Origin of the sequence: Sphingobium sp. LB126 (assembly GCF_002795205.1) — a bacterium.
Classification (GTDB): Bacteria; Pseudomonadota; Alphaproteobacteria; order Sphingomonadales; family Sphingomonadaceae; genus Sphingobium; species Sphingobium chungbukense.
Map to the genome: position 1 here is coordinate 3,119,518 of NZ_NETV01000001.1, position 56,325 is coordinate 3,175,842.

A 56,325-nucleotide genomic window follows, 5' to 3' on the forward strand; every position below is an offset into this window, starting at 1 on the left:
ACACCGTGTCGAATTCCAGCCCCTTGGCGGCGTGAATGGTCATGATCGTGATCTTGCGTTCGTCCGCCTGCGCCTCATTGTCCATGACCAGCGACACATGTTCGAGGAATGCGCCCAGCGTCTCATATTCCTCCATGGCGCGGGTCAGTTCGTTCAAATTTTCCAGCCGCCCCGCGCTTTCGATGGTGCGCTCGGCCTGGAGCATGGCGGTATAGCCGCTTTCGTCCAATATCTGCCGGGCGAGTTCCGCATGGGGAAGCTGCGTCGCGCGGTCGCGCCAGCGGGCGAGGTCGCCGATGAAGGTGCCCAGTGACCGCCGGGCCTGCGGCGTCATCTCATCGGTGTCGAGGATGCGCGCGGCGGCGAGCGCCAGCGGGATAGCTTCCGCGCGGGCGAGGCGGTGGAGTTTTTCGACCGTCTTGTCGCCCAGGCCGCGCTTGGGGACGTTGACGATCCGTTCGAAGGCGAGATCGTCGGCGGGCTGGTTGACGAGGCGCAGATAGGCCAGCGCATCGCGGATTTCGGCGCGTTCGTAGAAGCGGAAGCCGCCGACGATGCGATAGGGCAGGCCGATCTGGATGAAGCGGTCCTCGAATTCGCGGGTCTGGTGCTGGGCGCGGACGAGGATGGCGACCTCGTCCAGCGACTGGCCGCTGCGTTCGATCGATTCGATCTCATCGCCCACCCGGCGGGCTTCCTCAGGGCCGTCCCAGACGCCGATGATGCGGACCTTCTCGCCCACGTCGATCTCGGTCCAGAGAGTCTTGCCGAGGCGGTTGCCATTTTCCGCGATCACGCCGGAGGCGGCGCCGAGTATGTGTGGAGTCGAGCGGTAATTCTGTTCGAGGCGGACGATCTTCGCGCCGGGAAAATCCTTTTCGAAACGCAGGATATTGGCGACTTCGGCACCGCGCCATGAATAGATGGACTGGTCGTCATCGCCCACGCAGCAGATGTTCTTGCGCTGCTGGGCGAGCAGGCGGAGCCAGAGATACTGGCTGCTGTTCGTGTCCTGATATTCGTCCACCATGATATAGCGGAAGCGCTGTTGATAGCTTTCCAGAACGTCCCGGTGGCGCTTCAATATCGTCAGAATATGCAGTAGCAAGTCACCGAAATCACAGGCATTAACATCGCGCAGGCGGGCTTGGTAAGCGGCGTAGAGCTTCTGCCCGCGGCCATTGGCATAGCCTTCGCTTTCGCCCGCGCCGATTTCCTCCGGAGTCCAGCCGCGGTTCTTCCATTGATCGATCAGGCCTGCGAGCTGACGCGCAGGCCAGCGCTTTTCGTCGATCCCTTCAGCCTGGATGAGTTGCTTCAGCAGGCGAAGCTGGTCGTCGGTGTCGAGGATGGTGAAATTGGATTGCAGGCCGACCAGCTCGGCGTGGCGGCGCAGCATCTTGGCGGCGATCGCGTGGAAGGTGCCAAGCCAGGGCATGCCCTCCACGGCCGGGCCGATCATGCGGCCGACACGCTCGCGCATTTCCCGCGCCGCCTTGTTGGTGAAGGTGACGGCGAGGATTTCCGACGGATAGGCGCGGCGGGTGGCGATGAGATGGGCGAGACGGGCGGTGAGCGCGGCGGTCTTGCCCGTGCCCGCACCCGCGAGGACCAATACCGGGCCTTCGGTGGTCAGCACGGCCTCCCGCTGGGGTTCGTTGAGACCCTGGAGATAGGCGGGATCATCGGGCGAGGGAGCGGGCAGGGTCATGGTCATCAACTAGGGTCTGGGGACGGGAGGAGCAAGGGCGGTCGGCCTTGCATCAGGCGGTCGTTTATGAGAACAAAAAGGGAATCATGCAAGGAGAAAGGCCATGGTCACGGGGCGGTGCCGATGCGGGGCGATTCACTATGAAGCGCAGGGCGAGCCAGCCTATAGCGCGCTTTGCCATTGTTCCGACTGCAGGAAGAGTACGGGGGCGCATATGGTCGGTTGGGCATTGTTTCCGGAGAATATGGTGATGGTACGGGGCAAGCCGGTGACCTATCAGTCATCGAAAAATGTGATGCGGCAATTTTGCGGAACATGCGGAACGAGCCTGTTCTATCGCAATGCCGAGGTCTTTCCTGGCATGGTGGATATCCAGACCGCAACCCTGGACGACCAGGCCGCGCTGCCGCCAGCCATTCATGTCCAATATGCGGAAGCTGCGCCCTGGATGGCGGCGGCGCATGAACTGCCGAAATTCGATCGCTATCCAGAGGCTTGACGGAGCACGGGTCGTTCGGGTTCGTCTGACGGCGCGTGCGCCACGGTTCGTCTCCGTGGCCGGAACGCTGGCGTCACGAGTCCGGTTCTCCCCCTGGCCCAAGCGGCAGAACGGGGTGAAGAACAAGGAAAGGATGATCCCGATGAAATCGATCCTATTGGCGGGCGCGGCCTTGCTGTGTTTTGGCACCGGTGCTGGCGGAATAGCGATGGCGCAGGACATGCCGGCATCGCAACAGCCTCCCGCTACCGATACGCCGCCGCCGGAGCAGGGCGCGACCCCGGCAACGCCGGCCGCCCCGGCGACTCCCGCAACGCCGCCCTCCGGCGCCGATCCCAACGCTGGGCAGCCCACGGGTGCGGTGCCGCCGGATACGGGGATGCAGCCGGCGCCGGCCGGCGTCCCGCGCGATCCGTCGGCGCCGGTGGGAACGTCCGCCAACCCTGCGACGGTGGGCGGCAATATGACGCCGCCGCCAACCGAGCAGAAGGACTATCCACTGTGCAGCAAGACCGTGCAGGATAGCTGCATGAACCGGAATGAAGCGCCGAGGGCTATGCGCAAGCGCCGGTAACCGCGCCGGGTCCCGAACCTGGGCCGGGCAAGGCGGCGATGAGCGCCGCCAGCCCGGCTCTGTCGCGCGCCGCGTCAGCCAGGCTGTGGCGATCCAGTACGGCCAGGAACGCGGCGGTCGCTTCCCGCAATATGCCGGATAGGCCGCAGGCTGCGCGGATGGCGCAGGAGCCGCAATCGGCCATGTTCATGTCGGGTTCCGTGTGGCGGATGACCTCGCCCAATTTGATCGCGTCGCTGGGACGGGCGAGGACGAACCCGCCGCCGCGCCCACGCTGGGTGTCCAGGAAACCGCCTTGGCCGAGATGGTGAACGACCTTCATCAGATGATTGCGCGAGAGGCCGTAGGCATCCGCGATTTCGGGGATGGTCGCCCGGCCGGTGGGAGCGACCGCGAGATGGATCAGGACGCGCAGGGCATAGTCGGTGTGGCGGGTCAATTGCATGAATGTAATCGTTAATTGCGCGGCGGTTGATTTTCAAACATTCATTCTATTTACATCTTTAAACATGCAACGTAAATGCATCTTTATCGAGTCCCCCTTGTCCGGCGCGGCTTTTTGGCCGGCGGATCTGGCGCGGCCCGAAACCATTGAGGAAAGGTGCATAAATGACCCAGTTGACCGCCGACACCATTGCCATCGTCAAGGCGACCGCCCCCGCTCTGCGCAAGCATGGGGTGGAGATCACGACGGCCATGTATGCGCGGCTGTTTCAGGATGCATCGATCAAGGACATGTTCGACCAGGCCGCGCAGGAAAGCGGCGAGCAGCCCAAGCGGCTGGCGGCGGCGATCCTGGGCTATGCCGAGAATATCGACAAGTTGCAGGCGCTGGACGGCGCGGTCGCGCGGATGGTGCAGCGCCATGTCGAAACCGGGGTGAAGGCGGAACATTATCCCAAGGTGGCCGAGGCATTGCTGCCCGCGATCCGCGACGTGCTGGGCGCGGAGGTGGCGACCGATGCCGTGCTGAACGCCTGGGGGCAGGCCTATTGGTTTCTTGCCAATATCCTGATCGGCAAGGAAGCGCAGGCCTATGAGGATGCTGAGGCGGCGTGATGGCAGTGGAGCCTGCTTCTGCAAGGACAGGAGCAGGGATCGGGCTTTGGAACTGGGCTCCTGCCTTCGCAGGAGCACGGGTTCCTCAAGTCAGGCCGTTTCTCTCAGGAGGGTCAGGCGGGCCTTGCCGACGTCGCGGGTGGCTTGCGTGGTGAAGCCTTTGACTTCCACATCCTCGCGGCGGTCGGTTTCGATGCTGATCCAGGTGGCCGGGCCGGTCCAGCCCAGGCGGCTGAGCTTGTCGAGCGCCACCATGCCCGCGCCGCTATTGTAGGGCGGGTCCATGAAGATGAGGTCCAGCGGCTTGGCTGCCGGGCCGAGGGAAAGGACGCTGCTCTGGCGGATGTCGGGGCGAAGGCCGAGCTTGTCGCCGTTCGCCCGGATCGCGTCGAGGGCGGTGCGGTCCTGTTCCACGAAGATGCAGCTTGCCGCGCCGCGCGAGAGGGCCTCGAAACCGAGCGCGCCGGAACCGGCGAAGAAATCGCCTACGCTGAGCCCTTCGAACGAGCCGATGCGGCTCAGCAGCATGGAGAAGAGCGTTTCGCGGGTGCGGTCCGCCGTGGGACGGGTGGTATCGCCCTTCGGGGCGGTGAGGGGGCGGCCGCGCCATTGGCCTGCGATGATTCTCATGGGTTGGCTCGTCTTGGAAAGAAGAAAAGCCCTTCGACAGGCTCAGGGCGAACGGAGGTGAGGGACGCTCAGCGCCAACAGGGGATAGGGCTTCCTAACTAGCCTTTCCCAAACTCTTGCGGAAGACGATGAGGTCGTGCTGGCGCACTTCCTCCACCGCACCCGACGCGAGTTCGCCCAGATGGAATGGGCCGTAGCTGGTGCGGATCAGGCGGTTCACCTGGAGCCCCAGATGTTCCAGCACGCGGCGGACCTCGCGATTCTTCCCCTCTGTCAGGGTCATTTCGATCCACTGGTTGCGGCCGGTGCGGCGTTCCAGATTGGCCTCGATCCGGCCATAGCGGATGCCGTCGATCTCGAGCCCGTCGAACAGGTCTTCAAGCTGGTTCTGGCTGACTTCACCGAAGGCGCGGGCGCGGTAGGTGCGCGGCACGCCGGTCGAGGGCAATTCCATCTGACGCTTGAATTCGCCATCGGTGGTGAGCAGCAGCAGCCCTTCGGTCGTCATGTCGAGCCGGCCGATCGGCATGACGCGCGGCAGGTCGGCGGGCAGCTTGTCATAGATGGTCGGGCGGCCGCGCGGGTCGCGCTCCGTGGTGAGAAAGCCCGTGGGTTTGTGGAAGAGGAAGAGGCGCGTCGGAGCAGGGGCCGCGACGGGGGTGCCGTCCACCGCCACGCCATGGAGCGAGGCGAGCAGTGTCGCCGGGGTCGTGACGGCCTCTCCGTTCAGCGTGATGCGGCCTTCCTCGATCATCCGCTCTATCTCGCGGCGGGATGCGACACCGGCGCGGGCGAGAAGTTTCGCGATGCGCTGCGGCTCGTTCTTGCCGCTGGCGGCTGCGGCGGCGCGGGCCGGATGCGGGTTTGCGGCTTTCGCGGAGGCCGGTTTCGCCTTCCTGAAAGGCGGGCGGGCGGGGCGGGAACCGGGAGCGGTTTGAGTGCCGGTCGGGCGCCTGGGGCCGCCGGGGCCTGACCGTCGCGGCGGTCCAGATTTTTTCGGCGGTTCCACGGAAGCGTTCCTTTTCAAAACGGGATGGCATTCCCATATGCGGGGAGCCAGATAATGGACGAATAGTGCTGTCCCTGCGCCTGTGTGCCGGGACGATAAGAAACCCGTTTCGGGGGTTGCACGTTGGTCGGCTGAATGGCGCAAATGGGGCGGATCGGCAAATGTTTTTCGGACTGGTCAAAGGGGAAGTCGGGGCGAAGGGACGCCGGAAGGCCATTCGCAGCGTGCTGGTGGTCGAAGATGAGCCGCTGGTCGCTTTCGACAATGAGCATGTGCTGGAGATGGCGGGTTATCGCGTGGCCGCGACCGTCGACGAATATACCCATGCCGTCAGCGTCATCGAAGACGAAAATGTCGATCTGGTGATCGCGGATGTGACGCTGCATGGCGAGAGGACGGGCATCGATCTGGCCCGCTTCGCCAGCGGAAGAGGGGTTTCGGTACTCTTCGTGACCGGCGCCTGCCCCGTTGATGCGCAGGAGGTGGCCCTGGGCTGTCTGGCAAAGCCCTATGCGCCGCGCGATCTGCTGGCGGCGGTTGCCGTTGTGGATGCCCTGTTGCGCGGCAAGACGCTACCGCGGTTTCCGGAAGGATTGCATCTGTTCGGGGATGTGGGGTGAGGGTGATATTGGCCGAGAGGGGCGATCCTCCTCATCCAACTCCGCCCAACTCGCTGCGCGAATGAGCCTGCCTATCCTTCTCCCTCAAGGCAGAAGGTTTTTTGGGGTGGTTGTTTGGGTGGGCTTTGGTCATATGATGCGGGAATGACCATCGGGGGCTTGCCGCATTTATGACTGAGATCGCAGAGGGTTCGGCGGGCTGGCTGGATGCGGTGAAGCCCTATGTTCAGAAGGCGCCCTTGGGGGCCTTTTTTCTCGGCATATCGTCAGGCTTTCCCTATGCGATGATCGGCGCGACGCTGACGACGCGGCTGGCGCAGGACGGGATCGACAAGAAGGCGGTGACGGCCTTCACCCTGGCCTTTCTCGTCTATAATCTGAAATTTCTGTGGGCCTGGGTGGTCGACGGCGTGCACCTGCCCATCATCGGCCGGTTGGGGCAGCGGGTTTCCTGGCTGATCGTCGCGGGGCTGTTCGTGATGGCGGCGGTGGCCAATCTGGCGCTGGTCGATCCGGCCACGGGCCTGTTGCAGACGGCCTATGCGGCGATCCTGGTCGGGGTGGCGGGCGCGACCTTCGATATCGTGATCGATGCCTATCGGATCGAGACCCTGAAGCCGGAGCAATTGGGTGTCGGATCGGGCATGTCGCAATATGGCTGGCGCATCGGGTCGGTGGCGGCGGGGGCGCTGGCGCTGGTGCTGGCGGCGCGGATCGGATGGCATGGCGCCTATCTGGCCTGTGCGGTCTTCGCTCTGCCCGCGATGCTGACCGGGCTGGTGCTGGGCGAGCCGGAGCGGCACCGGGAACCGACGGCGCGGCGCGGCATGGGGGAGGTGTGGCAGTCGATCGCCGGGCCGCTGGTGGAGTTTTTCCGGCGGCGCGGGGCGTGGCTGGTGCTGCTGTTCATCCTGCTGCACAAGATCGGCGATACGCTGGCGAACCTGACCTTCCGCCTGCTGTTCGACGATATGGGCTACACCAATGACGAGATCGCCATCTATGACGTGGGGATCGGTTTCTGGGCCTATCTGATCGGGATTTTCGTCGGCGGCGTGCTGTACGCGCGAATGGGGATGAAGCGGTCGGTGCTGGTCAGCCTGTTGTTGATGGGCGTGTCCAATTTCAGTTTCGCGCTGCTCGCCGCGCTGGGCAAGAGCAATTGGGGCATGGCGGGAGCCATCGGTTTCGAGAATTTCGCCAGCGGCATTGGTGGCGTGACCGTGGTGGCCTATTTCTCGGCCCTGTGCGACCTGCGCTTCACCGCCGCGCAATATGCGCTGATCTCGGCGGCGGCGAGCATCGTCGGGCGGTTCCTGACCGGGACGACGGCGGGTGCGATGATCGAGCGGTTCGGCTATGTCGATTTCTATCTGCTGACAACGGTGATCTCGCTGCCGGGCATCATCCTGTTCTGGCTGATGATGCGCGCGGGTCTGATCGACGCCAGCGTCGGCAGCGCGGCGAGCGATCAGCCCGCCGCGTAGAGGTCGAGCGGGCGGCCGAGGTCGCTATGCGCCTGCGCGACGGCTTGCAGGCAGGTGAGGGCGCCCAAAGCGTGATCGTTGCCGAGCAGGGATGCGACATCGTCATAGGCGGTGCGCGGGCTGCGCAGGGCGGCGCCGACCGCCTGCATCATCAACGCTTCATCGGTCGTCATGCGCGAACAGCAGCAGGGGGCGATCAATATCTTGCGGCTGGAGGTGCGGGCGAGTTCCAGCATCATCGCGCGCATCAGCACCAGCGGGCGGCGATAGCTGCGGCCGAAAGCGCCCAGCATCGCATTGGCGGCATGGGCATCGTCGACGCCCGCCATCGCCATGCGGCGCATGACATAGAGGAACAGCCGGTTGCCATAGCCGCCGGGGATCGGGCGGGGCTGATCGAGGAAAACGGGCTCTCCAATGGCCATGCGCGGATACCTTTGCCTTTGTCGTTGGAAGGCAAGGATACGCTATTGCGAGTCAATAGCAAGTTATTTCAGTCGGGATATTGCCCGTTCAACCGCAAAATTTCGCCCGCCAGGTAAAGCGATCCCGCGATCAGCAGCTTGGGCGCGGGATGGGGCTGCGCGGCGATGGCGGCCACGGCTTCGGTTGCATTGTCATGCGCGTTGCAGGGGATGCCCCACAGGTCGGCGATGGCGGCGAAGCGTTCCGGCGGGTGATGGTCGTGGCCGGGTACGGGCAAGGCGTGGATATGGGCGATCCGGCCCGCGAAAGGGACGAGATAGGCGTCCATATCCTTGTTCGACAGCATGCCGATAATGAGCTGGAGCTTTTGGCCTTCCAGACGCTCGGGCGTGAAGAAGGCGGCGATGGCCTCGCCCGCCCCGGCATTATGGCCGCCGTCCAGCCAGGCTTCGGCGGATTGCGGCAGCGGGGTGAGCAGCGGGCCGTGGTCGAGCCGTTGCAGGCGGGCGGGCCAATGCGCCCAGAGCGGGGCGGCTTTCAGCGCGGCTTCGCTGACGGGGAGGACGCTCTGATGGCGGAGCATGGCGAAGGCCAGGCCGGCGTTCTGCACCTGATGCGCGCCGGAAAGGCGGGGCAGCGGGGTTTCGAGGCGGCCGAGATCGTCGCGATAATGGAGACGGTCCCGATAAGCCACCGCGTCCCAATTTTCGCCCATGGCCAGCCATTGGGTGCGGTTGCGCGCGGCGGCGTTCAGCATCACGGGGAAAAGCGAGTCGGCATAGCGCTGCGTCACCAGCGGGGCGCCGGGCTTGGCTATGCCGGTCTTTTCGGCGGCGATTTCCTTGAGGGTGTTGCCCAGGAAACTTTGGTGGTCGAGGCCGAGTTGGGCGATGCCGCAGATCGCCGGTTTTTCGATGACGTTGGTGGCGTCGAGGCGGCCGCCAAGGCCCACTTCGATGATGCAGGCGTCGGCGGGATGCTCGGAGAAGGCGAGGAAGGCCGCAGCGGTAGTGACCTCGAAGAAGCTGGCACCGATCCCCTCCGCCACATCGAGGACGCGGGAGAGATAATCGGCGAGGGCTTCGTCGGCGATCAGCTTGCCGTTGATGCGGATGCGTTCGTTGAAGCGCACGAGGTGGGGCGAGGTGAAGACATGGACGCTCTTGCCGTCGGCTTCGAGCGCGGCGCGCAGGAAGGCGCAGGTCGATCCCTTGCCGTTGGTGCCCGCGACGTGGAAGACGGGGGGGAGCGCGCGGTGCGGGTTCCCCAGGCGGTCGAGGAGCGAGGTAATGCGCTCCAGGCCCAATATGTCGGCGCCCGGCGACAGGGTCGCGAGGCGATCGAGCTGGGTCTGGACACCCGGATCGTCGGAGACGGCGTGGTCGGCCATCGGCGCTTTCCTGGCGAGTTTAGGCGGCGGCGCGCGGGGCGAGGTAGCCTATCACCCTCGCCAGCGTGTCGCGCAACTCGCTGCGGTGGACGACCATGTCGAGCATACCATGCTCCAGCAGATATTCGGCGCGCTGGAAGCCGTCGGGCAGCTTTTCGCGGATCGTGCTTTCAATGACGCGCTGGCCGGCGAAACCGATCAGGGCGTTGGGTTCGGCGATCTGGATGTCGCCCAGCATCGCATAGCTCGCCGTGACGCCGCCGGTGGTGGGGTCGGTCAGGACCACGATATAGGGCAGGCCCGCCGCGTGCAGCTTCTGGATGGCCACGGTGGAACGGGGCATCTGCATGAGGGAGAGGATGCCCTCCTGCATGCGCGCGCCGCCCGCTGCGGTGAAGATCACATAGGGGCATTTATGGGCGATGGCTTCGTTGACGCCCTGGATGAAGGCGGCGCCCACGCCCATGCCCATGGAGCCGCCCATATAGGCGAAATTCTGCACGCCCATGACCAGCGGCACGTCATCGATCGCGCCGCGCGCGTTGATGAGGGCGTCCTGATCGCCGGTCGCGGCGCGGGCGGCCTTGATGCGGTCGGGATAGCGCTTGCTATCGCGGAATTTGAGCGGGTCTTCCTGCACATGCGGGGTCGGCAGCAGGATGAATCCGGCGTCGAGTATATGCTCGAAGCGTTCGGACGGGCCGATGCGGCCGTGATGGTCGCAGCGGGGGCAGACCGAGAGATTGTCTTCCCACTCCTTGATGAAGATCATCTCGGCGCAGGAGGGGCATTTGTGCCAGAGCGTCTCGACCGTGGTTTCCTTCTTGGCGATGAAGGGGATGGCTTTGCGGACGCGGTTGATCCAGCTCATGCTGCGGTCTCCCGGAAATGAGGGCTGTTGGCGTTGAGCGCGCCGCGCAGGGCGGCGACGAAATCCTTGACGAAGGGCGCGGCGGCGTCGCCGTGCGAGCCGATGATGTCGACGATGGCGGACCCTACGACCACGCCGTCGGCGACGCGGCCGATGGCGGCGGCCTGTTCGGCGGAGCGCACGCCGAAGCCGACCGCGATGGGCAGGTCGGTGGCGGCCTTGAGCCTGGCCACGGCCTGTTCGACGGCGGCCTGGGCGGCCTGTTGCTTGCCGGTGATGCCTGCGACGGCGACATGGTAGAGGAAGCCGCTGGCGCCGTTCAGCACGGCGGGCAGGCGGGCCGCGTCGGTGGTCGGGGTGGCGAGGCGGATGAGGTGGATGCCCGCAGCGCGCAGGGCCGGGCCGATTTCGGCATCTTCCTCTGGAGGCACGTCGACGCAGATGACGCCGTCGACGCCTGCGGCCTTGCACTGGCCGGCGAACCATTCGGAACCGCGCACCAGCATGGGGTTGGCATAGCCCATCAGGACCAGCGGCGTTTCGGGATGCTTCGCGCGGAAGGCGGTGGCGAGGGCGAAGATGTCCTTCGTTTTCGTGCCCGAGCCGAGGCTGCGCAGGTTGGCGAGTTCGATCGCCGGGCCGTCGGCCATCGGATCGGTGAAGGGCATGCCCAGCTCGATGATGTCCGCGCCGCCCTCTACCAGTGCGTCGAGAACAAGCGGGGTGTCGGCCACGGTCGGGTCGCCCGCCGTCACGAAGGTGACGAGGGCGGCGCGGCCTGCCTTCTTGCAGGCGGCGAAGCGGGCGGAAAGGCGGTCAGTTGTCATATTTCCACACCCAGGGCGCTGGCGACGGTGAAGATGTCCTTGTCACCACGGCCGGAGAGATTGACGATGATGATCTGGTCCGCGTCGAGCGTGGGCGCGACCTTTTCCGCGCTGGCGACCGCATGGGCGGATTCGAGCGCGGGGATGATGCCTTCGAGCGCCGAGAGTTTCTGGAAGCTGGCCAGCGCCTCATCGTCGGTGATCGGCATATAGTCGACGCGGCCGATCTCGTGCAGCCAGCTATGTTCCGGACCGATGCCGGGATAGTCGAGGCCAGCGGAGATGCTGTGCGCTTCGGTGATCTGGCCGTCCTCATCCTGAAGCAGATAGGTGCGGTTGCCGTGCAGGATGCCGGACTTGCCGCCCGCGAGGGAGGCGGCGTGCTTGCCAGCCAAACCTTCGCCCGCCGCTTCGACGCCGATCATCTTGACCTCGGCATCGTCGAGGAAGGGGTGGAACAGGCCGATGGCGTTGGAGCCGCCGCCGACCGGGGCGATCAGCATGTCGGGCAGGCGGCCTTCGATCTCCAGTATCTGCTCGCGCGCTTCCCGGCCGATGATCGACTGGAAATCACGGACCAGTTCCGGATAGGGATGCGGGCCCGCCGCGGTGCCGATGATGTAGAAAGTGTCGTGGACGTTCGACACCCAGTGGCGCAGGGCGTCGTTCATCGCGTCCTTGAGCGTCTGAGAGCCGGAGACGACCGGGATCACCTCCGCACCCAGCAGCTTCATGCGGAAGACGTTGGGCTTCTGCCGCTCCACGTCCTTCGCGCCCATGAAGATCTTGCATTCCATGCCGAACAGGGCGGCGACGGTCGCGGTGGCGACGCCATGCTGGCCGGCGCCGGTTTCGGCGATCACCTTCTTCTTGCCCATGCGGCGGGCGAGCAGCGCCTGGCCGATGCAATTGTTGATCTTGTGCGCGCCGGTGTGGTTCAGTTCTTCGCGCTTCAGGTAGATTTTCGCGCCCCTTTTCTGACCATTTGGGCCCGGCGCGGCGTCGGCGCGCAGGGCTTCGGTCAGCCGCTCGGCATAGTAAAGCGGGTTGGGGCGGCCGACATAGGAGCGCAGCAATTCGGTGAATTCGGCGTCGAAGGCCGGGTCCTGGCGGGCTTCCTTATAGACCTTCTCCAGCTCCAGGATGAGCGGCATCAGGGTTTCGGCGACATAGCGGCCGCCGAACGGGCCGAAATGGCCGGAAGCGTCGGGTTGCGAGCGCAGGCTGTTGGCCAAGGTGGTAGGCGGCGTCATGCTATCGGTCATCGGATCAATCTCGTCAGGCAATATGGGTCACTTCTCAAGGGTAGGGAAGTGATCAACGCCATCGTGTGCTGCTGTGCTGCCTCATGAGGACGCCGCATTGCAGAAGGCCATGATCTTGTCCACACTCTTGATGCCCGGCGCGCTTTCGACGCCGGAGGAAACATCGACCAGCGGAGCGCCGGTGATGCGGATGGCCTCGGCCACATTGTCGATGCCAAGGCCGCCCGAGAGGCCCCAGGGCGTGGAAAGGGGTGCGCCGCGTAGCAGCGTCCAGTCGAAACGCAGGCCCATGCCGCCGGGAAGCGCCGCGCCTTCCGGGGTCTTGGCGTCGAAGAGGAGGAAGTCGGCGGCGCCATTATAGGCCTTGGCGGCGTCTATGTCGGCGCGGGTCTTGACGGAAATGGCTTTCCAGACCGGGATGGTGAAGCGCTGACGGATGGCGGCCGCGCGTTCGGGGCTTTCCTTGCCGTGCAGTTGGAGCGCGGTGAGGGCTTGGGTAGCCGAGAGTTCGGTCAGGATTTCATCGGTTGGATCGACGAGGACGGCGACACGCTCGATATGCGCAGGCACCGGCGCGGCGAGGGCGCGCAACTGGTCCGCTTCGACATGGCGCGGGCTTTTGGGGAAATGGACGAAGCCCAGATGCGTGGCGCCTCCACGCATGGCGGCGCCCACGGTGTCCGGCGTCGAAAGGCCGCAAATCTTGATGGCGAGTCGGGACGTCGATTGAAGCATGGCGGGCGCTTTAGGCGGTTGGCGCGCTGAGGTCCATGTCGTGGAGCGCCAGCCATTGGTCGGCATGATCGATGCAGGCTTTGCCGAGGAAGGCGTCGACCCGATCCAGGATCCGATCGTCGGTCAATGCAGCAGGGTCGAGCGGCGGGTGCCAGTGGACGCGGAAGTGCGGCCCCTGGGTGCGAACCATGTAGAAGGGAAGGAACGTTGCGCCGACCTTGCGCGCGAGGCGGAGCGCGACGGAAAGATTGCCCGATGGCGGCAGATCGCGGCCGAAGCGGGGGAACCAGACCTGCCGGTCGCGGCGCTCGTCCAGCAGGATGTAGAGGGTGGCGCGGTCTTTGGTCGTGAGGTGTTTGAGGATGCCTCGGGCGGCACCTTCGCCGGTGATCGCTTCGCCCATGTAGCTGGAGCGGGCGCGCTTGAGCATGGCGGCCTGATCCGGGTTTTCGGGCGGGTCGTAGATGCCGAGGCCGGGGCGGTCGGTGGATGCCTTGATATGGGCGGCGAGCAGGTCCCAATTCCCCAGATGCACCGCTAGCGCGATCATCGGTCCAGGGCCGTCGAGAACTTGCCGATAGCCCTCCGCATCCTCCACCGTGACATGGCCGTTGTCGATCAGCCGGTCGATATTGGTCAGTTCCGCCATAGTGCGGCCGAGGTTGAGCCAGCGGCGGGTGAGCATCGCTTCTCGGGTGGGTTCGTCCAGATCGGGGCGGAGCAGAGCAAGATTGGCGCGGGCCCGCCGGTCGCGCAATTTCATGGTCTTGCGGGCGACATTCGCCGATAGCCAGCCGCCCAGCCATGAGGCGATGGATGCGGGAAGGATGCGGAGCAGGGTGAAGAGAAAGGGGTTGGAGAGCATCGCGCCTGCCGTCATACAGCAGCGGGCGGGGCGGTAAAGGGCTTGGAAATTGGCGATCATCTGGTTGTGGCTGGTCCTTCAGGCGCTGACGTTGCTGGGGGTGCTGAATTATTGGCGGCATCTGCCGGTGGACCGGCAGGAGGAAGCACCCGAGGGCGTCGTCATGCTGTTGTCGGTGCGGGACGATTGGGACGGCGGGGCGGCGTTGATCGCCCGGATGAAGGCGCAGACGGCGCGATTCCGGCTGCTGATCGCAACCTCGGGCGAATGCGCGGCGGCAGAGGCTCTGGCCGCGCGCGAGGGGGAGTGGGCGCAGATCGTTCGTGCCGGGGTGGCCAGCGATGAAGGGCAGAAGGTCCATAAATTGCGGGCGGCGTTGCGGGCCTTGCGCGAAGGGGACCGCTATCTGGTGTTCGTGGACGCGGATATCGAGCCTCCGGCAAGGCTGGTTGGGCGATTGCTCTTTCCTCTGGTGCGAGGGAAGGCGGATATCGTGACCGGATATCGATTGCTCCTGCCCGAGGCGAGCGCGATGGCCGCGCTGGTGGGGGCGGTGGAGATGCAGCTTGCGACCCTGCCGCGGGCTGCGAGTGCGACGATGCCCTGGGGCGGTGCCATGGCGCTGACGCGGGAGGTGGCGGAGCGGCTGGATCTGGATGCGGCTCTGGCGGGGCGCTTGTCCGACGACATGGCGATGGGGCTGGCCGGATGGCGGGCGAAGCTGCGGTTGCGGCCCGTGCGGGACTTGCTGGTGGCTTCGCCGCTGGCGGGGCGCGGGGCGATGGCCTTCGGCGTGCGGCAGTATCGGCATATCCTGACCAACAGTGCGGGCATGTGGAAGGTGGCTTGTATTGTGGTGGGGGTGCAGGCGCTCGGTTGGGTCTGGGCCCTGGGCTGGGGTGGCTGGGTCGCTGTGGCCGTGGGTTATGGTGCGGCCGTGGGGCGGGCGCTGGTGCGGTGGCGGATTATCGCGGGCGTTGTGGAGCCGGGGCAGGCGCGGGCAGCACGGCGGTCGCTATGGTGGGATGTGCTGGCGCCCTTTGCGGTATGCTGGGCGCATTGGGGGATGCAACTGGCGGCGGCTGGATCGCGGCGGATCAGGTGGGGTGGGTTTGATTATTGGGTGAGGGACGGGAAGGTCGTGCGGATGGTGAAGGTGGAATAGCGGATTTCGGCGGTTCGTCGTGCCAGAACGCCGGAGCGCTTGCATTCGCCCGGCATTTTTGTACGTGCGATGGCTCGACGCGACGCCGGGAGTAACCATGAACATTGTGCGCTTGTGGCGACGCATGCCGCCACTGGTCGAAGATCAGGTCGATCTGCTTCGAAAGGAAATCCGGAGCATTCTCGATCGCGAGGGATGGGCGGTGTCGGAGGAGACGAGCCGCGAATGCTTTCTCTTCATCCTGTGGTCCGTGCATATCGGGTTGATGAATATGCGTCCTGGCCTGACGCGAAGCGTGCTGTTCTGGCTGCACAAGCGCAAGATCAGGGCATTGGCCATCGCTGGGGACCGGCGTCTTTTTCCGCAATATGAGCGTCGTCTGATCGAGGCTTTGTACGTCGTCAAGAATGTCTATGTCGAGCGCACGGAGCAGGGATGGGCGCCGCCGCTGTCCCATCGATCCGCCCGGATGTTTCTCAACAATGCCGCGCCCGAAGCGCGGTCTGCGCCGGGCCGGTTGCTCGATGACGTTCTGTTGATCCTCCGGCGGCGCAGTTCGGCCTGTACCGCGACGCTTCTGGCTGGCTGACCGGCCTTTTTGCGGCGTCCTGTCGGGTCAGAAACCCGCGGGGAAGAGATGTTCGCCCTGTTCGTCCAGCCGCAGGACGACCTTGCCCGCCACAGCGCTGAGGGGGAGATCGCCATAGAGGTGGGGGAAGAGGGCGCCGCCGCGTGACTCCTCCCATTTGATCGCGTCGCCGAAGGGGGCGAGGTCGACCATCACCATCACCAGATTGTCCTGTCCCGCGAAATGCCTGGCGGCGGTTTCAGCCGCCTGCTCGCGGGTCGACATGTGGATGTAGCCGTCGGCCAGATCGACGGGCGCGCCCTTGAACACGCCGTCGGTCTTGAGCTGGTCATACTGATCCTTGGTCAGGATCTTGTAGGCGAAGAGGTCGGTCACGCTTCCCCAATATCCAAACCAGCTTCCCCTGCCTCTTCGGCTTCGTCGCTTTCCTCGATCTTCGCGGCGCTGACGACATGTTCGTCGTCGGACACGTTGAACAGGCGCACGCCGGCCGAGCTGCGGCCGATGACGCGCAGGCTGTCGAGGCCCATGCGGATCAGTTTCGCCTGATCGGTGACGAGCATCAACTGGTCCGCCTGTGTCGCGGGGAAGCTGGCGACGACCGGGCCGTTGCGGCCGATATTGTCGATGTTCGTGATACCCTGACCACCGCGACCGGTGCGGCGATAGTCATAGGCCGAGGACAGCTTGCCATAGCCATTGGCGCAGACGGTGAGGATGAACTGCTCCTTCGCCTGTAGTTCGGCGAAGCGTTCCTCGCTCATCTGCGGCGAACCTTCCTTCTCCGCCTTCCATGGGGCGAAGCGGAGATAGTCGTCGCGCTCTTCCTGATCCCTGATGCCCGCACGGTGCAGGACGGAGAGCGAGATCACTTCATCATCGCCCTTGAGCGTCATGCCGCGCACGCCGGTCGAGGTGCGGCTCTGGAACTCGCGCACGTCGGTCGCCTGGAAGCGGATCGCCTTGCCTTGGCGGGTGGCGAGCAGGACGTCATCCTCTTCGGTCAGCAGCGCCACGCCGATCAGGCGGTCGGTGCTTTCATCGTCGAAGCGCATGGCGATCTTGCCGTTCGACGGGATGTTGGCGAAGGCGTCCATGCTGTTGCGGCGGACCGTGCCGTTCGCGGTCGCGAACATGACATGCAGGTCCTTCCAGCTTTCCTCATCCTCCGGCAGCGGCAGGACGGTCTGGATCGTCTCGCCGGGGCTTAAGGGGAGCAGGTTCACCATCGGGCGGCCGCGCGTCGCCGGGCCGCCTTCGGGCAGGCGCCAGACCTTGAGGCGATAGACCTTGCCCGCGGTCGAGAAGAACAGGACCGGCGTGTGCGTGGAGGTCACGAACAGTTCGGTGACGGCGTCCTCATCCTTGGTCGCCATGCCGGAGCGGCCCTTGCCGCCGCGCGCCTGGGCGCGGAAGCTTTCGAGCGGGGTGCGCTTGATATAGCCCTGCACGGTGACGGTGACGACCATCTCCTCGCGCTCGATCAGGTCTTCGTCATCGATGCCGTCGGCGGCGGCGGTGATTTCCGACAGGCGCGGGGTGGCGAAGTCGCGTTCGATCGCCTCGAACTCCTCGCGCATGACCGCGTAGAGCTTCACCCGGTCGCCGAGAATGGCGAGATATTCGGCGATGGCGGCGGCGAGTTCCGCCAGTTCATTGCCGATCTCGTCGCGGCCCAGCGCGGTCAGGCGGTGCAGGCGCAGGTCGAGGATGGCGCGGACCTGCGTGTCGCTCAGGCGATAGGTGTCGCCGGACGCTTCGGTCTCGATGGCTTCGACCAGCTTCAAGTAAGGCGCGATCTCCGCCACTGGCCATTCGCGGGCGAGCAGGGTTTCGCGGGCTTCCGCCGGGCTGGCGGAGCCGCGGATGATACGGACGACTTCGTCGAGGTTGGTGACGGCGATGACGAGGCCCAGCAAGATATGGGCGCGGTCGCGGGCCTTGTTGAGCTCATATTTGGTGCGGCGGGTGATGACCTCTTCACGGAAGCGGACGAACGCCTCGATGATGTCGCGGATGTTGAGCAGTTCCGGGCGGCCGCCGCGAATGGCGAGCATGTTGGCCGGGAAGCTCGACTGGGCGGGGGTATTGCGCCAGAGCTGGTTCAGGACGACTTCGGGGGTGGCGTCGCGCTTCAGGTCCATGACGATGCGCACGCCTTCGCGGCTCGATTCGTCGCGGATGTCGCTGATGCCCTCGATCCGCTTGTCCTTGGCGGCTTCGGCGATCTTTTCGACCAGGCCGTTCTTGCCGACCTGATAGGGGATGGCGGTCAGGACGATGGAGCGGCGGTCGCCGCGTCCTTCCTCGATCTCGTGGCGCGAGCGCATCATGATCGAGCCGCGGCCGGTATGATAGGCGCTGCGGGCGCCGGATTGGCCCAGGATCAGCGGCGCGGTCGGGAAATCGGGGCCGGGGACGATCTGGATCAGCTCGTCGATGGTGATGCCGCTATTGTCGATATAGGCGAGGCAGGCGCGGATCACTTCGCCCAGATTGTGCGGCGGGATGTTGGTCGCCATGCCGACCGCGATGCCGCCCGCGCCGTTGACCAGCAGGTTGGGGAAGCGCGCGGGCAGGACCTGCGGCTCGCTTTCCGAGGCGTCGTAATTGGGCTGGAAGTCGACCGTGTCCTTGTCGAGATCGTCCAGCAGCGCGTTCGTGACCTTGGCGAGGCGCGCTTCGGTGTAGCGCATGGCGGCCGGCGGATCGGGGTCCATGGAACCGAAGTTCCCCTGGCCGTCGATCAGCGGCACGCGCATCGACCAGTCCTGGGTCATGCGCGCCAATGCGTCATAGATCGCGCTGTCGCCATGGGGGTGATATTTACCGATCACGTCACCGACGATGCGCGCCGATTTGCGATAGGGCTTGTTGTGGGTGAAGCCCGATTCATGGGCCGAGAAGAGAATGCGGCGGTGCACCGGCTTCAACCCGTCGCGCACGTCCGGCAGGGCGCGGGCGACGATGACCGACATGGCATAGTCGAGATAGCTCGCCTTCATCTCGTCGACGATGGAGATGGGGCTGATGTCCGAAGGGTCGGCGAGGGCAGTCTCGTCGGTCAAATCGATTCTCTTTTTTGGTGAGTGTATGTTGTCGACCATGCACTAGCGGAGCGAAACAATATTGTCACCCCTCGCGCGGACGCGCGCACGCGACGGAAACGAACGGTATGGGCCATGAAGCGCATGATCGGTGCGCCAGATTGTTTCGTGTGATCCGTTCCTTGGGGCTGACAGGCGGTCAACTGGTGCATATAGGCTGTTCAAACGTTATTCACGCGCCGCCCCCTAATCGGCGTTACACAAGGGCCGCCTGTCCCCCGGGCGCAGAGGAGAAGATGAACATGCGTTTTGTTACACCCGTGGCGCTCGCGCTGACTCTCGCGCTGGCCGGCGGCGCCGTTTCGGCTCCGGCCTTCGCGGCCAAGAAGGAAGAGAAGAAGGGCAGCGCGCCCAAGCTGAACGTGTCGCCCGACGTGGTGAAGGCGCTCCAGGCCGCGCAGCAGGCTGCCGAGAAGCAGGATTTCGCAGGCGCCAAGGCGGCGCTGGCGGATGCCGACAGCAAGGCGAAGTCGAATGACGACAAATATCAGATCGGCGCGATCAAGCTGAACACCTCCATCACCAGCAAGGATGCGGCGATGCAGAGCGAGGCGCTGACCCAGATGCTGGACAGCGGCCTGACCCCGCCGGAACAGGCCGGCCAGTTCAACGCCGTGGCCGCCGACCAGGCGTTGCAGGCGAAGAATTACGATCTGGCGATTACGCGCGCCAAGGCGGCGGCCGCAGCCGGTTACAAGGCCGAGGCGGTGAATGTGACGTTGGCCCAGGCCTATTTCGGCAAGGCGGGCACGGCCAATCCCTCCGTCGAACCGCAGCGCAGCCTGAACCAGCAGGGGCTGGCCGCGCTGAAGGCCGCGGCGGACGCGACCAAGGCGGCGGGCGGACAGGTGCCGGCGCAATGGTATCAGATCGGCGTCAGCCGTGCCGCGACCGCCAAGCTGCCGGAAGTCACCGAATGGGCGAAGCAGGCCTATCAGGCGGCTCCCAATGGCGAAAACCTCCGGACGCTGGTCCGCCTGTTCCAGCAGGCCAATCCGAACATCTCCAACCGTGAAAATCTGGATGTGCTGCGCCTGATGGCGACCTCCGGCGGGTTGGTGCTGGCGCAGGATTATCTGGAATATGCCGAAATGGCGTCGAAGACCGGCATTTACGGCGAAGTGAAGTCCGCGATCGACGCGGGCCGCAGCAAAGGCGTGCTGAACGCCAGCCAGGGCGGCGACCTGTATCAGCCGGCCGTGGCGAAGATCGCGGGCGACAAGGGCTCGCTGGGTTCGGCGGAGGCTGACGCCAAGAAGGCCGCCAATGGCAAGATCGCGGCGGCGACGGCGGATGCCTATCTGGGCTATGGCGACTATGCCAAGGCGTCGGCGATGTTCGAACTCGCCAAGCAGAAGGGTGGTGTCGATGCCGATGAGATCAACACCCGCATGGGCATCGCCAAGGCGCTGGGTGGCGACAATGTGTCGGCCAAGGCGGCGTTCCAGTCGGTACAGGCCGGTTCGCGCAAGCAGATCGCCGACCTGTGGCTTGCCTATCTCGCCACCAAGGCCTGATTTTTCAGTTGGTTATGGCGCGCCGTCCATGGGGGTGGCGCGCCTTTTCCTGTTTTGAACATGATGACGCGCCGGTCCGCACCGGTCGACAAGGGGGATGGCTGACATGGCCATGATGCGACATTCAATTTTGACCTGTGGCCTATTGGCGGGGGCGGCGCTGTTCGCTGCGGCGCCGGCCTTTGCCAAGAAACCGGTCGCGGTGGGGCCGGTGATCGAGATGTCGGACGGTTTCCGCGCGGCGACGCAGGCGGCGGACAGTGCGATCAAGGCGGGTAATGTCGCGGCCGCGCAGTCGCAGATCTCCGGGCTGATGCCGGTCAGCGATTTCGAAAATTATGTGGCGGCCGGGCTCCGGTTCGAGCTGGCGGTGCTGAAGGTCGACCGGCAGGCGCAGCGGGTGGCGCTGAACGACATGTTCAAGACCGCCTCCGTGCCCAAGACGGACATGCCGCGTCTGCGCTATGTCGCGGGCTATCTGTCCTTCATCGTCGGCAATTATGACGACGCCAATGCCCAGCTCGATTACGCCAAGACGCTGGGTTACGACCCGATCGATGCGACCATGTTGCGCGCGGACATCGCGCTGCGAAGGAACAAGGCGAAGGAGGCGCGCAGCTTCGTGCAGGAGGCGCTGGCTCGGCAGCGGGCGGCGGGACAGCCGGTCCCGGCGGCCTGGTATGACCGGGCGATCTCCATGGCTTATCAGGCGGGGGACTGGAGCGAGGTCGGTGCGCTCTATCGCGAACGTTTGGGCCATTATGATTCGGCCGGAGAATGGCGGACGGCGCTCGCCAATTACCTGACGGCGCCGGGCATGGACGCCCAGGTGCAGCTCGATCTCTATCGCTTGCAGGCGGCCAATGGCGCCATGGCGAGCGAGCGCGATTACCAGGCCTATGCGCAATTGGCGGACAAGACGGGATATAGCGCCGAGACCAAGGCGATCATCGAGGCTGGACGCTCGGCGGGCAAGCTCACCCCGACACAGGCGGTCACGGCGGGTCTCATGAAGACCGCGACGCCCAAGGCGGTCAAGGAGATCGCTGGCCTGCCGGCTGCGGCGAAGAAGGCGGCATCGGCCAAGGATGGCTCTGCGGCGATGACGGTGGGGGATATCTATGTCTCGCTGGGGCAATATCCGCAGGCGGTCGAGCAATATCGGCTGGCTTTGGCCAAGGGCGGCGTCGACACGGCCAAGGGCAATGCGCGTCTGGGCGTGGCGCTGGCGCGTTCGGGCGATCTGGCCGGAGCCAAAGCGGCGCTGGGCCAGGTGACGACGGGCAACTGGGCGAATGTCGCGGGTTTCTGGTCGGTCTGGGTCGATCAGCAGAGCCGGAAGACGGCGTTCAAGCCGATTGCCGTGCCAGCGAGCTGAAGGCAAGGCATGCCAATGGTCCTGGAGGGCCTTGGGCGATTTTTCGTCACGTCAGCGAAAGCCGGTATCTCAGGAGATGACATGCGATCCTGAGGCTCCGGCCTCCGTTGGCGTGATTGATCGCACGCCAACGTCCGACTGATCCAGCCTTGGCGTCATTTTCAGACCGGAAGCGGCACGCCCGGCAGGCTTTTTGACGTGCGGATCGTCAGGGATGTCTTCACGCTCACCACATTGGGCGCGGGGGTCAGTTTCGATGTCAGGAATTGCTGGAAGCTCTGAAGATCCTTCGCCACGACCTTCAGGATGAAGTCGATTTCGCCGTTCAGCATGTAGCATTCCCGGACTTCGGGCAGGGTGGCGATATGATCCTCGAACGCCTTGAGGTCGGCTTCGGCCTGGCTTTTCAGGCTGACCATGGCGAAGACCGTGATGGTATATCCCAGCATCGAGGGGTTCACGACGGCGTGATAGGAATTGATGGCGCCGCTTTCCTCCAGCGCGCGGACACGACGCAGGCAGGGAGGAGCGGTCAGCCCCACCTTTCGGGCCAACTCCACATTGGTCATCCTGCCGTCGCCCTGCAATTCACCCAGGATCTGGAGGTCGATATCGTCGATATTAGGGCCGGCCATTATTCCGCTTATTTCCTTGCCTGTTAATATGGCGTTACCATAATAATATTTCAGGACAATGCAATTGTCCCACTATGCGACGTTCAGATAAGAACCCGTTCGCGCCCCTTCCCCTTTGGGCCGGGAAGCATTATCCCTGTGTAACGATCCCTCCGGCGAATGGTTTTTCAGCGCTGCGCCGGGGGCCAATTTGGGGAATATGGGTGCGCTTCAACGATCTCATGCAGACGGTTCTCGCCGCGGAAAGCAGGAGCGGCCTTGGCGCCGTGACGCTGTGGCGGCAATGCGTGGATCTGCTGGCGCAAAATGACCGTCATGGCCGGGAAATCATGTCCCCGGCCGAGCGGACGGCGCTGCTGGAGCGCATGACCGCGCTGCTGCCGAAACTGTCGGAAACGCAGCGCATCGCGACGGTGGTGGAACTGGGCGGGCGGCTGCGGTCGCCTACGCTGGTCGAATTCTTCGCGAGCGACCGGCCGGCAATTGCGGCGGCGGCCATGTCCCGCGCAAAACTGCCGGACGAGGCATGGGTGGAGATGCTGCCGCGACTGACCCCGACGGCGCGCGGGGTGCTGCGCGCGCGGCGTGATCTGGGCGCGGCGACGCTTCAGGGGCTGGAGGCCTTTGGCGCGACCGACTTGGTGCTGACCAGCGCGGTCGAGGTGGAGCAGCAGGAGGATATGCTGCTGACGGAGGCGATGATCGCGCCTTCGCCCATCGCAGCGGAGGAAGCGCGGGCGAGCGTCCAGACAGAGGAAGCGGGAGAGGATCAGAGCCAGATTCGCAACCTGGTCGACCGGATCGCACGTTTCACCAGCGCGCGCCGGGCCGGAGAACCGACCGAGGCGCCGCGGCGCGAGGAAGCCGTGGGACCGCGCGCCTTCGCTTTCGAAACGGATGCGGCCGGTACGATCATATGGGTGGATCAAGGGCCGCGCGCGGCGCTGATCGGGCTGGCCCTCAACGAAACGGCGCTGGAGGGCGGCAGCGGGCCGGATGGCCATGTCGCGGGCGCCTTCATGCGGCGCAGCGGATTCCAGAACGGCCGATACATGATCGTCGGCGGCACCATGGCGGGCGAATGGCGTTTGTCGGCCACGCCCTTTTTCGATCCGCGTTCGGGCCGTTTCCAGGGCTATCGCGGGCAGGCGCGGCGGCCCTATCTGCATGAGGTGGCCGCCGAACCGAAGGCAGAGCCGGTGTCGATCGCCGGCCTTTCCGCCGACTCGATCCGCCAGCTCGTCCATGAACTGCGCACGCCGTTGAACGCGATATTGGGTTTTGCCGAGATCATCGAGCAGGAGCTTTTCGGTCCCGCCGGCGAAGCCTATCGCGACATGGCGGGCAAGATCGCCGTGGACGCACGGCATTTGCTGTCGGCCTTCGACGATCTCGATCTGGCGGCGCGCGTGTCGCGCGGCGAGGGGACGTCAGCACCGCGGGCCGTCGATCCGGCGCTGCTGGTGACGCAGGTCTCGACGCGCTTCCGCGAACAGGGGGATGGCGCGCAGATCGACATCGCCATGGCGCGCGGCCTGCCGATGGTCCGGATCGACCCGGTGCAGGGCGAGCGCATGGTCCAGCATCTGCTGCGCACCGTCATTTCCGTGTCGCCGGCCGGTGAGGCGCTGACCGGGACGTGCTGGTATCAGCCCGACGGGGGCGACGGACGGGTCGTGCTGGCGATCGACAGGCCGTCCAGCCTGGCGGGGATGGAGGAGGAGCGGCTGCTCGACCCGGGCTATATGCCGGATGGAAACTGGGCGGATGGCCCTTTGCTGGGACTGGGTTTTTCCCTGCGGCTGATCCGAAGCCTGGCTGCGGGATGCGGCGGGGCGCTTGAGATCGAGCCGGGGCGGTTCCTGCTTGCCGTGCCTGCCATGGCTGAAACCGGTGACGCAGTGGGCAGCGCCTGATGCCCGGACGGGCCGGATCGGGAAACCCGATGGCAACCATTGCCGCTTAGGAAAGCGGGATGGACAGGCTTTTCCATGACGGCAATCTGCTTCGCGCGCCTGCTGCGGAAGACAGGATCGCGCTCGATCCCGCGTTCGGCACGCGTTTCATGCTGTTCGTGGATACCGAGGAGGAATTCGACTGGGACGCGCCGTTCAGTCGGACCGGGCATGGCGTGACGGCGATTGACGGCATGGCGCGGGGGCAGGCCTATTTTGCGGCGGCGGGCGTGAAGCCGGTCTATGTGACCGATTATCCGGTGGTCGACAGCGATGCCGCGGCGGACATGATGGGGCGCTGGCTGGCTGATGGGACCGCGGATATTGGTGCGCACCTCCATCCCTGGGTCAATCCGCCGCATGTCGAGGACGTGACGGCGGCGAACAGCTATGTCGGTTTCTTGCCCGAAGCGGTGGAACGGGCGAAGCTGGAAGTCCTGTGCCAACGCATTGCCGATCGGTTCGGGCAGCGGCCCATGGCCTATCGGGCGGGGCGCTATGGCGTAGGGCCGAACAGCGCATGGCTGCTGGAAGAGGCGGGGTTCCGGCTCGACAGTTCGGTACGCAGCCGGTTCGACTATAGCGCGCAGCATGGGCCCGATTTCCAGGGACTGCCGCAGCATCCTTATTGGACGGGGCCGAACCGGGCGCTGGTGGAATTGCCGCTGTCGACGGCCTTTGTCGGCCTTTTGCGCGGGGGTGGAGAGCGCCTCTATCGCGCGGCGCAAGGCATGGGGCCGATGGCAGGCGCGCTGGCGCGGGCACGGATGTTCAGCCGGGTGCCATTGACGCCGGAAGGCATTCCCGCGCGGGAGGCGGTCCAGGCGATCGACGCGCTGATCGAGGAGGGGGTGCGGGTGCTGAACTTCAGCTTCCATTCGCCGACATTGACGCCGGGGCATACGCCCTATGTGCGGGATGAAGGCGACCGGACGGCCTTTTATCGCTGGTGGGACGTGGTGCTCGACCATCTGGCGCGGCGAAATATATCGGCGGCAACGCTGGATCAGCTATTGAGCGCGGTGCCGATGCGCGGACGGGCTTGCCAAGCGGCCTGATGCTGCCTATCCGGGCGCATGTTGATGGAGCGCGATTGCCTGGAAATCGCTTCACGGTGGGGCCTGTAGCTCAATGGTTAGAGCTGGCCGCTCATAACGGCTAGGTTGCGGGTTCGAGTCCTGCCGGGCCCACCAAATTTCCCTTAAGCGCCGGATGCGTGAATCGTTGAGCAGTTGCAATTTGTGCAACGCAAAAATTTTGCTTGCGCATGGAATGATTCGATGACAGCTTGCATTGCATCGAAGCAGGGGCGCTTCGAAACATAGGTCGGACTTACCGATGACGGTGGAGTTCGGTCCCGGTCCTCAAGGGGATCGATAAGGCAATGACGCCGCCCGGACAGGTCTGACGACCTTCGTCCAGGCGGCTTTTTTATTTGGTTTTCCGCTGGCGGCCGGGAGGTCGCCGGGCGGCTCTCAACATCGACTTTCGAACGTCGGACATGCGTTTCCGGCGATGGCTGGCTGCGCGCCTGGCGCAGCGGGATGATGGACAGGGAAGGATTTTGGGGAATGGCAGAGGGGGATAATCCGGACGGCGTCAGCCGGCGTGGACTGCTCAAGACGTCGGGTACGGCGGCGCTGTTTGCTGCGGCGCACCAGGCGTTCCCGTCGGGTGCATTCGCGGCGGGAACCGGGCCGGAAGTGACCGGGGCCAAATTGGGCTTCATCGCGCTGACCGATGCGGCACCGCTGATCATCGCCAAGGAACTGGGCTTTTTCGCCAAATATGGCATGCCCGATGTGCAGGTGGCGAAGCAGGCAAGCTGGGGCGCGACACGCGACAATCTGGTGCTGGGCAGCGCGGGCGGCGGTGTCGACGGCGCGCATATCCTGACGCCCATGCCCTATCTGCTGACGCTGGGCGCGATCGGCAAGGCGACGCCGATGAGCATTTTGGCCCGCCTCAATGTCAACGGCCAGGGCATTTCGGTGTCCAAGGAATATCTGGGGGCGAAGGCCGACCTCAGTTCCGCGAAGATGAAGGGCGTGATCGCGCAGCGCAAGGGTGCGGGCAAGAAGATCACCATGGCCATGACCTTCCCCGGCGGCACGCATGACCTGTGGATCCGCTACTGGCTGGCGTCGGGCGGGATCGATCCGGACAAGGATGTCGAACTGATCACCATTCCGCCGCCGCAGATGGTGGCGAACATGAAGGCCGATACCATGGACGCCTTCTGCGTGGGTGAACCGTGGAACGACCAGTTGGTCGCGCAGCAGCTTGGCTATACCGCCGTTTCGACCGGCCAGATGTGGATGAACCACCCCGAAAAGAGCTTTGCGATGCGCTCCGACTGGGTGGCGAAATATCCCAAGGCGGCGCTGGCGATCACAGCCGCGGTGCTGGAAGCGCAGCGCTGGGCGGACAATCCGAACAATATCACGCGTCTGGCCGGTGCCATTTCGGGCCGCGATTATCTGAAGTGCCCGATCACCGACATTGCCGATCGTTTGCAGGGCAATTTCACCATGGGCGACGGCCGGAAATATCCGAACGCGCCGTTCAAGATGAAGTTCTGGAACGGCTATGCCAGCTTCCCGTACAAGAGCCATGACCTGTGGTTCCTGACTGAGAACCAGCGCTGGGGCAAGCTGCCGATGTCGCTCGACACCAAGGGTGCGATCGCCAAGGTCAACCGGTCCGACATCTGGCGCAAGGCCGCCGCGATGCTGGGCGGCAAGGGGCCGGCCAGCGACAGTCGCGGCGTCGAGAAATTCTTTGACGGCAAGAACTTCGACCCCGCCAATCCCAAGGCCTATCTGGCCAGCCTGGCGATCAAGCGGGCCTGATGAGGAAGGAAAGCAGCATGGCGTCGTCATCGCCCAGCAAGACCAGTGGACCCTCGGCTTCCGCCGGTGGCACCCCCGCGTCCACCACCGAATTGGGGGTTATCGTGCCCTATCCTGAAGAGGCCATCGCCCGCCGCAGCTTCGAACCGGTTGCCGCGCCGGAGCATCCGCTGGTCCGGGGTGCGCGGTCCGTGGTGGTGAGCGTGCTGCCGACCATGGTGATGATCGCGGTGCTGCTGGCCTTCTGGCAATTGCTCTGCGGATCGCCGAGCGCGACTTTCCCCAGCCCGCTCGCGGTCTGGGAGCAAAGCCATGACGTCATCATCCATCCGTTCAAGGGCGTGGATATCGGCCTGACCCATTTCAGCATCCAGGATGGCGGCGATGTCGGTATTGCCGGGCATGTGCTGACCAGCCTCAGCCGCGTGTTGATCGGCTATAGCATCGCGGCGGTGATCGGCGTGGCGCTGGGCATATTGATCGGCCAGAGCGTCTTTGCCTTCCGCGCGCTCGATCCGCTGTTCCAGGTGTTGCGCACCGTGCCGCCGCTGGCCTGGCTGCCGATCAGCCTGGCGATTTTCCAGCAGGCGCAACCATCGGCGATCTTCCTGATCTTCATCACTGCGATCTGGCCGGTCATATTGAACACGGCGGCGGGTGTGCAGACCATTCCAGCGGCCTATCGCAATGTCGCCAAGGTGCTGGCGCTCAATCCGGTCGAATATTTCACACGCATCATGCTGCCTGCCACCGTGCCGCACATGTTCACCGGCCTGCGTATCGGCGTCGGCATGAGCTGGCTCGCCATCGTCGCCGCCGAAATGGTGCAGGGCGGCACCGGCGTCGGCTTCTTCATCTGGGACAGCTACAACAGTTCACTGCTGACCGACACGATCGTCGCGCTGATCTGGATCGGCATGGTCGGTTTCACCCTGGATCGCATCGTTTCCTTCGCGGGCCGCATCATCGGCCGCGCCGGATAGTTTTTAGTGGACGCATTTTCCGAGAGAAAATGCTCATGGGGAGACAGCGTCATGAAACAGCGCAGCTATCTCGCGCTTGAGGGCATCACCGTCGAATTTCCGACCAAGGCCGGGCGTTTCTGCGCGCTCGACGGGATCGATCTGGAGGTTGAGAAGGGCCAGTTCGTGGCGCTGATCGGCCATTCGGGCTGCGGCAAGTCGACGCTGCTCAATGCCGTGGCGGGGCTGGTCAAGCCGACGCGGGGCGCGATCTTCCTGGATGGGCAGGTCGTGGATGCGCCGGGGCCGGACCGGGCGGTGGTCTTCCAGGACCATAGCCTGCTGCCCTGGCTGACGGTCGAGGAGAATGTGCGGCTGGCGGTCGACAAGACGGCGGGCGGCAAGAACAAGGCCGAGCGCAAGGATTGGGTCATGCACAATCTGGAACTGGTCCAGATGGCCCATGCCGCGTCCAAACGTCCGGGCGAACTGTCCGGCGGCATGAAGCAGCGCGTCGGCATCGCCCGCGCCATCGCCATGAACCCGCGCGTCTTGCTGATGGACGAGCCCTTCGGCGCGCTCGACGCGCTGACGCGGGCGGCATTGCAGGATGTGGTCATGGATTTGCAGGCGCGGCTCAACAACACCGTGCTGATGATCACCCATGATGTGGATGAGGCCGTGCTGCTGGCCGACCGGGTGGTGATGATGACCAACGGCCCGGCGGCACGGATCGGAGAGGATCGGGCCGTATCGCTGGCGCGGCCGCGCAACCGGTTGGAGGCGATCGATACGGCTGAATATGCCGAGGCGCGATCGGCCGTGATCCACTTCCTGCACGAGCGCTACCGCAATCCGGCGACGCTCGCCGCCTGAACATCAAGACGATCCAGTTTGGAGAGGATGCTCTGGAAAGGCCCAAAACAGCCATCGGGAGCAAATGAAGGGGGATTTATGAAGAAGGTTTCTTTCCTGTTGTCGGCGTCGGCCTTGTCCGCAATCGCGGTGCCGGCACTGGCGCAGGATGTGGTGTTCAAACCGGTCGTCGAGGCGCGGCTACGTTATGAAACGGTCGATCAGGCCGGTCCGGCGCCGCTCACCAGCAGCCGCGACGCCAATGCGGTGACGATGCGGTTGCGCGCAGGCGGTGAGATTTCCAAGGGGCCGTTCGCTTTCCTGGCCGAAGGCGAAGGCACGCTGGCGATCGACGAGGATTATAATAGCGGCGTCAATGGGAAGACGCTCTATCCGATCGTCGCCGATCCGGAAAATGTCGAGCTGAACCGTTTGCAGCTTCAGTACCGCACCAAGCCGCTGATCGTGACGGTCGGCCGCCAGCGGATCAATCTGGACGACCAGCGTTTCGTCGGTTCGGTCGCCTGGCGGCAGAATGAGCAGACCTTCGATGCGGTGCGCGTCGAATATATGGGCGTCAAGAATCTGAAGGTCGACGTGACCTATGCGATTTCCGCCCGGACCATCTGGGGCATTGACGGCGGCAAGTTCGGCTCGGCCAACCGGCCGACGCAGATCGATGGCGACGATGTGTTCGCCAATGTCTCCTACAAGACCAAGCTGGGCACGCTGACCGGTTTTGCCTATCTGGTCGACGAGGATGAGGCGGTCGTCGCGCTGCGCCGGAACAGCAGTCAGACCTATGGTGCGCGTTTCGTGGGCGCCCTGCCGTTCACGAAGAAGGTGAAGCTCAGCTACCTCGCCAGCTATGCCCGGCAGAGCGACTATGCGACCAATCCGGTGCATTATTCGGCCGACTATGTCGCGGCAGAACTGGGGCTGGACGTCGCCGCGTTCAAGCTGACGGGCGGCTATGAACTGCTGGGGTCCGACGCGGGGGCCACCGGGATTGCGGGCGGCTTCGCCTTCCAGACGCCTTTTGCGACGCTGCACAAGTTCAATGGCTGGGCGGACAAGTTCCTGACCACGCCGGGCACCGGTATCCAGGACTATTATGCCGGGATTGGTTATACAGTGCCGAAGATCGGAAAGGCGGGGCCGCTGGTGGCGTCCTTCACCTTCCACCATTTCAGCAGCGACCGGCTGTCGATCCATTATGGCGACGAATATAATGCGCAGGTCACGATGAAGCTGAACAAGCATCTGAGCGCGCTGATCAAATATGCCGATTATGAGCGCAAGGGGATCGCCAGCTTCACCGGTGATGCCGATACGAAGAAATTCTGGGCGCAGATCGATTACGCCCTCTGATATGTGACGGCGGCCAAGGCCGCGCGCTACAGCAATGCCATCGCTGCCGGAAGGAGCCGGCGGCGGTGGCATTTCGCTTTTTCAGGATGGTGGTCGGGGAGACAGGATTCGAACCTGCGACATCCTGCTCCCAAAGCAGGCGCGCTACCAGACTGCGCTACTCCCCGGCGCTTGCGGGCCTTAGCGGTGAAGCATGTCCCCCGTCAATCAGGGTTTTGCGCGACATGCATCGGCTTTGACCAAATAAAAAGGGCGGACCGTCCCAGACGATCCGCCCTTTCGAAAATCTCGCTGACGCGAAGATTACTTGGCGTTGGCGGCGTTGCCAGCAACGTTTGCAGCATTCGCGGCGTTGTCAGCAGCGTTCGCGGCGTTGTCGGCAGCGTTAGCAGCGTTTTCGACAACGTTCTCGACAACAGCGTTCGAAGCGTTCGCGGTCTCGTTGGCCGGCTTCTCACCGCAAGCGGCCAGGGCCAGCAGGCCGGCCGAAGCGAAAACAACAGCGATCTTCTTCATTGTGTACGGCTCCCATAGCATTTTGCCGCGTCAGACACGTTAAATTCGTGACCTACGCGAGCGACCCGCATTAACGTGTGCGCTGCACAAATCAATGCTTTTCTGCGTCGGTGAAGCGACAGAATCACGCGACAAGCAGTTGTCTACAATAAAAGTTCAGTTAACGCCTAGCGATTCCGGCGCATTTGCGATTTCGAAAAGTGCGACCGCCCAGGCCGCAACATTCTGTTGCAGTTGCGCCGGATCGATCTTGTCCAGCGTATCGTCGGGCGTGTGATGAATGTCGAAATAGCGCGTGCCGTCCTGCTGGAGATCGACCACGGGGACACCCGCCTTCACCAGCGGTTCGATGTCGGAACCTCCTCCCGCGGGCAGGCGGCTGGCGCCGATGCCGAGCGGCGCAAGGCCCGCGATGATGCGGCGGGCCAGGGCGTCGTGGTTCTGCGGAAGCTTGAAATCGACGCGCCACACACGATCGGCGCCGAAGTCCGATTCCATCGCCATGGCGTGAGGCTCCCTACCATGGGCGTCATAATAGGCACGGCCGCCATTGCCGCCGACTTCTTCCGCGCCGGCCATCAATATGCGGATGGTACGGCGGAGCGGCCCGCCCTTGGCCGCCTGGAGCGCGGCGGCCGCGACGATGCCGCAACCCGCGCCGTCGTCGATCGCTCCGGTGCCCTGATCCCAACTGTCGAGGTGGCAGGCGGCGACGACGACGCCTGCCTTGGGGTCGCCGCCCGGGATTTCGGCGACGACATTGCCCGACGGCTGGTCCTTCAGCATCTTGGAGGTAAGCGTCAGGTGCAGCCGGACCGGCTGGCCGCGCGCGACCATGCGGGCAAGCTGTTCGGCATCGGGCACGCTGAGCGCGGCAGCGGGAATGGGCTTCACGCCATCGGCCCACATCTGCACGCCCGTATGCGGCTGGCGATGATTGTCGGTGCCGATGGAGCGGATCAGGATGGCGATGGCGCCTTTTTTGGAAGCGATGCTCGGTCCCTGACGGCGGGTGGCGCCGAACGTGCCGTAGGAACTGCCGTCCTGGGTCGCGTGCATAGCGTGGCTGACGAAGACGATATTGCCCTTGAGGCTGGCTTCGGGGGCGGCTTCGAGGTCGGCCAGTGTCGGGAAATAGACGACTTCGCCGTCAATGCCCTTTTCCGGGGTGGAAGCGCTGTTGCCGAGCGCGGCGAGGACCAGATTTTGCGGAAAGGGTGAAATCACGCGGGCTTCATCACGGCCGCGTAGCCAGACGGGCATGGTGTAGGGTTCGACGCGGACATTGGAGAAGCCGAGGCTCTTGAGCTTCGCCACGGCCCAGTCGCGGGCGCGCGCCTCCTGCGGGGTGCCGGCGGGGCGGGGACCGACTTCGGTGGTGAGGCCCTCGGTGAAATCCATCGCGACCGTGTCCGCCAAGGCGGTTACGCGAATCGTCTCGACGCTGGACGGCGCGGCCAGGAGGGAGGAGGGGGTGGAGATGCTGCCGAGGAGAAGGGCGGCGAGCGTGCCCGATCGGATTTTCTGCATGGATGAAGGCTTAGCGGGCCATCCCCCATTTGCCAACGCGTTCCGCCTCCGCTAACCCGGCGCCAATTTCCAACGATTGTCCTTTCGGAGCTGCTTCAAGCCATGTCCGCCTCGTCCCAATACGCCTTCGTCATGAAGAGCATGACCAAGAGCTTTCCCGGCGCCCCCAAGCCGGTGCTCAACCAGATCAACCTGCAATTCTATCGCGGGGCGAAGATCGGCATCGTCGGCCCCAACGGCGCGGGCAAGTCGACCCTGATGAAGATCATGGCCGGCATCGACACGGATTATAGCGGTGAGGCCTGGCCGGGCGAGAATATCTCGGTCGGCTATCTGCCGCAGGAGCCCCAACTCGACCCGAGCAAGACGGTGCTGGAAAACGTCAAGGACGGCGCGCGGGAAATCGCCGACAAGCTGGACCGCTTCAACGAGATCAGCATGATTATGGCCGATCCGCCGGAAGACGTCGATTTCGACGCGCTCATGGAGGAAATGGGCACGTTGCAGGAGCAGATCGACGCCGTGGACGGCTGGACGCTCGACAACCAGCTTGAGATCGCGATGGAAGCGTTGCGCTGCCCGCCTTCGGACTGGCCGGTCGACAGCCTTTCGGGCGGTGAAAAGCGCCGCATCGCGCTCACTCGCCTGCTGATCCAGAAGCCGGACATCCTGCTGCTCGACGAACCGACCAACCATCTGGATGCCGAGAGCGTCGAGTGGCTGGAAAATCACCTGAAGGAATATGCGGGCGCGGTGCTGATGATCACCCACGACCGCTACTTCCTCGACAATGTGGTCGGCTGGATCCTGGAACTCGATCGCGGGAAATATTTCCCCTATGAGGGCAACTACTCCACCTATCTGGAGAAGAAGGCCAAGCGCCTGGAGCAGGAAGACCGCGAGGCGACCGGCCGCCAGAAGGCGATCAACGACGAGCTGGAATGGATCAGGGCCGGGACCAAGGGCCGCCAGACCAAGTCCAAGGCGCGTATCAAGAAGTTCGAGGAACTGGTCGCCAGCCAGGAGAACCGCACGCCGGGCAAGGCGCAGATCGTCATCCAGGTGCCTGAGCGCCTGGGCGGCAAGGTGATCGAGGCGAAGAATATCAGCAAGGCCTATGGCGACAAGCTGCTGTTCGAGAACCTCTCCTTCATGCTGCCGCCGGGCGGCATCGTCGGCGTGATCGGGCCGAACGGCGCGGGCAAGTCGACCCTGTTCAAGCTGATCACCGGTCAGGAGCAGCCCGATTCGGGTGAGATCGATATCGGCTCGACGGTGCGGCTGGGCTATGTCGACCAGAGTCGCGATCATCTCGATGCCTCGAAGAATGTCTGGGAGGAAGTGTCCGACGGCCTCGACTATGTGAAGGTCAACGGCCACGACATGTCGACCCGTGCCTATGTTGGGGCCTTCAACTTCAAGGGGCAGGACCAGCAGAAGAATGTCGGCAAGCTGTCGGGTGGTGAGCGCAACCGCGTGCACATCGCCAAGATGCTGAAGAAGGGCGGCAATGTGCTGCTGCTCGACGAACCGACCAACGACCTTGACGTCGAAACGCTGGCGGCGCTGGAAGAAGCCATCGAGAATTTCGCGGGCTGCGCCGTGGTGATCAGCCACGACCGCTTCTTCCTCGACCGTCTGGCGACTCACATCCTGGCGTTCGAGGGTGACAGCCATGTCGAATGGTTCGAGGGCAATTTCGAAATGTATGAGGAAGACAAGCGTCGCCGTCTGGGCGATGCGGCGGACCGTCCTACGCGGTTGGCATATAAGAAATTGACCCGCTGATTTGCATGGTGCGATGCGGAGACAAGGAACGGCTTGCAATGGTTGCAATCCTTGCTCCGCATTTCGCACTTGCAATATAATATATTGCGATGCACATAGAGAGGGCCTTTCAGGCATCCTCTCCTAAAACTTTCAGGCCGGTCCCTATGGGATCGGCCTTTTTTGCGCCATGGGAGGGGGTGGAATGTTTTGGTCAACAGGGGACGTGGGTCCTTCCCCTCCCCTGAAGGGGAGGGGCTTAATGGCAGCAATCCACCCATTCCCGCCGCAAGCCGCGATGGCGGCGCCAATCAGCAGGTCGGCCGCTTCTGGAAGGATGTGAGTTCCTCGACATCGATGACCGTGGCATCGATCCGCGCCACATGCGCTGCGGGAGGACCTTCATGAGCCAGGCTGATGAACCGCTCGACCGCCTGCTCCGCCCCTTCCACCAGCGCTTCGACGCTGCCGTCCATACGGTTGCGGACCCAGCCTGCAAGGCCGAGCCCACTCGCCGTTTCCACGGTCCAATTGCGGTAGAACACACCCTGCACCCGCCCGAGGATCATCAGATGGCGGGCCACGACAGCCATCAATGCACCCGCTTGATCCAGGTCTGGCCGTCGCGGCTTTCCACCTTGAAATTCTTGATGGAGCGGACGAGGTCGGACAGCCGCTTGAAGCCGTAGTTGCGCGTGTCGAAGCTGGAGCGGTTGCCGGCGAGCTGGCCGACTTCGCTGAGGCGGGCGAAACCCTGATCGTCGCGCTTCACGGCGTTATAGGCATCCACCAGCAGATTGACGAGATCGGGGGCAACCTCCGCGCCGTCGGTCTTGCCGTCCGGGTTTGCGTCGGGCTCCTCAGGCTCGACCGGCGCCTCCCGCGCGCTTGTCAGCGCGCCGACGTCAATGAAGCGGGTGCAGGCGCTGCGGAAGGCCTGGGGCGTGTTGGCCGATCCAAAGCCATAGACCGGAATGCCCTCCTGCCGGATGCGCGTCACCAGCGGGGTGAAGTCGCTGTCGCTCGACATCAGGCCGAAGCCGGTGACGCGGCCGCTCGCCATCAGATCCATGGCGTCGATCGTCATCTTCATGTCGGTCGCGTTCTTGCCCTTGGTAAGGTCGAACTGCTGCTGTGTCTCTATCGCCTGCGTCACCGCCTGGCTGGCCCAGCCCTTGAGCGCGGGCTTGCTCCAATTGCCATAGGCGCGGCGGATATTGACGGTGCCCAGTTCCGCCAGAACGGTCAGCACCGGGTCGAAATGGTCGGCGGAAGCATTGTCGGCGTCGATCAGCAGGGCGACATTGCCGCTGGGGATCGGCGCCGTCATGTCAGGCGTCCTGCGGAGCCGGGTGGAATTCGCCGCTCGTCTCATCCAGCAAATGAAGCTGGCCATCGGCGATGGCGAAGAAGGCGCCGATCAGCTTGACCTCGCCAGTGCGTTCCTTGGCGCGGACGCAGGGGAAAGTACGCAGATTGGCCAGGCTGACCTTCACCCCTTCCTGCTCCATGGCGCGTTCGGCATTTCGGCCCTGATCGTCGCCGAAGCGTTCCACGACCTTTTCCCGCGCTTCGTCGAGCAGTTCGATCCAGTTGTGGATGAACCCGCCTTCGCCCGGAGGCGCGTCCTTCAGCGCCTGGCTGAGCGCCGCCTTGCAGCCGCCGCACTTGCCATGGCCCATGACGACGATTTCACCCACCTTGAGCACCTGGACCGCGAATTCCAGCGCGGCGGACACGCCATGGCGGCCGGGATTGGTTTCGAAGGGCGGCACCAGCGCGGCCACGTTGCGGACAACGAAGATTTCGCCAGGGCTGGTATCGAAAATCTGTGCCGGATCGACTCGGCTGTCGGAGCAGGCGATGACCATGACGCGCGGGCTTTGCCCTTCATTGAGATCGTCCCATCGCTCGCGCTGCTGCGTCCAGCCGGTATTGCGGAAACGGCGATAGCCAGCGAGCATGTCGGCGAAATCAGTCATGCGCTGTCCTGTGCCCAACAATGATGGGGCTGGCAAGAGCGAGCTTGCATCGCTATTTGGGGCGCATGACCGATATCGCCCCGATCCCCGACAATCGTTCCGCCAACCGTCCCGAACGCGTCCGCAAGCCCGACTGGATTCGCGTGAAGGCGCCGACCAGCCCGGGCTATCACGAGACCCGCAAGCTGATGCGGGCGAAGGGGCTGGCGACGGTGTGCGAGGAGGCGGCCTGTCCCAATATCGGGGAATGCTGGACCAAGAAGCACGCTACCGTGATGATTTTGGGCGATGTCTGCACGCGGGCCTGCGCCTTCTGCAACGTCAAGACCGGCATGCCGCGCAAGGTCGATCCCAATGAGCCGCAGAATCTGGCCGATGCCTGCGCGGAAATGGGGCTGGAGCATATCGTCATCACCTCGGTCGACCGCGACGACCTGCCCGATGGCGGCGCGTCGCAGTTCGTGAAGGTGATAGAGGCGCTGCGGCGCACGACTCCGGACACGACGATCGAAATCCTGACGCCCGACTTCCGCAACAAGCATGAGCGGGCGGTCGAGATGATCGTCGCGGCGCGGCCGGACGTCTATAATCACAATCTGGAGACGGTGCCCCGTCTCTATCCGACCATTCGGCCCGGTGCGCGCTATTATGCCTCGCTGCGGCTGCTGGAGACGGTGAAGAAGCTCGACCCGTCGATCTTCACCAAGTCCGGCATCATGCTCGGGCTGGGCGAGGAGCGGCTGGAGGTCCATCAGGTGATGGACGACATGCGTTCTGCCGACATCGATTTCCTGACCATGGGGCAATATCTTCAGCCCACGCCCAAACATGCCAAGGTCATGGAATTCGTGACGCCGGCGGCGTTCAACGCCTATGCTGCGATCGCACGGGCCAAGGGTTTCCTTCAAGTGGCTTCCAGTCCGCTGACCCGCTCCAGCTATCATGCGGGCAAGGATTTCGCCGAGATGCGCGCCGCCCGCGAGGCCCAATTGGCGAAGGCTGCCAAGTAGATCGATGCCCAAGCATAACGAGACAAGGCCGCTGCCCTATACACCGGAACAGATGTTCGACCTCGTGGCGAATGTCGAAGCCTATCCCGCATTCCTGCCCTGGGTCAGCGCCATCCGCGTCCGGTCCGACAGCGAATCCGAAATGGTCGCGGACATGATCGTCGGGTTCAAGGGCATCAAGGAAAGCTTCACGTCCCGCGTCCATAAGCATCGGCCGGATCATGTCCGCGTCGATTATCTCGACGGGCCGTTGAAGCACCTCCACAATGAATGGAGTTTCCGCGACGACGGCAAGGACGGCGTGCTGGTGGATTTCGAAGTCGAGTTCGAATTCAAGAGCAAGCTGTTCGAAATGCTGGCGGGCCAGGTGTTCGACAAGGCGCTGCGCAAGATGATCGGCGCGTTCGAGACCCGCGCGGCGGAACTTTACGGCGCGGGCGAGTCGGGCAGCAGCAGTTCGAGTGCGCAGAGCGCCGCCTGAAGGCGAACGCCGCCCCGGCCATTATCCTCGAAATGATGCATGTCGGCCACGACCTTGTCGGGGCTGCCGCCGCGTTCTGCACGGGCGAAGACCACGGTACCGACAGGCTTTTGTTCCGATCCGCCGCCGGGACCGGCAATGCCGGTGATGGCGACCGCGACATTGGCGTGGCTCTTGATGAGCGCGCCCTGCGCCATCGCCCAGGCGGTGGCGATGGAAACCGCGCCGAAGGTTTCGATGACATCTTGCGACACTTTGAGCAGTTCGCTCTTCATGTCATTGGAATAGGTGATGAATCCGGCTTCGAACACCTCCGACGATCCGGCGATTTCGGTGAGCGCCGCGGAGACGAGGCCACCCGTGCAGCTTTCCGCCACGGCAATGGTCCGACCAGCGCGGCGATTGGCGATGATGACGCGCTCGGCAAGGTCGACAAGCGGCGCGGGAAGGATGCTGTCGGGCATGGCGTCAGGATAGCGCGGGGAGGGAGAGGGTGGCAACAGCCTGTGCGGCAATGCCTTCGCCACGGCCCGCGAAGCCCAGTCGCTCGGTGGTGGTCGCCTTCACGCTCACCCGATCAAGCGAAAGGGCAAGGATTTCCGCGATGCGCGCGCGCATGGCGTCGCGATGCGGACCGATCTTGGGCGCCTCACAGATGATCGTCAGGTCGATATGCTCAATGATGCCGTCCCGTTTCGCGACACGATCGGCGGCATATTCCAGGAATCGGGCGGAGGCGACTCCGCGCCATTGCGGATCGCTGGGCGGGAAATGGCTGCCGATATCCCCTTCGGCCAGCGCTCCCAGCAGCGCGTCTACGAGCGCGTGGAGTGCCACGTCGGCATCGCTGTGGCCGGAAAGGCCGCGATCATGGGGTATCCGGATGCCGCCCAGCCAAAGCTCTTCCCGGTCGGCCAGGCGGTGCACGTCATACCCCATGCCGACACGCGTGCTGCGGGTGACGCCAAGGCCGCGCTCGGCGCGGACGAAATCCTCTGGATAGGTCAATTTTTCCAGCCTTTCATCGCCGGTCACAAGCAGGACGTCATGACCCTGATGCCGGACGATCTGCGCGTCGTCGGTGGCTTCCCGCTGGCTGTCCCAGGCGCGGTGAGCCGAGAGCAGGGTGTCGAAATGGAAGGCCTGGGGCGTTTGCACCCGGGCGAGGGTATCGCGATCCACCGTGTCGTCTGCGCGGCCGTCCTGATGGCGGACGAGGGTGTCGGCGACCGGAAGCACGGGTATCGCGCCTGCCGCCTCATCCAGCGCGGAGAGCAGGCGATCGATGACGGCGGCGGGCAGGAAGGGGCGGGCGGCGTCATGGATGAGGATGCGTCCGGCTCCGCCCGAAGAGGCGATCTGTTCGAGTCCTGCGCGGACGGACCCCCGGCGGCTGTCCGCGCCCTCTACGATGGCGGCGATGGGGCGACCGGCGAGAGCGGTCATGGCGGCGGCTTCCTGCCCCGCGCCGACCACCACCGTCACGGAGTCGATGCCGGGATGGGCGATCAGGGCGTCGACGGCATGGGCAAGCACCGGCTTGCCGCCGATCATGCGAAATTGCTTGGGAGTCCCGCCGCCTGCGCGGTTTCCCTGTCCGGCTGCGACCAGCAATGCGACGGTTTTTTCTGTCATGGCGCGCCTGTATCGCAGGGCGGGCCGGATCGCCAGACCTGCATTGCTTGCCGAAAGGGGCGATTTCGGCTAAGGGCTGCCTGTTTTTTAGGCACTGCCGGATTGATGACGAGTTGATGACGAAGCTTTCCCCGATTTCCGTTGGTCCGGTGACGATTGACATGCCGGTCGTGCTGGCGCCGATGACGGGCGTGACGGATATGCCGTTCCGCACGCTGGTGCGGCGCTATGGCTCGGGCCTCAACGTGACGGAGATGATCGCGACCGCCGCGATGATCCGGGAAACGCGGCAGTCGCTGCAAAAGGCCGCCTGGCATCCGCTGGAAGAGCCGGTGTCGATGCAGCTTGCGGGCTGTTCGCCCGGGGAGATGGCGGAAGCGGCGAAGCTCAATGCCGATCGGGGCGCTGCGATCATCGACATCAACATGGGCTGTCCGGTGAAGAAGGTCGTCAACGGCGATGCGGGCAGCGCCCTGATGCGCGACCTGCCGCTGGCGGCATCGCTGATCGAGGCGACGGTCAAGGCCGTCGACGTGCCCGTCACCGTCAAGATGCGCATGGGTTGGGACCATGCCAGCCTGAACGCGCCGGAACTGGCGCGGATCGCGGAGGATCTGGGCGCGAAGATGATCACTGTCCACGGCCGCACCCGTTGCCAGATGTACAAGGGGTCGGCGGACTGGGCCTTCGTGCGCGGCGTCAAGGAGGCGGTGTCGCTGCCGGTGATCGTCAATGGCGACATCTGCTCCATCGATGACGCGGAAACGGCGCTGGAACAGAGCGGCGCGGACGGCGTGATGATCGGGCGCGGTGCCTATGGGCGGCCCTGGCTGATCGGGCAGGTGATGCACTGGTTCCGCACGGGTGAGCGGCTGGCCGATCCCGCGCTGGAAGAGCAATATCGCGTGATCGTGGAACATTATCGCGCGATGATCGACCATTATGACGGCCTGACCGGCGTCAACATGGCGCGCAAGCATATCGGCTGGTACACCAAGGGCCTGCCGGGTTCGGCCGAGTTCCGCAATGCGGTGAACCAGGAGCCGGACGGCGACGTCGTGCTCGACATGCTGGAGCGTTTCTACGAACCGCTGATCGCCGACGAAGGGCCGGTCGAGACACGCAAGGCGGCATGACGGCGGATATGTCGACCATCCCGTCGCTTCGACCGCAACAGGATGGACCTTCGCTTTCGGAACTGATGACGGCGCTGCCGGTGGCGACGCTGGTGATCCGGCCGGACAACAGCATCGCCGACGCCAATGTGCGGGCCGAAACGCTGCTCAACATGGCGCGGTCCGCCATTGTCGGCAGCGATATCGCGCGGACCATCCGCATGGCGGAAATGGGTGCGCGCTTCGATATCTGGCACAGCAACAAGCCGATCTCCGCCTATGACATCCGCGTCCATGCCGGGCGGACGGCGGAGATGGAGGTCGACCTCATGATCTCCCCCATAGTGGATCATGAAGGCTGGCGCGTGGTGTCGATCCACACGCAGAGCCAGGCTCGCAAGATCGGGCATCGGGGCACGGCCGGCGGCGCGCGTTCGGCCATCGGGGCGGCGGCGATCCTGGCGCATGAGATCAAGAATCCGTTGTCCGGCATCAGGGGCGCGGCGCAATTGCTGGAATCCGGCAATGAGGGCCGGGACCAGGCCTTGACGCAGCTCATCTGCAACGAGGTGGATCGCATTGCGGCGCTGATCGATCGGATGCAGGATTTCACCACCGACCGGACGCTGGAATGCCGCAGCGGCAATATCTATCCGCTGATCGACCGCGCGGCCGATATCGCGGCCGCCGGATTTGCCAAAAATATCCGTATCAAAAAGAGTTACGACCCATCCCTGCCATTTGCCAACATCAATGACGATGCGCTGGTCCAGGTGATGATCAACCTGCTCAAAAATGCCGCCGAGGCACTGGAGCATACGGAAAAGCCGCGTATCCGGGTGGAGACCGCTTTCCGTCACGGCGTTTCGGTGGTGGTCGGCAAGGGCAAGGGCAGCGCGGTGCTTCCGATCGAGATTTTGGTGATCGACAATGGGCCGGGTGTGCCGGAACATATTCTGGATCACCTGTTCAATCCCTTCATCACCGGGCGGCGGGACGGAACGGGTTTGGGCCTTGCACTGGTGGACAAGTTGGTCCGGGACATGAACGGGTTCGTGCAATATTCGCGCGATGGGCAAGTGGGGGAATCCACCTTCCGTATCCTGCTGCCGATGGGAATGGGTTGATGACGGCGAGGCAATGGCGGTGACGGGCGCGATTCTGGTGGTGGATGACGATCCGGCGATCTGCGTGGTCGTCGGCGAAGCACTGCGGCGGCAGGGGCACAGGGTCAAGACGGCCGGATCGATCCGGGAACGCAGCGCCTTGCTGGAGAGCTTCTCGCCCGATGTGCTGATCACCGACGTCATGCTGCCTGACGGCGACGGGCTGGACGGCATTGCCGGGATATTGGAGCGCCGGCCCGCGCTCAGTGTCATCATCCTGTCGGCGCAGAACACGTTGAACACCGCGATCCGGGCAACCGAAAAGGGTGCGTTCGAATATCTGCCCAAGCCGTTCGATCTCAATGAACTGACCCGGGCGGTTTCGGACGCGCTGGGTTCCCGGAAGAATGTCGATGAGGGCGCTGCCGATGCGGGGTTGCCGCACGACGGCCTGCCGCTGGTGGGGCGCTCCCCGGCGATGCAGGAGGTCTATCGGACGATTGCGCGGGTGCTGTCGAACGATCTCAGCATATTGGTGCTGGGCGAGTCCGGCACGGGCAAGGAATTGGTGGCGGAGGCGATCCACAGCCTGGGCCAGCGGCGGACCAAGCCCTTCGTCCCGATCAACATGGCCGCTATCCCGCGCGAACTGATCGAGGCGGAGCTGTTCGGCTATGAGAAGGGGGCCTTTACCGGCGCTCATGCGCGGACCGCGGGCAAGTTCGAACAGGCACAGGGCGGCACGCTGTTCCTCGACGAAATCGGCGACATGCCGATGGAGGCGCAGACGCGCCTGCTGCGCGTGCTGCAATCGGGAGAGGTCACGACCGTCGGCGGATCGAAATCGGTGAAGGTCAATGTCCGCATCATCGCGGCCACCAACAAGGAACTGCCGAAGCTGATCGAGGAGAATCGCTTCCGGCAGGATCTCTATTATCGCCTGAATGTCGTGCCGATCGCCTTGCCCGCGCTGCGCGAGCGGCGGGAGGACGTCATCCTGCTGGCCCGGCATTTCCTGGACCGGGCGGCGCAGGAGGGGCTGCCACGAAAATCATTGTCGGAGGAGGCAGCGCAATTGCTGATGGCCTATCACTGGCCGGGCAATGTGCGCGAGTTGCAGAATCTGATGCAGCGCCTCGCGGTTCTCAGCCGCGAAAATGTGATCACGGCGGAAATCCTGCGCAACAGCCTGCCGCTGGACGCGGTGCCCGCCGATCATGGCGCGCCGGCCGATCTGCTGGCGCAGGCCGTGCGGGAATGGGCGAAGCGGCAATTGGGCGTCGGCCTGACCCAGCCCAACCGCAACCTGCATGACGACCTATTGGCGGTGGTCGAGCCGATCCTGTTCCAGGAAACATTGGCCAGTGTCGATGGCAACCAGATTCGCGCCGCTGGCCTGTTGGGGATCAACCGTAACACGCTGCGCAAGAAGCTGACCGATTATGGACTCGACCCCTTGCAGCTTCGGATCAGCGACTAGAGCATCGTGCGCAAAGTGGGAACCGGTTTTGCGCTTAAAACGATGCGACAACAAAAACTTAGAGCGCGCGGCTTGCGTACGATTTAACGCAGCGCGCTCTAGTGTGGTGGATTTGAAATACGCCTCATCATAGCGGCCAGGTGGGGAGCGTATTTCAAATCCATAAACCACACGAGAATCATATATTTGCTAGTGACCCTGGCGAATCTGAAGTTCGTTCAGCGCTGGCCCAACAGTGTGACGAACTTCAGATTCGGGTCACCAGGAACCCGACAAGACGAGCCGATCGCTCTTTTCGACCGGAAGCTGCGTCTGCGCCATTTACTGTGTTTGATCGGGCACATTAATGTTGTAACCAAGCCACTATGGAAGGCGCAGTCACTCTTCCGGTGCGTGGCCGGGCATGGAAAAGGCATTTTCCGCCCTTCCTGCGTCGTCGCCTGGCCGCGGTGGTGGAGGCGGTGACGCTCATCCTTTTCCTGGGCATGGCAGGCATCACTTATTTCCTGCTGACCGGGCAGGGGCAATCCTACACCTTGCTCACGCCGCCGATCGTGGCATTGTTGCTGGTGGCCAATCTGGTGCCCGCGATCGCACTGCTCGTGCTGCTCGGGCGACGGGTGGCGAAGCGGCGGGCGGCGCAATCGGCCATCGGCAGCGACGGGCAGTTGCACGTCCGGCTGGTGGCGATCTTCTCCATCGTCGCCAGCGTGCCGATGCTGCTGGTCGTGATCTTCGCCTCACTGCTGTTCCAATATGGCGTGCAATTCTGGTTTTCCGACAGCGCGCGCGGGATGCTGCAAAATGCGAGCGACCTGGCGCGCGGCTATTATGAGCAGAATCTGCGCGACGTCCGGGACGAAACCGTCACCATGGCGAGCGACCTGCGCGACTATCTCGGCCAATCGACCGTCTCCAGCCCGCGCTTTGCAGAGGGCTATATCTATCAGGTCGTGACCCGGAAGCTCAATCGGTCGGCCATCATCGAGATCGGCAAGGACGGTGTGGCGCGCACCGCGGCGACAGTCGATCCGGAAAGCCGTCCCGTGTCGGAAATGCTCACCCCCGACGTGGTGAAACGATTGTCATCCGGCGAAGATGTGGTGGTGGCGGCCAAGCCCAACCAGATCGAGGCGGTGACGCTGCTTTATCCGAACGCGAAAATCTATCTCTACGCCACGCGGGATTCGGGTTCCACGGCGTTTTCCAATGTCGAGCGGGCGCAGAAGGTGTTGTCGGATTACGACATTTTCGCCGCGCAATCCCGCGCCTTGCAACTGCGCTTCAACATCATGCTGTTCGTCGGGTCGCTGCTGCTCGTCGGCGTGGCGGTCTATATCGCGCTCAAGGTCGCCGACTGGATGGTGCGGCCGGTCAACGAACTGGTGATGGCGGCACGACGGATCACGGCCGGCGACCTGTCGGCGCGCGTAACCAGTCCGCAAGCGCGCGACGAGATCGGCACGCTGGCGTCGGCGTTCAACCGCATGACCCAGCGGCTGGAGGCGCAGACGGGCGCCCTGGTGGCCGCTAACAGCCAGCTCGATGAACGCCGCGCCTTCATCGAGGCGATCCTGTCAGGCGTGTCGGCGGGCGTGCTGTCCGTGGACCGGGAAGGGGTCATCCTGCTGCTCAACAGCTCTGCTGCGGCGATATTGGTGCGTGAAGGCGACGATCCTGTCGGGCGTCCGTTGACGGACGTGTCGCCGGAACTGGCGGCGCTGATCGCGTCGGAGGAGGGCGCCGGGATCGTTCAGATCCGCGCCCATGGCGATGTACGCACGCTGGCGGTCAAGGTGTCGGAGGATGCCTCGCGCCATATCCTGACCTTCGACGATATCACCCAGCAGCTATCCGACCAGCGGCGCGCTGCCTGGTCCGACGTGGCGCGGCGGATCGCGCATGAAATCAAGAATCCGCTCACCCCGATCCAGCTTGCCGCCGAACGGTTGCAACGCCGCTATGCCGAGGAGGTGACGAGCGACAAGGCGACCTTCACCCGCCTTACCGGCACCATCGTCCGCCAGGTGGGCGATCTGCGGCGGATCGTGGACGAATTCTCCTCCTTCGCGCGCATGCCCAAGCCCGTGTTCCGACGGGAGCGGATCGACGATATCGCCCGCCATGCGCTGTTCCTGCATGAGGTCGCACATCCCGATATCCGCTTCGAATATCGGTTGGACGACATCGATGTCGAACTGGTCTGCGACCGGCGGCAATTGGGACAGGCGCTCACCAATATCGTCAAGAATGCCGTGGAGGCGATCGAGCCCAAGCCGGCTGCGGACGATGGCGACGTAAGGGGCCATGTCTGTATGACCGTGGATCATGAGAACGGCCATCTGCTGATCGAGGTGCGCGATGACGGCATCGGCCTGCCGCCGGAACGGGAACGGATATTGGAACCTTATATGACGACCCGGACGAAGGGGACGGGCCTTGGCCTCGCCATCGTGAAGAAGATCGTCGAGGAGCATATGGGCGAAATCCGCTTCGACGATGCCGAAGGCGGCGGCGCACGGGTAACGCTGCGTTTCCCGGTCGCCGCGCTCGAAAAATTGGAGGAGGGGCAGGTGATCGCCTTGCCCAAAGGAAAAGTGACGGCCAATGGCGCTTGATATTCTGATAGTAGACGACGAAGAGGACATCCGCGATCTGGTTGCGGGTGTGCTGGAGGATGAAGGCTTCGCGACCCGCACCGCCGCGAACAGCGACAGCGCGATCGAGGCGCTGGACGCGCGGCGCCCTTCGCTGGTGCTGCTGGACGTCTGGTTGCAAGGGTCGAAGCTGGACGGGCTTGAGCTGCTGGAGGAGATCAAGCGCCGCGACGCGACCATTCCGGTGCTGATGATCTCCGGCCATGGCAATATCGACACCGCCGTCGCCGCGATCCGCAAGGGCGCTGCGGACTTCATCGAAAAGCCGTTCGAGGCGGACCGGCTGCTGCATTTGGTGTCGCGCGCGACGGAGACGGAGCGGCTGCGGCGCGAAAATCAGGTGCTGCGTGCACGGTTCGGGCAGGACGATGAACTGACCGGGACATCGGCGGCGATCAATTCCGTGCGGGCGACGATCAAGAAGGTGGCGGGCACGGGCAGCCGTGTGCTGATCTCCGGCCCCGCCGGCGTCGGCAAGGAAGTGGCGGCGCGCATGCTCCATAGCTGGAGCGGGCGGGCCGACGCCCCCTTCATCATCGTTGCCGCCGCCCGCATGGACCCCGATCGCGTCGAGGAGGAGCTGTTCGGCGTCGAGGACCCGAGCGGCCTGGTGCGCCCCGGCTATCTGGAGCAGGCGCATGGCGGCACGCTCTATCTGGACGAAATCGCGGACATGCCGCTGACGACGCAGGCCAAGATCCTGCGCGTTCTGACCGACCAGAGCTTCACCCGCGTGGGCGGGCAGAGGCAGGTGAAGGTGGACGTGCGTGTCATTTCATCGACGGCGCTCAACCTGGCGACGGAGATCGAGGAGCGGCGGTTCCGCGAGGATCTTTTCTATCGCCTCAACGTGGTCCCGCTCGTCATTCCGCCGCTGGCCGAGCGGCGCGACGATATTCCGCCGCTGGTCGAACATTATCTGGCGCGCTTCGCCGCTGACCGCCGGGTTCCCCCGCCGGAAATCGCCAGCGACGCCATGGCCGCGCTCCAGGCCAATGAATGGCCCGGCAATGTCCGCCAGCTCCGCAATGTCATCGAACGCACGATGATCCTGGCGCCGGGCGAGCGGATCGGGCGGATCGAGCTCGACATGCTGCCTGCCGAACTCACCAGCAACGGCGGTTCGGAAGGCATGGGTCAGTCCGCGATCATGGGCGCGCCGCTTCGCGAGGCGCGGGAAAGCTTCGAGCGGGAATATCTGCGCATCCAGATCAGGCGCTTTTCCGGCAATATCTCCCGCACCGCGACCTTCATCGGCATGGAGCGTTCCGCGCTCCACCGGAAGTTGAAGCTGCTGGGCATCACCGATGGGAAGGACGGTTGAGACGGGCCGAGCGGCTTTTCGCCATTCAGGGCATGGACGGCTCTTCGCAATTGCGGTAGGTTGGCCCCGCTTCCGACAGGCGGGAGCAGGCAAGACACTCTGCTTAAGGGTGCGAGAGCGGGTAACGTCCCGCCAATAAAGGAATGGTGAAGACCATGGCCGACAAAGTGAATAACCTCCAAGACATCTTCCTGAACAGCCTGCGCAAGAGCAAGACCCCGGTGACCATGTTCCTGGTCAAGGGCGTGAAGTTGCAGGGCATCATCACCTGGTTCGACAATTTCTCCGTGCTGCTGCGGCGGGATGGTCAGTCGCAACTGGTGTACAAGCATGCGATCTCGACCGTCATGCCGGCGCAACCGATGGATCTGACCGATCTGCGCAAGGCCAGCGACGGCAACGGCAAGTCGAAGCTGCTTCAGGAAATCTTCCTGAGCGCGGTGCGTAAGTCCGGCAGCCCCGTCACCATGTTCCTGGTGAACGGCGTCATGTTGCAGGGCGAAATCGCCGCCTTCGACCTTTTCTGCATGCTGCTGGAGCGGGACGGCATGGTCCAGCTCGTCTACAAGCATGCGATTTCGACGGTGCAGCCGTTGCATAATCTCGACCTCTCCGGCGAAGGCGAGGGCGAGGATTGATCGCTTTTTCTTGTCCCCGCCCGTCTTCCCATGAGACGGACCGGGGGCGTAAGCGTTAAGCCCCTATGGCTGTTTTCAACCGGGATTCTGCTGACGAGGTGTCGCGCGGTGCGCGCGCCATCGTCGTGCGTGCCGATGTCCACGGACCCGAACGTCGCGACAGCGATGCGCGGCTGGAGGAGGCGAGGGGCCTTGCCCTCGCCATCGGAATCGACGTGCGCGCGGCGCAGGCCTTCCGCGTGCGCGACCGCAAGCCAGCGACGCTGTTCGGCAGCGGGCAGGTGGACCAGATCGCGACGCTGGCCCGGATGGAAGAAGCCGAACTGGTCATCGTCGACAATGCGCTCAGTCCCGTGCAGCAGAGCAATCTGGAGAAGGCGACCGAGACCAAGGTCATCGACCGGACCGGGTTGATCCTGGAAATTTTCGGCGAACGGGCCGCGACCAACGAAGGGCGGCTTCAGGTCGAACTGGCCCATCTCGACTATCAGGCGGGACGGCTGGTGCGAAGCTGGACCCACCTTGAACGGCAGCGGGGCGGCTTCGGCTTTCTGGGCGGTCCCGGCGAAACACAGATCGAGGCCGACCGGCGGATGATCCGCGACCGCATGGCGAAGATCCGCCGTGAGTTGGATCAGGTAACGAAGACGCGCGGTCTCCATCGGGCGCGGCGGCAACGTGCGCCCTGGCCGGTGATCGCACTGGTCGGCTACACCAATGCGGGCAAGTCGACGCTGTTCAACCGGATGACCGGGGCTGAGGTCATGGCCGAAGACCTGCTGTTCGCGACGCTCGACCCGACCATGCGGCAGATCGCCCTGCCGGGCCTAGACAAGGCTATTCTTTCCGACACGGTCGGCTTCGTTTCCGACTTGCCGACGCAGCTGATCGCGGCGTTCCGCGCAACCTTGGAAGAGGTGCTGTCGGCCGATCTGATCGTCCATGTCCGCGATATCGCCCATCCCGACACCGAGGCGCAGCGTGATGACGTCATCGACGTGCTGAGCGAACTGGGTGTAGCGGGGGAGGGAGCGCTTGAGGCGGGCGAGGGCCAGGAGCCGCCGCCGATCATCGAGGCGTGGAACAAGCTTGACCTGTTGGATGAGGATGCGGCCGCGCTGGCCCGCGAGACGGCGGCACGACGGGACGACGTCGTGATCCTGTCGGCATTGACGGGAGAGGGAGTCGACAGCCTTCAACGGACGATCAGCGCGCGGTTGACCGCGGGCGCGCAAATCCATCAATTGCGCGTACCGCTGGCCGACGGCGCCGCCATGGCCTGGCTGCACGAACATGGCGAGGTGATCGGCAGCCGCGCGGAGGGTGAGGCTATGCTGGTCGATGTCCGCCTGTCGGACTCTGCGCTGGCGCGCTTCCTCAAGCGCCGGGCGAATTGAGGGCGGGGCGGATCAGGTCCGCTTCAACTGCCGTTTCGCCTCCTGCCAAAGGGCTTCCTTCCGGTCGAGAGGCAGTGAGGGGAAATCTGCGCCTGCCATGTCTTCCATGGCGCGGAAGCGCTTTTCGAACTTGCCGTTCGCGGCGCGCAGGGCAACCTCGGGATCGACCTTCAAATGGCGGGCGAGGTTGACCACCGCAAAAAGCAGGTCGCCGATTTCCTCTTCCTGGTCCTCCGGAGAGGTCGCCGCCCGCACCTCGTCCAATTCTTCCTCTATTTTTTCGATGACGCCACCGATATCGGGCCACTCGAAACCTGTCCGCGCGGCACGTTTCTGAATCTTTTCCGCGCGCAGCAGAGCGGGCAGGGCAACCGCGACGCCTGCGAGCGCGCTGGGATCGGGGTCCTTGTCGGCGCGTTCGGCGGCCTTGATCGCTTCCCATTGCGCATGGCCATCCTCGCGGGCCGCGCCTTCTCCAAAGACATGCGGGTGACGGCGGACCATCTTCTCGGTGATGCCGTCGATCACATCTTGCAGCGCAAAATGCCCATTCTGTTCAGCCATGCGGCTATGGAAGGCCACTTGCAGCAACAAATCGCCCAGTTCGTCACGCAGCGCCGCCATATCGTCACGCTCGATCGCGTCGACGACCTCATAGGCTTCCTCGATCGTATAGGGCGCGATGCTGGCGAAATCCTGCTCTATATCCCATGGACAGCCGGTTTGCGGATCGCGAAGCCGGGCCATGACATTGGCAAGGGGCATGATGTCGGCGGGACTCGCCTTGGCACTGGAGGACATGTGGAAACCCGGATAATGGAACTGCGCTCGGGAATAGGATGTTAGCGGAGGGATGACCAGAGGCGCCAGAGGCGGTTTCGATTTGAAGCGCGACATCCAACGTGATGCGTAGCATTTCATCCGGGGTGGGGCGAGCCCCACCCCGGATGGCCAAATTTATCCGGCCTTGAGGAGGGCGATCTGCTCTCCCAGGACCTCCTGCGGAGTGCGATAGCCTAGACACTTGCGCGGTGTGCTGTTGAGGCGGTCGGCAACGGCCTGGACCTCCTTGTCCGACAGCAGTGCAATGTCGGTGTCGGAGGGTAGGAAGCGCCGGATCCGTCCGTTACAATTTTCCACGCAGCCTTTTTGCCAGGGCGCTGACGGCAAGCAGAAGTAACTGGTGATGCCGAGCCTGTTTTGCAGTGTCGCAAAGGCGGCAAATTCCGTGCCTCGATCGAAGGTGATGCTGCGTCGGAGGGAGGGGGGCAGAGCATGCAAATGCCGATCAATGCCGGCCATCACACCGGCAGAATGGCGGCTCGGATTACGCGCAAGGAAAGTGAAGCGGCTGCAGCGTTCGACCAGCGAGGTGAGGTTGGCTTTGCCATATTCTCGCCTGAAGATGAGGAGATCGCCTTCCCAATGTCCGAAGCTGCTGCGATCGGCGATTTCCTGCGGCCGTGCGCCGATCGTGTTGGCCACGGGAATATGGAGACCGCGCGGCTTTCGACCGTAGCGTTGCCGGCGCGAACGGCGGGCGACGGGCAGATGGCGCCACAGCTTTTGGTGCCGTCCATCAGGTCCATAGACATATTGGTAGATGGTTTCGTGGCACACCGCCTCGCGCATGCCCCGATGACGTCGAAGGTAGCCTGCAATCTGTTCTGGCGACCAGGCGGCCGACAAGCGATCAGCGATGTAAGCGGCGAGCTCCGGCTGGCGGGCGATCTTCCCGCCTCGCACACGACGGCCGCGCGCTATGGCTTGGGCAACCGTGGGATAATAGCCACGAAACAGCGGATGCTCATCAAGGTGCCGGTTGCGCTTGAGCTCGCGATAGATCGTTGCCGGATGACGTCCCAATGCTTCCGCAATCTGCCGCACTGACCGCCCAGTCGCGATCAACTGATAAATCTCCCGCCGATCATCTAAACCTACATGCTGATAGCCGTTCATCGCGTGCCTTCCTGGAAAGGGGATCAAACCCTCATAAATCCAAGGATTTCGCACTTCGATTTAGAATCCACCAGACCGGTTTATAAAGTACGATAATAATGATTATGTTAAATTCATGCTCTGCCGCTGCGGTCAGTCTTCCAGAATGCGGCTATACCGCTGCGTCTCGCGCATCCGGATGTAGACGATCAGCGATATGGCGATCATCACCGTGACGTAGATATAGAAAGCCTGCTCGACGCCCATTTGCTTGAACCATAGCGCGACGAATTCCGCGGTGCCCCCGAACAAGGTGTTGGCCAGCGCATAAGGCAATGCGACGCCGAGCGCCCGGATGTGCGCCGGGAAAAGCTCCGCCTTCACCACGGCATTGATCGATGTGTAGCCGGTGACGATAATGAGCCCCGCCATCACCAGCAATCCCGCCACCAATGGGTCTTTGGTCACGGCCAGCGTCGCGAAGATCGGATAAGTGCCGACCACGCCCAGCACGCCGAAGCCGATCATCAGCGGTTTGCGCCCGACACGGTCCGACAAGGCGCCCGCCAATGGCTGCAGCAGCATGAAAAGGAACAATGTTATCCCATTGATCTGAGAAGCAATTTCTCGACTAAGCCCGCTGGTGTTGACCAGGAATTTCTGCATGTAGATGGAATAGGCGTAGAAGGCGATCGTGCCGCCGGCGGTCAACATCATGACCGTCAGCGTTTCACGCGGATGGCGTGTGATCAGTTCGATGAAACCCGATCTCGGCGCGCCCTCGGCCTTCGCTTTGACAAAGCTCTGCGTTTCGGACAGGCCGCGCCGCAGCCAGAACACCACCACCGCCAGCGCACCACCGATCAGGAACGGGATGCGCCAGCCCCATTCGTCCAGTTCCGCTTCGCTGAGCGCCGCTTGCAGGACCAGCAGCACACAGATCGCAACCAGTTGCCCGGCGATCAGCGTCACATATTGGAAGCTGGAGAAAAAGCCGCGTCGATTGCGCCCCGCCATTTCCGACAGGTAGGTCGCGCTGGCGCCATATTCGCCGCCGATGGACAGGCCTTGCATCAACCGGGCGAGGACCAGCAACAAAGGCGCCCCGATGCCGATCGTCCGATAGGATGGCGTGATCGCGATCAGCAGCGATCCCGCGCACATCAGCGCGACGGAAAGAGTGAGACCGCTTTTTCGGCCATGCCGGTCCGCATATACGCCCATGATCCAGGCGCCGATCGGCCGCATCAGAAATCCCACCGCGAATATGCCGGCGGCGCTCAGCAACTGGGCCGTGCGGTCTTCGCTGGGGAAGAAATGCTGGGCGAAATAAAGGGTGAAGGCGGAATAGGCGTACCAGTCATACCATTCCACCAGATTGCCGGTCGAACCGCCGATAATGGCCTTCAGGCGCTGACGCTGGTCGGGTGCGGCCAGGGGTGACGTCATGGTGTCAGCACCATTTCGCCATTCTGGACGCCCCAGCTTTTCAGGCGTGAGAGCATGTTCATGCCGATCACGTTCACCTCCCCGAAGGCGGGCGAGATCACGATGTCGAGGTCGCTTGCCCGGATCGGGCCGATGGCCAGGGTGGAAATGGTGGACCGTTTGGCGTCGATCTTGCCGTTGGCGGTCATCATGCTGACGCCGGGCGCGTTGAGGTCGAAATTGAGGCCGGATGCGCGCGCGGAGGCGACCGAAAGGGCCGTGACGCTGGCGCCGCTGTCGATCAGGAAACGCGCCGGCGTGCCGTTGACCATCCCCTCGACCCAATAATGGCCGTCCGGCGCAACCGGGATGTGCAACGCCTGCCCGTCTATGCGTGCGGCCGGCGGCGATGATGTTTCGGGCATGGATATGCTGTCCCCCTCCCCACCGATGCGGTCGGAGAACAGGCCATATTGCTCGCCCATCTTGAAAAGACCGAGCAGCACAGCGAAAATCACCGCCCACAGCATGGCCATTCGCAGCATCCCGCCCATGGGCATCCGCCGGGCCAACAGGGCTGATCCGACCAGGACGAGCGCCAGCACATACCACAGGCTGGACATCGCCTGGTCGCCGCTCATCCCTGCTCGCCCCCGCTCGCTTGCGTGTCCAAATCCATCACCATGCCGTCATAGCCCGGTTCGACGCCGGCCGGTAGGGTGCGGCATAATGTCGCATAATCCATGCTCTGGTCCATATGCGTCAATATCGCACGGCCCGGACGAAGCGCCTCCACCGCATCCAGCGTCAGCGCCAGATGCGCATGGGTCGGATGCGGCCGTTCCCGCAGGGCATCCACCACCCAGATATCGAGACCATCGTAAAGCGCCATCATCTGTGGCGTCATATCATGAAAATCAGTAGCATAGCCGACAGACCTACCGCCATATGTAAAGCGGAAGCCGGTCGAAAATATCTCGCCATGGGGCTGATCGGCGCAGGCGATGTCGATGTCCCCGATGCGCAGTCCGTCAGGCAGCACATGCGGCTCTATCGTCGGATGATAGCCATGGCGGCCTTCAAAAGCATAGCCGAAGCGTTCCCTCAGCAGTTTGAGCGTTTCGGCACGGGCATAGCCTGGGACCGGCGCGCCGCGATGATGATAAAGCTGGCGCACATCATCCAGGCCGTGGCTGTGATCCGCATGGTCGTGCGTCCAGAGGATCGCGTCTATGGCGATGACGTCGGCCGCCAGAAGCTGGGCACGCATATCGGGCGACGTATCGATCAAAAGACGGGTGGTCGGGCTTTCGACCAATATGGAGACGCGGGTACGCTGGTTTTTCGGTTCGGCGGGATCGCAAGCGCCCCAGTCATTGCCGATGCGGGGTACGCCCGACGATGTGCCGCTGCCCAGAATGGTGAGTTTAAGGCTCATCCGACCTTGCTGAACAAGGTGCGGAAATTGGTGGACGTGGCATCGGCCAGTCGTTCCACGCTTTCTCCGCGCAATTGGGCGAGGAAGCGGGCGGTGTCGGCGACGAAGGCGGGCTCGCAAGGCCTGCCGCGATGGGGAACCGGAGCAAGGAAAGGCGAGTCCGTTTCCACCAGTAGACGCTCCAGCGGCAGGCGGGCGGCGGTCTCCTGCAAATCCCTGGCATTCTTGAACGTCACAATGCCCGAAATGCTGATGTAGAAGCCCAATTCCAGCGCCGCATCGGCAAAGGCACCGCTGGCGGTGAAGCAATGGATGACGCCGCCATAGGCGCCCTTCCCCATTTCATCGCGCATGATGGCCAGCGTATCGGCCTCCGCATCGCGGGTGTGGACGATCAGCGGCAAGCCGGTTTCGCGCGAGGCGGCGATATGGGCGCGGAAGCTCTTCTGCTGCCGTTCGCGGTCGCTATGGTCGTAATAATAATCGAGGCCGGTTTCACCGATGCCCACGACACGCGGATGGGCGGCGCGTTCCACCAGCTTGGCGGTGTCGACATGGGGATGCTCGTCCGCTTCGTGCGGATGGATGCCGACCGTGGCCCACACATCGGGTTCGCGCAGCGCCGTGCCCAATACCTCATCCCACTCGCTTTCGCGGGTGGCGATGTTGAGCATCAGGCCGACGCCTGCCTCCCGTGCCCGTTCAAGCACATTCTGCTGATCTTCGATCAACCCCTTGTAATTCAAATGGCAATGGCTGTCGATCAGCATGGCGTCACGCCTCTTCGCCGGGCAGTTCGAGGCGCGGAAAAAGCGGCTTGGGCGCGCCGAGTGTAAACTGCGACGCGCGGAGTTGCGCGTACCAGTCGGTGCCGATGGTTGCGAAGCTCCGCGCCCCTTCGTCGATGCCCATCTGGTCGAGCAATGCCGACGCGCTGGCCGGAATGATCGGCTGGATGATGATGGCGAGATGGGCGATGGCTTCGTAGAGGGTGGCAAGCACCGCCTCCATCCGGGCGGGATCGGTCTTCCGCAGCGTCCAGGGTGCTTGCGCGTCGATATAGGCGTTGCAGGCGAAGACGGCGCGCATCCAGGCCTCGATCGCGGTCGAGGGGGCCAGATCGGCCATGGCATTCTGGAAGGTCCGGGCGGCTTCAGCGACAGTCTTGAGCAGGTCGCTGTCGACATCCTGCGCTGCCGGTTCGGGCAGGCTGCCTTCGAGATTCTTCGCGATGAAGCTCAATGTCCGCTGCGCCAGGTTGCCGAAGCTGTTGGCAAGGTCGCTGTTGGCGCGGGCGACGATCGCTTCGGCGCTATAGCTGCCGTCATTGCCGAAAGTGACTTCGGACAGCAGGAAATAGCGCAACTGGTCGACGCCGAAGCGATCGGCCAGTTCCATCGGATCTGCGACATTGCCGAGCGACTTCGACATCTTCTCCCCCCGGTTGAGGAGGAAGCCATGGCCGAACACCTGTTTGGGCAGAGGCAGTTTCGCACTCATCAGGAAAGCCGGCCAATAAACGGTATGAAAACGCACGATATCCTTACCGATGATATGCGTGATATCGCCGCCTTCGGACCAGTAGCGGGCCATGCGTTCGGCATCGTCGGGATAGCCGCAGCCGGTGAGGTAATTGGTGAGCGCATCGACCCAGACATACATGACATGGCCGTCGCTGCCCGGCACCTTCACGCCCCAGTCGAAGCTGGTGCGCGATACGCTGAGGTCCGAAAGTCCACCCTCGACGAAGCGCATGATCTCGTTGCGGCGGCTGTCGGGCTGGATGAAGTCCGGCTGGCTGGTGTAGAGGTCCAGCAGCTTCTGCTGATAGGCGGACAGGCGGAAGAACCAGCTTTCCTCGACCGTCCACTCGACCGGCGTGCCCTGGGGCGAGAGCTTCTCGCCGCCCTCTCCCTCCCGCAGTTCCTTTTCGTCGTAAAAGGCTTCGTCGCGGACCGAATACCACCCCTCATAGCGGCCGAGATAGAGGTCGCCATTGGCCTCCATCGCCTGCCAGATGGCCTGGCTGGCGTGATGATGGTCCGGCTCGCTGGTGCGGATGAAACGATCATAGCTGATATTCAAGCCATCATTCATGGTCTTGAAATAACCTGACATTTCGTCAGCCAGTTCGCGCGGCTCGATGCCCCGGTTGCGTGCCGTCTGGGCCATTTTCAGCCCATGTTCGTCAGTGCCGGTCTGGAAGAAGACGTCACGACCCATCATCCGCTGGAAACGGGCGATCGCGTCGGTGGCGATCACCTCATAGGCATGGCCGATATGCGGGCGGCCGTTGGGATAGCTGATGGCGGTGGTGATGGTATAGGGCTTGGACATGCGGCTTCACTAGCGGGTGTTGCCGCCCGCGCAAAGCCGCTTTTCAACGAGCCAGGGCGGCGACGTGACCGGCGAGTTCGAACACCACGGCACCCGGTTCGAGCGACAGGATGATGGCGCCGCTCGCAAGCTGTCGCGCGGCCTCCCAATGGTCGAGCGCCTGGCCCAGCGCCGCGCCGCGCCGCTGCCGCG

General features: G+C 63.9%; 53 protein-coding genes, 2 tRNA genes and 1 pseudogene (2 of these 56 cut by a window edge). 26 read left to right on the forward strand and 30 right to left on the reverse strand.

Going from position 1 to position 56,325, the window contains the following annotated elements:
• On the reverse strand, positions 1-1,711 hold the 5' portion of the coding sequence (locus tag CAF53_RS15290; protein ID WP_100238522.1) for a UvrD-helicase domain-containing protein. Its footprint begins 566 nt before the window's first position; 1,711 of the gene's 2,277 nt are visible here — the first part of the coding sequence; its start codon is at positions 1,709-1,711; its stop codon lies off the left edge, out of view.
• Between the two features lie 103 nt (positions 1,712-1,814).
• On the opposite strand from CAF53_RS15290, the gene CAF53_RS15295 reads away from it, so the two are divergent.
• Together CAF53_RS15295 and CAF53_RS15300 are read left to right on the forward strand one after the other, a co-directional pair.
• Positions 1,815-2,210 carry a GFA family protein gene (locus tag CAF53_RS15295; protein WP_100238523.1) on the forward strand — a complete coding sequence of 132 codons (396 nt, stop codon included), beginning with the start codon at positions 1,815-1,817 and terminating at the stop codon, positions 2,208-2,210.
• A gap of 133 nt (positions 2,211-2,343) precedes the next feature.
• Complete coding sequence (locus tag CAF53_RS15300; protein ID WP_084733088.1) at positions 2,344-2,784, forward strand: Fe-S oxidoreductase; 441 nt, start codon at positions 2,344-2,346, stop codon at positions 2,782-2,784.
• Here CAF53_RS15300 and CAF53_RS15305 read toward each other — a convergent pair.
• Positions 2,765-3,229: an Rrf2 family transcriptional regulator gene (locus tag CAF53_RS15305; RefSeq protein ID WP_046762779.1), complete on the reverse strand. Its 465-nt coding sequence runs from the start codon at positions 3,227-3,229 to the stop codon at positions 2,765-2,767. The two genes, CAF53_RS15300 and CAF53_RS15305, sit on opposite strands and share 20 nt — an antisense overlap.
• A 164-nt stretch (positions 3,230-3,393) precedes the next feature.
• Between CAF53_RS15305 and CAF53_RS15310 the strand changes: the two genes are divergently transcribed.
• Complete coding sequence (locus CAF53_RS15310) at positions 3,394-3,843, forward strand: globin domain-containing protein (protein WP_046762780.1); 450 nt, start codon at positions 3,394-3,396, stop codon at positions 3,841-3,843.
• Positions 3,844-3,933: 90 nt separating this feature from the next.
• Here CAF53_RS15310 and rsmD read toward each other — a convergent pair.
• Positions 3,934-4,479: pseudogene (gene rsmD, locus CAF53_RS15315) on the reverse strand (16S rRNA (guanine(966)-N(2))-methyltransferase RsmD); the annotation flags it as partial.
• Between the two features lie 88 nt (positions 4,480-4,567).
• The gene (locus CAF53_RS15320; RefSeq protein WP_046762782.1) at positions 4,568-5,482 is read right to left on the reverse strand and encodes a pseudouridine synthase; all 915 of its coding nucleotides are present in this window, start codon (positions 5,480-5,482) and stop codon (positions 4,568-4,570) included.
• Between the two features lie 161 nt (positions 5,483-5,643).
• Between CAF53_RS15320 and CAF53_RS15325 the strand changes: the two genes are divergently transcribed.
• Both CAF53_RS15325 and CAF53_RS15330 read left to right on the forward strand, forming a co-directional pair.
• Positions 5,644-6,102, forward strand: coding sequence for a response regulator (locus CAF53_RS15325; protein ID WP_046762783.1), 459 nt, complete (start codon positions 5,644-5,646; stop codon positions 6,100-6,102).
• A gap of 170 nt (positions 6,103-6,272) precedes the next feature.
• Entirely contained in the window at positions 6,273-7,589 is a 1,317-nt protein-coding gene (locus CAF53_RS15330; protein ID WP_046762784.1) for an MFS transporter, read from the forward strand.
• On the opposite strand, the gene CAF53_RS15335 is transcribed toward CAF53_RS15330, so the two are convergent.
• The 7 genes from CAF53_RS15335 to CAF53_RS15365 form a co-directional block, all read right to left on the reverse strand.
• On the reverse strand, positions 7,574-8,014 hold the full coding sequence (locus CAF53_RS15335; protein WP_100238525.1) for a DUF6628 family protein: 441 nt from the start codon (positions 8,012-8,014) through the stop codon (positions 7,574-7,576). The genes CAF53_RS15330 and CAF53_RS15335 overlap by 16 nt on opposite strands.
• A 68-nt stretch (positions 8,015-8,082) precedes the next feature.
• A complete protein-coding gene (locus CAF53_RS15340; RefSeq protein ID WP_100238526.1) occupies positions 8,083-9,405 on the reverse strand; it encodes a folylpolyglutamate synthase/dihydrofolate synthase family protein in 1,323 nt (440 codons plus the stop codon).
• Positions 9,406-9,424: 19 nt separating this feature from the next.
• Positions 9,425-10,276 (reverse strand): acetyl-CoA carboxylase, carboxyltransferase subunit beta, encoded by an 852-nt coding sequence (gene accD / locus CAF53_RS15345; RefSeq protein WP_100238527.1) that lies wholly within the window; start codon positions 10,274-10,276, stop codon positions 9,425-9,427.
• A complete protein-coding gene (trpA, locus tag CAF53_RS15350; protein WP_100238528.1) occupies positions 10,273-11,103 on the reverse strand; it encodes a tryptophan synthase subunit alpha in 831 nt (276 codons plus the stop codon). The genes accD and trpA overlap by 4 nt, the downstream gene beginning before the upstream one ends.
• The gene (gene trpB, locus CAF53_RS15355; RefSeq protein ID WP_100238845.1) at positions 11,100-12,356 is read right to left on the reverse strand and encodes a tryptophan synthase subunit beta; all 1,257 of its coding nucleotides are present in this window, start codon (positions 12,354-12,356) and stop codon (positions 11,100-11,102) included. Before trpB ends, trpA begins: the two co-directional genes overlap by 4 nt.
• 93 nt (positions 12,357-12,449) lie before the next feature.
• Positions 12,450-13,103: a phosphoribosylanthranilate isomerase gene (locus CAF53_RS15360; RefSeq protein ID WP_100238529.1), complete on the reverse strand. Its 654-nt coding sequence runs from the start codon at positions 13,101-13,103 to the stop codon at positions 12,450-12,452.
• Positions 13,104-13,113: 10 nt separating this feature from the next.
• Positions 13,114-13,968, reverse strand: coding sequence for a lauroyl acyltransferase (locus tag CAF53_RS15365; protein WP_100238846.1), 855 nt, complete (start codon positions 13,966-13,968; stop codon positions 13,114-13,116).
• A 55-nt stretch (positions 13,969-14,023) separates the two neighbouring features.
• Here CAF53_RS15365 and CAF53_RS15370 point away from each other — a divergent pair, with 55 nt between their 5' ends.
• Both CAF53_RS15370 and CAF53_RS15375 read left to right on the forward strand, forming a co-directional pair.
• The gene (locus tag CAF53_RS15370) at positions 14,024-15,133 is read left to right on the forward strand and encodes a glycosyltransferase (protein WP_100238847.1); all 1,110 of its coding nucleotides are present in this window, start codon (positions 14,024-14,026) and stop codon (positions 15,131-15,133) included.
• Positions 15,134-15,230: 97 nt separating this feature from the next.
• A complete protein-coding gene (locus tag CAF53_RS15375) occupies positions 15,231-15,722 on the forward strand; it encodes a hypothetical protein (RefSeq protein ID WP_046762791.1) in 492 nt (163 codons plus the stop codon).
• A gap of 27 nt (positions 15,723-15,749) precedes the next feature.
• Here CAF53_RS15375 and CAF53_RS15380 read toward each other — a convergent pair whose 3' ends face one another.
• Together CAF53_RS15380 and gyrA are read right to left on the reverse strand one after the other, a co-directional pair.
• Positions 15,750-16,097, reverse strand: a complete 348-nt coding sequence (locus tag CAF53_RS15380) for a DUF952 domain-containing protein (protein WP_046762792.1) — start codon at positions 16,095-16,097, stop codon at positions 15,750-15,752.
• The gene (gene gyrA / locus CAF53_RS15385) at positions 16,094-18,790 is read right to left on the reverse strand and encodes a DNA gyrase subunit A (RefSeq protein ID WP_100238531.1); all 2,697 of its coding nucleotides are present in this window, start codon (positions 18,788-18,790) and stop codon (positions 16,094-16,096) included. The genes CAF53_RS15380 and gyrA overlap by 4 nt, the downstream gene beginning before the upstream one ends.
• A 275-nt stretch (positions 18,791-19,065) precedes the next feature.
• On the opposite strand from gyrA, the gene CAF53_RS15390 reads away from it, so the two are divergent.
• Both CAF53_RS15390 and CAF53_RS15395 read left to right on the forward strand, forming a co-directional pair.
• Positions 19,066-20,346 carry a hypothetical protein gene (locus CAF53_RS15390; RefSeq protein ID WP_100238532.1) on the forward strand — a complete coding sequence of 427 codons (1,281 nt, stop codon included), beginning with the start codon at positions 19,066-19,068 and terminating at the stop codon, positions 20,344-20,346.
• 106 nt (positions 20,347-20,452) lie between these two features.
• Positions 20,453-21,724: a hypothetical protein gene (locus CAF53_RS15395; protein WP_100238848.1), complete on the forward strand. Its 1,272-nt coding sequence runs from the start codon at positions 20,453-20,455 to the stop codon at positions 21,722-21,724.
• Positions 21,725-21,885: 161 nt separating this feature from the next.
• Here CAF53_RS15395 and CAF53_RS15400 read toward each other — a convergent pair whose 3' ends face one another.
• Positions 21,886-22,359 (reverse strand): Lrp/AsnC family transcriptional regulator, encoded by a 474-nt coding sequence (locus CAF53_RS15400; RefSeq protein WP_046762796.1) that lies wholly within the window; start codon positions 22,357-22,359, stop codon positions 21,886-21,888.
• Between the two features lie 203 nt (positions 22,360-22,562).
• On the opposite strand from CAF53_RS15400, the gene CAF53_RS15405 reads away from it, so the two are divergent.
• From CAF53_RS15405 to CAF53_RS15435, 7 genes are all read left to right on the forward strand, one after another.
• On the forward strand, positions 22,563-24,275 hold the full coding sequence (locus CAF53_RS15405) for a HAMP domain-containing sensor histidine kinase (RefSeq protein ID WP_242443448.1): 1,713 nt from the start codon (positions 22,563-22,565) through the stop codon (positions 24,273-24,275).
• 59 nt (positions 24,276-24,334) lie between these two features.
• The gene (locus CAF53_RS15410) at positions 24,335-25,372 is read left to right on the forward strand and encodes a polysaccharide deacetylase family protein (RefSeq protein WP_100238533.1); all 1,038 of its coding nucleotides are present in this window, start codon (positions 24,335-24,337) and stop codon (positions 25,370-25,372) included.
• 59 nt (positions 25,373-25,431) lie between these two features.
• Positions 25,432-25,507 (forward strand) — tRNA-Ile (locus CAF53_RS15415).
• A 378-nt stretch (positions 25,508-25,885) separates the two neighbouring features.
• On the forward strand, positions 25,886-27,166 hold the full coding sequence (locus CAF53_RS15420) for a CmpA/NrtA family ABC transporter substrate-binding protein (RefSeq protein ID WP_100238534.1): 1,281 nt from the start codon (positions 25,886-25,888) through the stop codon (positions 27,164-27,166).
• A 17-nt stretch (positions 27,167-27,183) separates the two neighbouring features.
• Positions 27,184-28,149, forward strand: coding sequence for a nitrate ABC transporter permease (gene ntrB / locus CAF53_RS15425; protein ID WP_242443449.1), 966 nt, complete (start codon positions 27,184-27,186; stop codon positions 28,147-28,149).
• A 51-nt stretch (positions 28,150-28,200) separates the two neighbouring features.
• Positions 28,201-29,004 carry an ABC transporter ATP-binding protein gene (locus CAF53_RS15430; RefSeq protein WP_046762801.1) on the forward strand — a complete coding sequence of 268 codons (804 nt, stop codon included), beginning with the start codon at positions 28,201-28,203 and terminating at the stop codon, positions 29,002-29,004.
• A gap of 78 nt (positions 29,005-29,082) precedes the next feature.
• Positions 29,083-30,354 carry an alginate export family protein gene (locus CAF53_RS15435; protein WP_100238536.1) on the forward strand — a complete coding sequence of 424 codons (1,272 nt, stop codon included), beginning with the start codon at positions 29,083-29,085 and terminating at the stop codon, positions 30,352-30,354.
• Between the two features lie 90 nt (positions 30,355-30,444).
• Here the strand turns inward: CAF53_RS15435 and CAF53_RS15440 are convergent.
• The 3 genes from CAF53_RS15440 to CAF53_RS15450 all read right to left on the reverse strand — a co-directional run bounded on the left by CAF53_RS15440 (position 30,445) and on the right by CAF53_RS15450 (position 32,400).
• Positions 30,445-30,521: transfer RNA gene (locus CAF53_RS15440), tRNA-Pro, on the reverse strand.
• Positions 30,522-30,657: 136 nt separating this feature from the next.
• Positions 30,658-30,870, reverse strand: a complete 213-nt coding sequence (locus CAF53_RS15445) for a hypothetical protein (RefSeq protein ID WP_046762803.1) — start codon at positions 30,868-30,870, stop codon at positions 30,658-30,660.
• Positions 30,871-31,026: 156 nt separating this feature from the next.
• Positions 31,027-32,400, reverse strand: coding sequence for a M28 family peptidase (locus CAF53_RS15450; RefSeq protein WP_100238537.1), 1,374 nt, complete (start codon positions 32,398-32,400; stop codon positions 31,027-31,029).
• A gap of 102 nt (positions 32,401-32,502) precedes the next feature.
• Here CAF53_RS15450 and ettA point away from each other — a divergent pair, with 102 nt between their 5' ends.
• A complete protein-coding gene (gene ettA, locus CAF53_RS15455) occupies positions 32,503-34,188 on the forward strand; it encodes an energy-dependent translational throttle protein EttA (RefSeq protein ID WP_046762805.1) in 1,686 nt (561 codons plus the stop codon).
• Between the two features lie 290 nt (positions 34,189-34,478).
• Here ettA and CAF53_RS15460 read toward each other — a convergent pair whose 3' ends face one another.
• Genes CAF53_RS15460 through CAF53_RS15470 form a run of 3 tightly spaced genes read right to left on the reverse strand, consistent with a single transcriptional unit; the run spans position 34,479 to position 36,149 of the window.
• The gene (locus tag CAF53_RS15460) at positions 34,479-34,760 is read right to left on the reverse strand and encodes an acylphosphatase (protein ID WP_046762806.1); all 282 of its coding nucleotides are present in this window, start codon (positions 34,758-34,760) and stop codon (positions 34,479-34,481) included.
• On the reverse strand, positions 34,760-35,497 hold the full coding sequence (locus CAF53_RS15465) for an NYN domain-containing protein (protein ID WP_046762807.1): 738 nt from the start codon (positions 35,495-35,497) through the stop codon (positions 34,760-34,762). The genes CAF53_RS15460 and CAF53_RS15465 overlap by 1 nt, the downstream gene beginning before the upstream one ends.
• Before the next feature lies 1 nt (position 35,498).
• A complete protein-coding gene (locus CAF53_RS15470) occupies positions 35,499-36,149 on the reverse strand; it encodes a carbonic anhydrase (RefSeq protein ID WP_100238538.1) in 651 nt (216 codons plus the stop codon).
• Between the two features lie 20 nt (positions 36,150-36,169).
• Between CAF53_RS15470 and lipA the strand changes: the two genes are divergently transcribed.
• Entirely contained in the window at positions 36,170-37,159 is a 990-nt protein-coding gene (gene lipA, locus CAF53_RS15475) for a lipoyl synthase (RefSeq protein WP_046762809.1), read from the forward strand.
• A gap of 4 nt (positions 37,160-37,163) precedes the next feature.
• Entirely contained in the window at positions 37,164-37,640 is a 477-nt protein-coding gene (locus CAF53_RS15480) for a type II toxin-antitoxin system RatA family toxin (RefSeq protein WP_046762810.1), read from the forward strand.
• Here the strand turns inward: CAF53_RS15480 and CAF53_RS15485 are convergent.
• The gene (locus CAF53_RS15485) at positions 37,586-38,104 is read right to left on the reverse strand and encodes a CinA family protein (RefSeq protein WP_046762811.1); all 519 of its coding nucleotides are present in this window, start codon (positions 38,102-38,104) and stop codon (positions 37,586-37,588) included. The genes CAF53_RS15480 and CAF53_RS15485 overlap by 55 nt on opposite strands.
• A 4-nt stretch (positions 38,105-38,108) precedes the next feature.
• Positions 38,109-39,275, reverse strand: a complete 1,167-nt coding sequence (locus CAF53_RS15490; protein WP_100238539.1) for a bifunctional 2-C-methyl-D-erythritol 4-phosphate cytidylyltransferase/2-C-methyl-D-erythritol 2,4-cyclodiphosphate synthase — start codon at positions 39,273-39,275, stop codon at positions 38,109-38,111.
• 116 nt (positions 39,276-39,391) lie between these two features.
• On the opposite strand from CAF53_RS15490, the gene dusB reads away from it, so the two are divergent.
• The 7 genes from dusB (at position 39,392) to hflX (ending at position 48,992) form a co-directional block, all read left to right on the forward strand.
• Positions 39,392-40,411, forward strand: a complete 1,020-nt coding sequence (dusB, locus tag CAF53_RS15495; protein ID WP_100238540.1) for a tRNA dihydrouridine synthase DusB — start codon at positions 39,392-39,394, stop codon at positions 40,409-40,411.
• Positions 40,408-41,517, forward strand: coding sequence for an ATP-binding protein (locus CAF53_RS15500; RefSeq protein ID WP_046762814.1), 1,110 nt, complete (start codon positions 40,408-40,410; stop codon positions 41,515-41,517). The genes dusB and CAF53_RS15500 overlap by 4 nt, the downstream gene beginning before the upstream one ends.
• A 13-nt stretch (positions 41,518-41,530) precedes the next feature.
• On the forward strand, positions 41,531-42,976 hold the full coding sequence (gene ntrC, locus CAF53_RS15505; RefSeq protein WP_046762815.1) for a nitrogen regulation protein NR(I): 1,446 nt from the start codon (positions 41,531-41,533) through the stop codon (positions 42,974-42,976).
• 365 nt (positions 42,977-43,341) lie between these two features.
• On the forward strand, positions 43,342-45,594 hold the full coding sequence (locus CAF53_RS15510; protein WP_100238541.1) for an ATP-binding protein: 2,253 nt from the start codon (positions 43,342-43,344) through the stop codon (positions 45,592-45,594).
• Positions 45,584-46,957 carry a sigma-54 dependent transcriptional regulator gene (locus CAF53_RS15515; protein WP_046762817.1) on the forward strand — a complete coding sequence of 458 codons (1,374 nt, stop codon included), beginning with the start codon at positions 45,584-45,586 and terminating at the stop codon, positions 46,955-46,957. The genes CAF53_RS15510 and CAF53_RS15515 overlap by 11 nt, the downstream gene beginning before the upstream one ends.
• A 143-nt stretch (positions 46,958-47,100) precedes the next feature.
• Positions 47,101-47,595 (forward strand): RNA chaperone Hfq, encoded by a 495-nt coding sequence (gene hfq / locus CAF53_RS15520; RefSeq protein WP_269748622.1) that lies wholly within the window; start codon positions 47,101-47,103, stop codon positions 47,593-47,595.
• A gap of 65 nt (positions 47,596-47,660) precedes the next feature.
• Positions 47,661-48,992 carry a GTPase HflX gene (gene hflX, locus CAF53_RS15525; protein ID WP_046762818.1) on the forward strand — a complete coding sequence of 444 codons (1,332 nt, stop codon included), beginning with the start codon at positions 47,661-47,663 and terminating at the stop codon, positions 48,990-48,992.
• Between the two features lie 12 nt (positions 48,993-49,004).
• Here the strand turns inward: hflX and mazG are convergent, their stop codons facing one another.
• From mazG to CAF53_RS15565, 8 genes are all read right to left on the reverse strand, one after another.
• Entirely contained in the window at positions 49,005-49,793 is a 789-nt protein-coding gene (mazG, locus tag CAF53_RS15530) for a nucleoside triphosphate pyrophosphohydrolase (RefSeq protein ID WP_046762819.1), read from the reverse strand.
• A 156-nt stretch (positions 49,794-49,949) separates the two neighbouring features.
• On the reverse strand, positions 49,950-50,951 hold the full coding sequence (locus CAF53_RS15535; RefSeq protein WP_100238542.1) for an IS30 family transposase: 1,002 nt from the start codon (positions 50,949-50,951) through the stop codon (positions 49,950-49,952).
• A 132-nt stretch (positions 50,952-51,083) separates the two neighbouring features.
• Positions 51,084-52,379, reverse strand: a complete 1,296-nt coding sequence (locus CAF53_RS15540; RefSeq protein WP_100238543.1) for an MFS transporter — start codon at positions 52,377-52,379, stop codon at positions 51,084-51,086.
• On the reverse strand, positions 52,376-52,999 hold the full coding sequence (locus tag CAF53_RS15545) for a TIGR02281 family clan AA aspartic protease (RefSeq protein ID WP_100238544.1): 624 nt from the start codon (positions 52,997-52,999) through the stop codon (positions 52,376-52,378). Before CAF53_RS15545 ends, CAF53_RS15540 begins: the two co-directional genes overlap by 4 nt.
• Positions 52,996-53,796: an MBL fold metallo-hydrolase gene (locus CAF53_RS15550; RefSeq protein WP_100238545.1), complete on the reverse strand. Its 801-nt coding sequence runs from the start codon at positions 53,794-53,796 to the stop codon at positions 52,996-52,998. The genes CAF53_RS15545 and CAF53_RS15550 overlap by 4 nt, the downstream gene beginning before the upstream one ends.
• Positions 53,793-54,566: a TatD family hydrolase gene (locus CAF53_RS15555; protein ID WP_100238546.1), complete on the reverse strand. Its 774-nt coding sequence runs from the start codon at positions 54,564-54,566 to the stop codon at positions 53,793-53,795. Before CAF53_RS15555 ends, CAF53_RS15550 begins: the two co-directional genes overlap by 4 nt.
• A gap of 4 nt (positions 54,567-54,570) precedes the next feature.
• On the reverse strand, positions 54,571-56,133 hold the full coding sequence (metG, locus tag CAF53_RS15560; RefSeq protein ID WP_100238547.1) for a methionine--tRNA ligase: 1,563 nt from the start codon (positions 56,131-56,133) through the stop codon (positions 54,571-54,573).
• Positions 56,134-56,176: 43 nt separating this feature from the next.
• Positions 56,177-56,325: the 3' portion of an AAA family ATPase gene (locus CAF53_RS15565; protein WP_100238548.1), read on the reverse strand. 814 nt of this gene lie beyond the right edge of the window; 149 of the gene's 963 nt are visible here — the last part of the coding sequence; its start codon lies off the right edge, out of view; it ends in the stop codon at positions 56,177-56,179.

Coding starts and splice junctions, on each gene's coding strand:
- CAF53_RS15295 (WP_100238523.1), top strand. CDS start 1,815: ATGGTCACGGGGCGGTGCCGATGCGGGGCGATTCACTATGAAGCGCAG.
- CAF53_RS15300 (WP_084733088.1), top strand. CDS start 2,344: ATGATCCCGATGAAATCGATCCTATTGGCGGGCGCGGCCTTGCTGTGT.
- CAF53_RS15305 (WP_046762779.1), bottom strand. CDS start 3,229: ATGCAATTGACCCGCCACACCGACTATGCCCTGCGCGTCCTGATCCAT.
- CAF53_RS15310 (WP_046762780.1), top strand. CDS start 3,394: ATGACCCAGTTGACCGCCGACACCATTGCCATCGTCAAGGCGACCGCC.
- CAF53_RS15325 (WP_046762783.1), top strand. CDS start 5,644: ATGTTTTTCGGACTGGTCAAAGGGGAAGTCGGGGCGAAGGGACGCCGG.
- CAF53_RS15330 (WP_046762784.1), top strand. CDS start 6,273: ATGACTGAGATCGCAGAGGGTTCGGCGGGCTGGCTGGATGCGGTGAAG.
- CAF53_RS15335 (WP_100238525.1), bottom strand. CDS start 8,014: ATGGCCATTGGAGAGCCCGTTTTCCTCGATCAGCCCCGCCCGATCCCC.
- CAF53_RS15340 (WP_100238526.1), bottom strand. CDS start 9,405: ATGGCCGACCACGCCGTCTCCGACGATCCGGGTGTCCAGACCCAGCTC.
- accD (WP_100238527.1), bottom strand. CDS start 10,276: ATGAGCTGGATCAACCGCGTCCGCAAAGCCATCCCCTTCATCGCCAAG.
- trpA (WP_100238528.1), bottom strand. CDS start 11,103: ATGACAACTGACCGCCTTTCCGCCCGCTTCGCCGCCTGCAAGAAGGCA.
- trpB (WP_100238845.1), bottom strand. CDS start 12,356: ATGACGCCGCCTACCACCTTGGCCAACAGCCTGCGCTCGCAACCCGAC.
- CAF53_RS15360 (WP_100238529.1), bottom strand. CDS start 13,103: ATGCTTCAATCGACGTCCCGACTCGCCATCAAGATTTGCGGCCTTTCG.
- CAF53_RS15365 (WP_100238846.1), bottom strand. CDS start 13,968: ATGCTCTCCAACCCCTTTCTCTTCACCCTGCTCCGCATCCTTCCCGCA.
- CAF53_RS15375 (WP_046762791.1), top strand. CDS start 15,231: ATGAACATTGTGCGCTTGTGGCGACGCATGCCGCCACTGGTCGAAGAT.
- CAF53_RS15390 (WP_100238532.1), top strand. CDS start 19,066: ATGAACATGCGTTTTGTTACACCCGTGGCGCTCGCGCTGACTCTCGCG.
- CAF53_RS15395 (WP_100238848.1), top strand. CDS start 20,453: ATGGCCATGATGCGACATTCAATTTTGACCTGTGGCCTATTGGCGGGG.
- CAF53_RS15400 (WP_046762796.1), bottom strand. CDS start 22,359: ATGGCCGGCCCTAATATCGACGATATCGACCTCCAGATCCTGGGTGAA.
- CAF53_RS15410 (WP_100238533.1), top strand. CDS start 24,335: ATGGACAGGCTTTTCCATGACGGCAATCTGCTTCGCGCGCCTGCTGCG.
- CAF53_RS15420 (WP_100238534.1), top strand. CDS start 25,886: ATGGCAGAGGGGGATAATCCGGACGGCGTCAGCCGGCGTGGACTGCTC.
- ntrB (WP_242443449.1), top strand. CDS start 27,184: ATGGCGTCGTCATCGCCCAGCAAGACCAGTGGACCCTCGGCTTCCGCC.
- CAF53_RS15430 (WP_046762801.1), top strand. CDS start 28,201: ATGAAACAGCGCAGCTATCTCGCGCTTGAGGGCATCACCGTCGAATTT.
- CAF53_RS15435 (WP_100238536.1), top strand. CDS start 29,083: ATGAAGAAGGTTTCTTTCCTGTTGTCGGCGTCGGCCTTGTCCGCAATC.
- CAF53_RS15445 (WP_046762803.1), bottom strand. CDS start 30,870: ATGAAGAAGATCGCTGTTGTTTTCGCTTCGGCCGGCCTGCTGGCCCTG.
- CAF53_RS15450 (WP_100238537.1), bottom strand. CDS start 32,400: ATGCAGAAAATCCGATCGGGCACGCTCGCCGCCCTTCTCCTCGGCAGC.
- ettA (WP_046762805.1), top strand. CDS start 32,503: ATGTCCGCCTCGTCCCAATACGCCTTCGTCATGAAGAGCATGACCAAG.
- CAF53_RS15460 (WP_046762806.1), bottom strand. CDS start 34,760: ATGGCTGTCGTGGCCCGCCATCTGATGATCCTCGGGCGGGTGCAGGGT.
- CAF53_RS15465 (WP_046762807.1), bottom strand. CDS start 35,497: ATGACGGCGCCGATCCCCAGCGGCAATGTCGCCCTGCTGATCGACGCC.
- CAF53_RS15470 (WP_100238538.1), bottom strand. CDS start 36,149: ATGACTGATTTCGCCGACATGCTCGCTGGCTATCGCCGTTTCCGCAAT.
- lipA (WP_046762809.1), top strand. CDS start 36,170: ATGATGGGGCTGGCAAGAGCGAGCTTGCATCGCTATTTGGGGCGCATG.
- CAF53_RS15480 (WP_046762810.1), top strand. CDS start 37,164: ATGCCCAAGCATAACGAGACAAGGCCGCTGCCCTATACACCGGAACAG.
- CAF53_RS15485 (WP_046762811.1), bottom strand. CDS start 38,104: ATGCCCGACAGCATCCTTCCCGCGCCGCTTGTCGACCTTGCCGAGCGC.
- CAF53_RS15490 (WP_100238539.1), bottom strand. CDS start 39,275: ATGACAGAAAAAACCGTCGCATTGCTGGTCGCAGCCGGACAGGGAAAC.
- dusB (WP_100238540.1), top strand. CDS start 39,392: ATGACGAAGCTTTCCCCGATTTCCGTTGGTCCGGTGACGATTGACATG.
- CAF53_RS15500 (WP_046762814.1), top strand. CDS start 40,408: ATGACGGCGGATATGTCGACCATCCCGTCGCTTCGACCGCAACAGGAT.
- ntrC (WP_046762815.1), top strand. CDS start 41,531: ATGGCGGTGACGGGCGCGATTCTGGTGGTGGATGACGATCCGGCGATC.
- CAF53_RS15510 (WP_100238541.1), top strand. CDS start 43,342: ATGGAAGGCGCAGTCACTCTTCCGGTGCGTGGCCGGGCATGGAAAAGG.
- CAF53_RS15515 (WP_046762817.1), top strand. CDS start 45,584: ATGGCGCTTGATATTCTGATAGTAGACGACGAAGAGGACATCCGCGAT.
- hfq (WP_269748622.1), top strand. CDS start 47,101: ATGGTGAAGACCATGGCCGACAAAGTGAATAACCTCCAAGACATCTTC.
- hflX (WP_046762818.1), top strand. CDS start 47,661: ATGGCTGTTTTCAACCGGGATTCTGCTGACGAGGTGTCGCGCGGTGCG.
- mazG (WP_046762819.1), bottom strand. CDS start 49,793: ATGTCCTCCAGTGCCAAGGCGAGTCCCGCCGACATCATGCCCCTTGCC.
- CAF53_RS15535 (WP_100238542.1), bottom strand. CDS start 50,951: ATGAACGGCTATCAGCATGTAGGTTTAGATGATCGGCGGGAGATTTAT.
- CAF53_RS15540 (WP_100238543.1), bottom strand. CDS start 52,379: ATGACGTCACCCCTGGCCGCACCCGACCAGCGTCAGCGCCTGAAGGCC.
- CAF53_RS15545 (WP_100238544.1), bottom strand. CDS start 52,999: ATGAGCGGCGACCAGGCGATGTCCAGCCTGTGGTATGTGCTGGCGCTC.
- CAF53_RS15550 (WP_100238545.1), bottom strand. CDS start 53,796: ATGAGCCTTAAACTCACCATTCTGGGCAGCGGCACATCGTCGGGCGTA.
- CAF53_RS15555 (WP_100238546.1), bottom strand. CDS start 54,566: ATGCTGATCGACAGCCATTGCCATTTGAATTACAAGGGGTTGATCGAA.
- metG (WP_100238547.1), bottom strand. CDS start 56,133: ATGTCCAAGCCCTATACCATCACCACCGCCATCAGCTATCCCAACGGC.